Below are 57671 nucleotides of genomic sequence, written 5' to 3'. Positions count from 1 at the left end.
ATTACTTCGTTGTTATCCATAATAGGAACAAATGCTCTCACACCTAAACCACTTGTTCCAAATTCAAAACCTGCTAATTCCTTTCCTTCCAATGATGCTTGTATGACCGGTTTATCACTTTTGTCATCTCCATGTTTTTCCGGGTTATGACCTCTAAAAAACACAGAGCCATTTGCATCTCCAACCTCGAAGACATCTAACTGATGTTCTCGTTGCAGCCGCTCAAATGTAGATTTAATTAACACAGCCATCTTTTCTCGGTCACCTTGTTTAAAAACCTCAATTACGTCTGGCTGATTAGCATAGTATTTTGTTAACTCAAGAAGTTCTGTTGAAGATGTGTTCAACCGATCTGAAATCGATTCCACGTTAACGGCTTGTTCATTTTTTAGTACAGTATCATATCCCTGATTTGTCTTTATATAAAGCACAATACTAACAATTAGTAATGGGACGATTGATACTAATAGCAGAGAAAGAAATAATTTTGCTTTTAATGTCTTGATCATGTTTACATTTAAGCCCCCAACGTCAAATAATAGATGAGAAAATATACCTATTAATTTTATCAGCGAATATATCATACGTCTAGAGAAACAGTAATCTTAGTAACGTAAATAAGTATCAAAAAAAGGAACCTTTTGATAGGTTCCTTCTCATAATTCCATCGAATTTAATAAATCTCTCAATTTAATCAACTCATCCTTTGACAGTGTTAGCCCTTTCCCCATTTTTTCATGTCGTTCATCCCAATCTCTTAGATCATATCTGGGATCTCTGTTGTTCCAACTTATTAGGTTTAATTCCTTTTTCCATCCTTTTGCACCTTCAGAAATGACTCCAAAACTTTGCTGAATTTCATATTTTATGTTTGCCAAAATGCTCACCCCTTGATTTGTCTAATAACATTGTTGTAGATATTTTATCATATTATATGAGAAGAAATGTTGTGGTTTATGTAGTTATAATTTTGCAATGTTACATAATGGCCTTGGTTAATTCCCCATACAATTTATAGGTACAGTCTGGAAAGACTTTTATCATTTTTAGAATGTATATATAGTTTTTATATTTCCGCTAGACCTTTAAATAGTTCTACTGCTGTCTCGATAATTCCATCATGAAAATCATATTGAACAGTATGTATATGAGGATAGTCTTCCCCATTGCCAATATAGCAAATAGCCCCTTTTGTTACCTTTAAATAATGACCAAAATCTTCTGATGCACGAAATCCTTCCTTCATTTCAACGAGGGGAATTTCTTTCTTTTCACAGATTGATCTGATTTTATCTGTGCTTTCTTTATGATTTACCGTTTCAGGAAACATATCAGTGTATGAGAAACTTGGTTTTAGTCCATATTGTTTGGCCAGAGAAAGTGTTAACTTTTCAATGCTTTTTTCTAGTTGTACAAGTTCTTCTTCATAATATGCACGTAATGTAAGCATTAAGCTCCCTTTACTTGCTGCAATACCAAAGGCTTTTTCTCCAATATTTACATGCACGACTGTACACAATACCATTCCTTTATACGTATTGGAGGAAGTAAGATCTTGAATCGTATTAATAATCCCTGCTATAGCATAAGCTGGATTCACTCCATCTTCAGGCTGGCTTGCATGTGCCGGTGTACCTTCCATTAGAATCGTCATTCCCTTTGATGCGCAATGTGCCGTTCCATCAATAACATAAACTGAATTTAATGTCATTCCACTCATATTGTGAAAGGCATAGATTTCTTCTATGTTGTTCTCTTGTAAAAATGGGACACATTGAATGGCACCATCTCCTGTTTCTTCTGCATGCTGAAAGAGAAAAAAGATATTTTTATCTGCTCCTTTTTGATCAACCTCTAGAGCGAAGCCAACTAGGCATGCAGCATGACCATCATGTCCACATTTATGTGAGATACCAGGGTATTTAGAAGCATGTGGAATGTCTATCGTTTCATCAATCGGAAGAGCATCAAAATCTGCTCGAAATGCGATGTTTCTTCTCTTTTCACCAGCTCTATACACCGCATAAAACCATTGACCTTTGTCGACAATTTCTAGCGACGTATATGTTTTTAAGAATTGGATTAAATGATTTTTTGTCCATACCTCATGATTTGAGAGTTCAGGATGTTGATGAAGTTCATGACGTAAGTTTTTAGTTAATTCCAGATTTTTTGCTTCCACTGCATCATCCCCTTTTTAGATATGAATTTACAAAAGTATATGTTTCATAGAGACTATTATCCAAAAAGACTACATGAAATTTCCTATTTCTTCCTATATTAAGATTTTTCGAGCTTCTTGTAACGTCTATGTAAACAAATTGTAACACTATTCGGATTTTTTATCACATAGGTATGGAATGAGACAAGAGTTCAAAAAAGAAATCGTCTAGGAGGACAAATTTTGAAAAAACTAATTTTTTTACTAACATTACTTTTCACTCTTTTATCGGCTGAACCTATTTTCGCTTATACTGTGCAAAAAGGAGATACAATGTCAAAAATAGCAAGAGAAAATGGTATGTCACTTTCCGAATTAGCTTCAGCAAATCCACAGGTGAAAAACCTCGATCTCATTTATGTGGGACAAGAGATTTCTATAGATAAAGATAAAAAAGGTCGACCAGCTGTTGCAAGTCGTGGGGAAACTATTTCAAGCAAAGTAAATATTTCAGAAAACGATATAGATTTACTAGCAAGAATTGTACGAGCTGAGGCTCAATCAGAACCTTTTGAAGGAAAAGTAGCAGTTGCCAGTGTTGTATTGAATCGTGTAGATAGTCCGAAATTCCCGGATACAATTAGAGATGTTATCTATCAAAGTGGACAATTCCAACCTGTCTCAAATGGTGAAATTAACAAACCGGCTGACAAGGAATCTAGAAGAGCTGTCTTCGCAGCATTATCTGATATGAGGAAAATTGCGAAAGACTCGTTGTTTTTCTATAACCCTGATATTGCAACAAATCGCTGGCTAGATTCTAGAGAAACGGCTGTAGTTATTGGACAACATGTATTCAAAAATTAAGACAGTAAGAGTAATTCAGGTTAATTTATCAGGGTTCTATATAATATCCTGTTCACATACAGTATCTCTCTATCTAAGTGTTTAATAAAATACATAACGTTTAAAATAATAAGTTATTATCTTTTATGCGAAAAAAATGTGGAAACATTTCAAGTCAGTTGGTCCACATTTTTTGTTTCCTTTTCTAAATTGACAATACGATCTTTCCACGAGCATGCCCTTCAGCAAAATAGTTAAAGGCTTCCGTTGTTTCACTGAGCTTATAGCAACGATCAATTACAGGTTTTACATTACCTGCCTCAATAAGTCCTTTCATATAATACAAGTCTGACTGATTTGCTCTCTGTAAAAATGTACCAAATTTTTTTCTTGTCCTCATTAAGATTCATGGACCTTGAAACAGCGCTTGAAACATTTGATCCTCTGAACCTCCTACATGGACAAAAATCCAATTTGTAGTTAGTGCTCGATTTTAGATAATTCAACGGAGTCATAACAGTTATATCTAATATGTTGATTTAAAAAAGAATTAAAAATAGTTTTCAATACAATTATAAGAGGTTGGAATTTTCAGCTTCCAACCTCATGTGTTTATATGGTTTTTTCTGTATTTATCTTTAGATTTTCATAATTCCGCCAGTACTTGCAGAAGTAACTAACTTAGAATAACGGGCTAAGTACCCTTTTTTCACTTTAGGTTCAAAGCCTTTCCAGTTGCCTTTACGTTCTTCCCATACGTCTTCATCAACTTGAACATCCATTGTACGGTTTTCAATGTCAATCACGATATGATCACCATTTTCAACGAATGCAAGCGGACCGCCTTCAGCTGCTTCAGGTGAAGCATGCCCAATTGAAAGACCACGAGATGCACCTGAGAAACGCCCGTCAGTAACAAGCGCTACCTTTGGTCCAAGCCCCATACCAACGATCATCGAAGTTGGAGATAACATTTCCGGCATTCCCGGCCCGCCTTTTGGTCCTTCATAACGGATAATCACGACATGACCTTCTTTTACTTTTCCATTGGCAATTCCGTTGATTGCTTCTTCTTGTGATTCGAATACGATTGCAGGACCTTCATGGCTAGTAATTCCGTTTTGTACGCCACCTGTCTTAATGATCGCACCATCAGGAGCAAGGTTTCCGAATAATACAGCAAGTCCGCCTTTTTCTGTATGAGGATTGTCAATTGGTCGGATGACTTCATGATCCTGTACCTCACAGCCGGCAATATTTTCACCTAATGTTTTACCGGTTACTGTTAGTGTGTCAAGATGAAGCGCTCCTTCTTTTTTCGATAGCTCATATAATGCTGCTGAAACTCCGCCAGCTTCATGCAAATCTTCAATATGATGATCTGAGGCTGGAGCCAATTTTGATAAGTGAGGAACACGAGCTGCCACTTCATTAATACGTTGAATTGGGTACTCAATTTCTGCCTCGTGCGCTAAAGCTAGCGTGTGTAATACTGTATTTGTAGAACCACCAAGCGCCATATCAAGTGCAAATGCATTATCAATTGCTTTTTCTGTTACGATATCTCTTGGTTTAATATCATCTTTAATTAAATTCATTAATTGTTTAGCAGATTCTTTAACAAACTCTTTACGTTTTGGATCAACAGCTAAAATTGTCCCGTTACCCGGCATTGCTAGTCCAAGTGCTTCAGCTAAACAGTTCATTGAGTTGGCTGTGAACATACCTGAGCAGGATCCGCAAGTTGGACAACCGAATTGCTCTAGTTCTGTCAAGCCTTTTTCGTCAAGTTTACCAGATTGAAAGGCACCTACTCCTTCAAAAACAGAAGATAGAGAGATTTTCTTACCATCACTTGTTACACCGGCCTTCATTGGACCTCCACTAACAAAGAGTGTAGGTATGTTGATACGTAATGCTGCCATCATCATACCCGGAGTGATTTTATCACAGTTAGGAATACAAACCATTCCGTCAAACCAGTGTGCAGATACGACTGTTTCGACAGAATCCGCAATAATTTCACGGCTTGGTAATGAATAACGCATTCCGATGTGGCCCATTGCAATTCCATCGTCTACACCGATCGTATTAAATTCAAACGGAACTCCGCCAGCTTCACGAATTGCTTCTTTAACAATTTTTCCAAACTCTTGTAAATGTACGTGACCAGGTACAATATCAATATATGAATTACAAACCGCAATAAACGGTTTATCAAAATCCTCTTCTTTTACCCCTGCAGCACGAAGTAAGCTGCGATGTGGGGCGCGGTCAAAGCCCTTTTTAATCATATTGCTACGTAAATTCATCATTCAAAACTCCCTTCACTAAACATAATTCAAGAATGATATTATAAGGGTACTTCTAATTGACTAAATAATCAATATATTTCTTCTTATTTGAATAATATTATACTAATTTATCTTTATGAAAAGCTAGAATATAAGTTTATATTATGAAAATTCTTTCTTTTTCATAAGTTTTACACTTAAAATAGAGAAATATTATTATTTCCAAATTGCAAATATCGGGTAAACTTACATGTGAATTATGTTTAATGAGGATATCGACAGGCTCATCTGCTACAATAATTTATAAATAGCTGAAACGAAGGAGCCTTTTGCTAATGACAGACTCTAAAAAGACAAAACGAACATGTGAAAATGGACATGTGTTCGAGAAAAGCAGTGATTGCCCTACATGCCCTATTTGTGAAAATGAACGAAAGCCTGCAACAGGATTTTTGTCACTTCTTTCTGCACCAGCACGACGAGCACTAGAGAGCAAAGAAATCGTAACCGTCGAGAAGCTTGCAAAATATAGTGAAAAGGAAATCCTATCATTGCATGGCATAGGTCCCTCCTCTTTACCAAAACTTCGTTCAGCATTGCAGGAATTTGGACTGACATTTAAAAATAACTAGAACACATAAAAAACGCCATTTGGCGTTTTTTATGTGTTCCTACTATCTAAAACCCTTTTTTCTAAAATTAAAATATACTTATAATACCCTAGTAAGATGATGAAGAGGACAGGGGCAACAAAAATATCATACCAAACCTGCCACCAGCCTAAATGAAAGAACCCTATCGGCTCTGGTAATATAGTAGTGTATTCATAAATGAGCACAAAGCAAGTCCATAAGGCAATATATACTAACTGCCTCAGTGGAGTTGCTTTAGATGGAAACCCGTTCAAAAAAATGATATTTACTGGAGGTATTAAGAAGAGATGTGCCAACAATCCCAGCCAATCCACACCTTTATCAAAATACCAGTAAGCCATATATTTATATTCCATAAATATATCAAATAACACTTGAAAGGAAATGGTGAAAAGCCAAATATGGCAGATTTGATTTTGAGTTAGCCTCTTAGAATATTTATAGGCAATTAAGTTAAATAAAATAATGGAAGAAAAAAGTAAAATCATGTTTATTTCCTTTTTATTTTTACTATGCCCTCAATATGTTCATTTGATACAAGTATGTCCAGTTTTTAGAATAAGAGAGAAACATCACCTTTCTTACTGTTAAAAAGAAAAACAATCTTTCTATGTATATGTACAAAAAGATTGTTTTTCTTCATTTTTACATTTTTTTAACAGGAGTAACTACAGCATATAAACTATCGGTCGAAGTGGATACATTTACTTCAATAACCTTATATCCATTACTACCACCTTTATATTCTTCCTTTTTTGGTACCTTTATTTGATAATTGCTCATGATCACGTTTCCTTTCAGCTTAAAAATTCTCACAGAAGCTAATATATGTCGGAGGAAAGAAAATGTGTCATGAAATGTACCAATCTTTTGAAAAAAATTATTGTCTTTTCATCTTAATAAACTCAGATATTATTTCGTTCAATTCGGTCCTTCTTTGCTTTTTTAACCATTCTACCTGATCAATAGGAAGTTTTAATTTTAGAGTAATCGGTTCAATTGGCATGTCAACTTTTCTTATATCTTCCAGAGTCACTCCCTCTTCTATGTTTGGAAATCTTGTATCATTTTCGTTTACCCGATCAAAATCCTTATATTCTTCAGTGTCATCTATATTGCAGCATAAATGTATTTGTGGCAATCCACCATGTATTGTATTCACCATCATAATTGAATTGATTATTCTTCCATCTTCCAATTCTATTTCTACAATAACATTTTCTTCTCGTTGATATTTTTTCACGACAACTTCAGTCACAATCAGATTACATTCTAAAGTCATTCCAGTACTAGCCTCAAAAATAAAGATAGCGCTATTAAATACGTGAATTTCTTCACCATCAATTTTCACTGTTTTCACCTTAAACATTAGTCTTCCCCCATTGAAATATGTACAATTACCAACCGTATCTATCCTTATTAATAAATATACCATTAAGCAGCTTTTGTGTTGAAAATATATTGATCAAAGGAATAAAGTTTATAATTTTAAAAATAGTGAAACTATTATGTGATTTATTGCGTAAAATTATATGGTTGCAAAATTCACGAAAAGGAGGAATAAACGTGACTGTATTAGAGGTAAAGCATTTAAAAAAGTCATTTGGCTCAATTCGTGCGGTTCAGGATATTAATTTTTCAGTCAACTCAGGAGAAATATTCACCATCATCGGTCCTAATGGTGCTGGAAAGACTACAACACTGGAAATGGTTGAAGGATTAGTGACTCCTGATGCCGGTGAAATTACCTTCGGTGATTTATCATGGGAAAAGAACGGAAATGAAATTAAAAAGAAAATAGGCGTTCAGCCTCAATCAGGTGCCATGTTCGATTTATTAACTCCTGAAGAAAATCTTAACCTCTTTGCAAGCTTCTATGACAAAGCACGGTCTACACATGAAATATTAGAACTTGTTAATCTTGTTGAGCACAGGAAAAATCAAGTTAAGAAGCTGTCAGGTGGTCAACGTCAGCGACTTGCGATCGGTCTTGCGATGATAAGTGATCCTGACATCATCTTCCTTGATGAACCAACAACAGGTTTAGATCCGCAAGCTAGACGCAATATCTGGGATATTATTTTGCAGCTTAAGGAATTAGGGAAAACAACGATATTAACCACTCATTATATGGAAGAAGCAGAAAAATTAAGTGATCGGGTTTGTATTGTTGATCAAGGCAAAGTTGTCACATTAGATACTCCCTCTTCCCTAATAGAAAAGCTTACAAAAGAAAGAGAAGTTCGTCTCACCTTTCTTGATGGTGATCAAGCATCTGGGGAAGCAGATGCGTTTGTGAAAACCCTCAAATCAGTAACTAAAACTGAGCGCGAAGGTAGTTCATTAAAGTTGTGGACAACAAAGCCTGAGGATACGTTGGTTGAGTTATTTGGATTTACAAAAGAAAAAAACTATCAGGTAGAACAGGTGTCCATTCGTGAAATGAGTCTGGAGGATGTGTTTATTGCTTATACGGGCAAGGAATGGAGGGATTAACATGAACCAATTTAAGCAAATGTTTATGGCCCAACTTAAATTAACGTTTCGAGAAAAGCAATCATGGTTTTGGGGCATCTTTTTTCCAGTTATATTAATGGTTATTTTTATGTCAATTTTTAGTGGGCGAAGTGATACAGACTTTTCAGCAAGTGTGGCCATCGTTGATGAAAATCCGAATCCAACCTCTACGATGCTCCTTGAGCAAATTAAGCATATTCCAGTATTTGAATTTGAGAACGAAGGTCCTGTTTCAAGAGAAAAGGCTGAACAATTGGTCAGAGATCAGGAAGTGGATGCTGCTATCATCCTACCTGAATCAATTGATGCATCTGCCCTTCAATTGGTTGTAAACAAAGAAGATGAGCAAGGAGTAACTGCTCAAGCCCTTTCTGGTATGCTGAATCAATTTGTGCAACAAGCAAATCTTTCGGCTGCAGGTATAACACCAACCTATGAATTACAAATTGAAGCAATCTCTTCAGGTAATACAGAATTACAATATACTGATTTTCTATTAACAGGGATGATTGCCCTTTCCATTGCGCAAGGTGGTATGTTTGGGATGGTAGGTTTGGTTGAGATGGGCAGAAAAGGGTTGATCAAAAGGCTTCGGATGACCCCTGCCAATATGAATTATTTTGGTTTAAGCGATATGATTATGCGTGTGTTATTTAGTGTTGTTCAAATCCTGTTATTATCTTTAATAGGCGTATTTATCTTTGGTGCCAACTTATTTATCAATCTTCCAAGCCTTATGATTGTCTTTTTAGTTGGTACCCTTTCCTTTACAGCTATGGGATATTTTATTTCCTCCTTTAGTAATACCACTGAAGCGTATATGGGGGTAGCCAATATTTCAAATTTTCTTATGATGTTTCTAAGCGGTGTGTTTTTCCCTGTTGAAACGATGCCGGAATGGCTCCAACCAATTTCGAATGTTCTTCCTCTCACCTATTTTGTTGAAGGTTTAAGAGAAAGTATGGTGTATGAAACAAGTATACTATCTACAGACTTGTGGATTGGTATCGGAATTATGGTTCTTTGGGGAGTATGCACATTTGTATTGGGATCTTTGTTATATAAAAGAAAATCGATCGTGGCTGTAAGATAATATATAATAAATTAAACAGAGATTAGAGAGATGTGCCTTAATTTGTTTAAAGGGCACATCTCTCTAATTTATACTATTTTGATATTAAAACGTCGGGCATACTGGTGGAATATTGATTTGAGGGCAATTACGTTCTATTTTCGTTAATCGCGGTTGACAAATATCTGCACCCAGCTCTATTGTAACTGTGCTCTCTACCTGTAGGCTATGACAAAGCGTAATTGAAACATCAACCTGTTGGAATTGTTGATTTCCTTCGTCATCTAAACTACATGAGTTGCAAGAAAAGCACTGAAAATCTGTAATATCACATGTTAAATTTGTTCCCTCAGGTGCACAAAGTATGAATGTTTGAATAACGGAGTAGGTCTGGGGCGAGGATGTACACGTAACACCACTGGAGTTGCTGATTTGTATCACATAATACCCCCTTTTTACTATCATCACTTCTTGCAGAGTGACAGTTTCTCCTGAAGAAAGAGTAACATCAACATTTCTCCTTCCGCCAGGTTGTGTTAGTTCTGTACATAATATAGAGCCTGGTGATAAAGGATCAATCGGATTTCCTTCTGCATCTGTTGGAATACATTCAGAAAGTAAGGGACCGCCTCTTGTTTGATCCGTTATATCTTCACACGAAAAGCCCAGCCTTTCAAGCCCTGCAGTTCCTCTAAAACTTTGAGTTGGTACATCAATTTGACCAACGATCCAATCATATACTTTTGATGTAGTGATACAAAGTCTTTCTTGATTTATCATCGGCATTTTTATACAACCTTTCAACACTTTTCCTCTTTTATTCTATGTTCTTTTTATGAAAATTGGTCAGGCGTAAGACTAAAAGATAAAAAGGCTACACATAATTTGATTTTCAGGACTTTTGGTACGCAAATTTATTATAAGTGGAGCAAGCTTCTAACTACTGTGCTCCACTATCATGAGAATTCAAAATAACATCAGCCTAAATATCTACATGGATCCATAACAACTTTTACTGTAAAGGAGCATGAATTTAGCACACCTTCAGCATCTTCAGCTATACAATTAACAGTTGTTGTACCAACTGGGAAAAATGAGCCGGAAGCCGGTGTACATGATGCTATTACATTTGGACAATCTTCTCTTACAATAGGCGGTGGAAAGTTCACAATTGCACCAGATACACCCGGATCATTCGATATCACAATATTCGATGGACAAATAAGGGTTACAGTTCCAAGTTCAATATTTAACGTTATCTCTTCACCTGCTTCAAGCTCAACACTTACTTCCCTTACAGGTTCTCCATCTATCGTAAATCTAACGGTAAAAGTTCCCCCAGGAAGACCGGTTAGAATATAAAAACCATCTACATCCGTTAATGTGGAACGAATTGGAACACTTCTGTTTTCAGGAAAAATTTGAACAAGAACACGTGTTAATGGTTCACCTGTACATCTGTCGGTAACAATGCCGCTTATTGTTGCAGGATTAGCTAGTAATAAGAAGTTAGCAGTAACAATTTCACCTCTTATAATAAAGACGTCACGAATTTGAGCTTGATAACCAATTGCACGTACAACAACGATTGCTTCTCCTCCCGGAAGACCTGTAATAAAATAATTTCCTTCAACATCTGTTAAAGTTACACCTAATAGTGTCCCTGAAGGTGAAAACACTTGGACAAGTGCTTCGCTAATTGACGATAATGAACCAACTTCTCTTACAGAACCACGAATGGAACCTGGATTTGGAACTAGTGCAATATTTAGAATAAGAATCTCATTCGGAGATAATATAATCGATCTTGTTTCGGTCACATAGCCTTCTGCTGAAAATATAACATCATAAGTTCCTGAAGGGAGATTCGATAGAATATATTGGCCGTTTTGATCTGTTTCTGTTGATGCAATGATAACACCACTGCCACTAAGAACGGTAATGATTCCCGCCCTTTCGATTGGCAACCCTGTTGCTGCATCTGTTACCTGCCCCCTTATTACTGACGGATTAGCTTCAAGATCTACATTTAAAACTCTGCTTTCCCCCGGATCTAAAAAGATTCTAAATACCTCACTCGAATAATTTTCAGCAGTAAACACGACGCGATATTCACGAGGTTCCAGCCCTGTAATGAGGTAATCTCCATTTCCATTAGTGAAGACTGAAGCAACTGGAAGTTCAGTTCCAATCCGAAAAACTTGAACGAGGGCACCTTGAATCCTCTGGCCACTAGCTGCATCACGTACTGTTCCTCTCAAATTTGCGAATTCTTGACTTAGGGCAAAGTCAAGGGTTTCTAGTTCTCCTTGAGATAAAGTGACAACATTTATCATATTGCCAAAACCCTCAGCACTTGCAATAACCGAATAGCGTCCAGGTGATAAACCGGTTATTGTATATTGACCGGTTTCAGTTGTTAGTGAACTTTTTATCAATGTTCCATTTTGATCAAATACTCTAATTAGAGCACGTGGTATCCCGATTCCTGTTTGTACATTCGATACAGTACCGACTAGTGTTGCCGGATTTGGTTGTAAGGAAGCATTGACTGTTTCTACTTCATTTGGAATTAAAATAACAGGTATGACTGTACTTCCATAATTAGTTGCCGTAAAAACAACATTGTAGGTTCCTTGTGGTAAATTTCCAATCGTATAAGTTCCGTCATCACCTGTCACAATACTCTCAATAACAATGTCTGTATTTGGTACAACAACTGAAACTAATGCACCTACTATAGGATCTCCTGATAATGCATCGAGGACTAGACCTTGAAGGGTGGCTGGAAATGGAGTTAGCTCAAAATTCAGCAGTTCGGTCTCGTTTGGTAATAGAAATACTGTACTGCTACTAATTGCATAATCTCTCATTTGTGCAATGACATCAAATGTTCCTTGCGGGAGTCCTTCAATCAGATAATTTCCATCTTGATCTGTTAGAGTTCTTCTAAGGAGGATATCTGTTCCACTAACACGAACTTCGATAATCACGCCTGTTAATGGGGAGTGGGTTTCAGAATCACTAACTGTCCCGAAAAGCGTGGCAGGTTCTCCCTGTAAAGCAATATTCAATACTGTAGTTGTATTTGCTATAATCTGTGTCTGATTGATTTGTGACTGATAATTTGGATTAATTGCAGCAACAGTAAAGATTCCTTCGGGAAGGCTAGTGAGTAAATAGAAACCATTTGCATCTGTTTGTACACTTCTAACAATAATTCCTTGATCATTTATGATTCTGACGAGGGTATCTGGTAAAGGGGTCAATGTTTCAGCATCTCTGACGATGCCTTGAAGAGCCCCTGGATCTCTTGTTAGTAAAATTTCAGTCGGAGCAGTGCTATCGCTAATGACATTAACAGAGACACTATTTGTGCCATAATCCTCTGCACTGGCAACTAATACATACGTTTTTGGAGATAATGATGTTGTTTGAAAAAAGCCGTTAGCATCTGTAATCGTTGAAAAGATGATTGGACCAGTACCTGAAAACTCCCTTACTATGATACTTGCTCCAGTAATAGGATTATTATTTTCTATATCTCTTACAAAACCTTGGATCATTCCAGGATTGGGAAATAACGCAAAACTAAGTGTATTTGTTTCATTTGAATTAATTATGGCACCAGCAGTTTCCGGCCCAAAATTAGCTGCATTTGCGACCACTGTATATACACCTGGTGTAATGCCTGAAAACGTATATTCACCAAATTGGTTAGAAACAGTTGTTTGAACTAAAACATTTGTAAAATTATAAATCTGAATGACAGCATTTGGGATAGAATCACCATTCTCTATATTTGTAATAAAGCCTTGTATATTTCCTGGATCAGATGGTAATGACAATTGAGTGAAGAGTACCTCTCCAGGATTGCCTATGACAGATTTTGTATCGGTTCCAAAATTCATTGCTGTGGCTGAAATAGTTAAAACTCCCGCAGGTAAAGATGAAAACGTGATGTTTCCATTTTGATCTGTTACTCCTGAGATAATTTGAATATTTGTCGAGTTTCTTACTGTTACAGATGCTCCAGCAATTGGGTTTGCCGTGTTAGTATTAATGACTTGCACTGATAAAGTGACCGGATTTGGTGTCAAAATATTAGTAACATTTACTGTTTGATTTGATTCAACTGTTGCAGTTACAGTGGAGGAACTATAATTTGGAGCACTAACAGTCACAAAATATGTGCCGGGTGCTAGAAAAGGAACTGAATATGTCCCGTCAGGATTTGCTAACAACGTAACAACAATAATTTGATTTTCATTTAAAACTGACACACGAATTTCTGCTCCAGTTACCGGGTCTCCATTTGTGTCTATGACATTTCCGTTTATCACACCAGGATTTGGCACAAGAGATATATCAGCTGTTTCTGTCATATCACTTACGACAATAGCTCCAATCTGATTTGTTCCAAAGTTTGGTTTTGAGGCAGTCACAATATAGCTTCCCGGGGCTAGGCCTGAAACAGTATAGTTTCCAAAAATAGAAGTTGTGGTTACTGAGACTGGTATCTGTGATGTGCCATCTAAAATGGTAACGACTGCTCCCTCGATAGGGGTTCCTGTGTTTTGATTTATGATTTGTCCGTTAATGGAGCCTGGGTTAGCAAACAATACAGCATCAATACCTGTTAAAACTTCACCGGGGCTAACATTTATTCCGACAGATACTTGACCATAACCCGGTGCATTTACAACGATTGTAAAAGAACCACTTGGTATATTACCAATTGTATAGGTCCCTTCTGTACTAGTAAAACCAGTTGCAATAAGGATTCCATTAATATCGAAAACTTGAACTGCTGCATTTGCAATTGGATTACCTAAATTGTCTGTTATATGACCAGAAACAGATCCAGGATTTGGTGTCATTGTAATAGATACATTAGTTGTTTGATTTGCGAAAACACTTGCACCTACTGGGGTTGCAGAATAGTTTGGCGCAGAAGCGATAACAGTATAAACGCCTGGACTAAGGTTTTGAAACGAAAAACTGCCATTAGGGCTAACTAAAGCTGAATCTATAAGCAAATTGTTAATATTCAGCAGTTGAACAAGTGTATTTGCAATGATTGGAGAAACTGTCCCCGTTATTGTTCCCGGATTAGCAACAAGTGCAATTTCGACAGGCGTTATTTGATTAGAGTTTACAAAAGCCCCTACAATTCCGTTCTGAAAATTTTGGGCAATGGCATTTAAGGTGTACTGATCTGGTGCTAACCCATTAACTGTAAACCCTCCATCCAGATCCGTTAATACAGTTGTGACTAAAGCTCCAACACTATTTATTACATTTACAGTTGCACCAAGTATTGGACTTCCCCCAATACTATTAAAAACAAACCCGGTAATTTGTCCGGGATTAGGTACCAGGGCTACATTTCCCGATGCTGTTTGATTCGATAAAACTTGGATGGTTGCTGCATTTGATTGGAAGTTTTCTGCGGAGACAACAATCGTATAGATACCAGGAGCCAATTGGTTAACAACATATTGTCCATTACTATCGGTCAACACTGTAGCAATTATTGCACCACTTCCATCTAAAATTCTTACTTGTACATTTGCACTATTGATCGGAACTCCCGTCTGTGCATTTGTTATTTGACCAGAGATCGAACCGGGATCTGGTAGTAATGTAAAATTAAGAGTTGATGTCACATTTGTGGTAATGGTTGTTCCAGAAGTTGAAGATTGAAGATTTGGTGCTGTGACGACGACGGAATAGTTTCCGGGAGCTAACCCCTGTACAAAATAATTTCCATTTGAGTCTGTAACAGTTGTTGCAATAATAATTCCCGATCCTGTACTTAATTGGACACTTATATTTGCTCCCGCCACTGGATTATTATTACTATTGAGTATAATCCCTGTTAAATTACCGGGGTTTTCAGTTAATGTTGCGTTTAAAATGGTTGTTTGGCCATTTATAATTGTTGCAGCAGCAGTAAAGGTAGAATAACTTTCTGCACCAATAACAACGGAATAATTAGAACCTGGTGCCAAGCCGGTGATCATATAATTTCCGTTTCCATCTGTTACAGCCGTTTGGATAAGGACGTTATTTTGGAATACTGAAACGGATGCTCCATTAAGAGGATTCCCTTGATGATTTTGCACATTACCCATCAATGCTCCTGCCAGCCTTGATAAAATGGCATTAACAATAGCTGTACCATTGGATGTAACGATAGCACCTAATGTTACAGTAGAATATCCATCTGCTGTAAAAATAAGTGTGTACGAACCAGGTAATAATTGATCAATTGAATATTGTCCATTCACGTTCGTAACAGCTGTTGCTACGACAATATTTTGAGCATTAACAACTTGTATATTTACATTCGCAATTGGAGCGGGTGAATCACTGTCGGTAACCGTTCCTTGAATTGCTCCCGGACTCTGTTGTAAAAACAGGTTTGTTGTCGTTGTATTTCCAGCCGTTACGGTTGAAGACACTATTGAAGTAGCATAGTTTGTGGCTGAAGCCCTTACGAAATAAGTTCCAGGTGAAAGATTTGTAAACGAATAAACGCCTGCCCCATTTGACATAGTTGAAGTGATAAATATGCTATCCTGTGTTAATAACTCAATCACTGCATTTGGAATAACGGTATTTGTTATGGCATCCCTTATTTCTCCGGTGATCGATCCAGGGTTGGCGATCAGTACAAAGTTGACTGTATAATTTTGATTTGGTTCAACCGTTATAGATTGAACTTGCGACCGAAATCCAGTTGCTAAAACGGAGACATTATATAGGCCGGGCGACACATTAGGAAACGTATAATTCCCTGCAACATTGGTTGTCGTAGAAGCGATGACAATACCTTCCTGGTTTGTTAGAGTAACAGATGCGTTATTAATCGGTCCTCCACTTGATACATTCCCTGTTATTGTACTGGGTAATGGAGTCAACGGTATATTTGCTGTGGTCGAGGTACCACTAGATGCTACAACTGCTACAGAATTTGCTGTATAATTTGTCCTTGTGGCTTGAACGGTATAGTTTCCTGGGGGCACATTTGTAAACGAATAAATACCATTATTGTTTGAGGATGTTGTGGCAACAATCGTCATTCCCTGCAATAAATTAACGGTTACATTCGGTAAGACCAATCCGGTTGATTGATCAAAGACCCTTCCATTGATGGATGCAACTGCTTGTGCGGTAATAGTAACGATTGATGTATTTGATTGAATTCTGTCTCCGGTAAAACTATCAACACCTGAAGCAAATACACGGTTTAATTGCCGTATCCCGCTAGTTGTGTAAAGACCATTTAGCGTAAATGTTAGTGTTGCAGTTCCACCAGGTGCCAGATTTCCAATATTCCACGTTAATGTTTTTGTACTGCTATTAAAGGCAGTTAACCCTTGTGACACTGTATTAACAGTAAATGAATTAATTAAATCTGGACCTAGCAGATCGTCTAAAAAGATTGTCGTTGCTTGTGACTTACCTGTATTTGTGACATTCACATTCCCCGTCCATGTTGCTTGCTGACCAATTAATACTGTGTTTGGGCCAGATGTTAACGTCTTATTGACTGTTAGCTCTGCTCTTACATCTACTTGATCTGGTGACACTGGATTACTTAGTGCATTAGAAAATGAAAAACCTTCAGCTGAACGTAAAGAATCCTTATTGTAATTATTAATGTTCGCAGAGGTGAAAAAAATTGCCTGTAATAATGAAGTTTCATTTATTCCAAGAAACGAAAAAAATGTTGAAGCCGGCAAAAACCAATCTAAAAAATAGTCCTGATCTCCACCTATACTGGAATCAGCTAAAGAAACCCTCGCATAATCAAAGTTAGTAATCGCTTGAGAAAAGTTAGGATTACCTCCTCCTGTTCCTTCTGCAGGATCATTCCATGAGTTAACCTGCTTGACAGTGTTTTGTATTAAGCTAACACGATTATTCAAGCCGTCAACATTAAAAAGCCAGTCATATGTTCCAGGTACACCCTGTGTATTAATTAATACACCCCATGCGAAATTTCTAAAGCCTGTTAATTGAGCATTTCGAGGATCTCCATTTAATCTTAGCCGGAAATAAACATTTGTTCCATCGTAGGCGAAAAAGGCAGCTGGAAATGAAGAATTGCCAACAATGTCCGTTGAAACCGGACTTTCATCCCCCAATAGATCAAAAAGCGGAGTTCCCCCAACCATAATAGGTGTAAATTGTGAATTACTTGGAAAGGGCACAAGTAGTCCTCCTTATCAAAAAGATATTCTTAACATCCTATTATGGTAATACCTAAATTGTATATGATAGATATCTAGTTATAGAAAAATGCTGGTACAAATAAGGAGAAATGACAATTATTAAACTATCATAAAAAGCCCTTCGGTTGATGTGAGGGCTTTTTGTTTCTTAATGTTTAGTTCAAGGTAAGTCTGTTATTGTTTCAATATAGCTTTTATAGAATCATCTAATATATTTAGCATATGGTATAGCTCTTCCTTCGTTATAATAAGCGGTGGAGCTAGAACTACTGTATCCTGCCTATCAAACACGACTGATCGGCAAATGAGACCGCGTTTTGCTGCTTCGGTTACAACAAGAGGAGCCAAAGGAGTTTTGCTATCTCTATGACTAAATTCTATAGCCCCCATCAACCCTTTTCCTCTAACCTCTCCAATACTAGGATCATTTTCTTGAAGAGTTTTGAGCCCATCTAAAAGTTCTTCTCCAATCAGTTTTGCATGTTCAATTAGACCTTCAGACTCTATGATGTTGATATTTTTTAAAGCTACAGCACATGCCATCGGATGCCCGCTATAGGTATATCCATGAAGTAATGTACCTGTTGACATGTCGCTAAACACTTTGTGCATTTTCTTTGAAAGCATCACCCCGCCTAATTGGGCATAACCGCTTGTCACACCTTTAGCAAAACACATCATATCAGGTACAATGTTATCATGTTCCATTCCAAAATATGTTCCTGTGCGGCCAAATCCAGTGATCACTTCATCTGTGATAAAGAGGATGTCATACTCTTCACACAATTCCTTTACTTCTTTGAAGTAATTAAGAGGTGCTATATGAACTCCTCCAGCCCCTTGTACAGGTTCTGATATAAAGGCAGCAATTGTGTCAGGACCCTCCTTTTCAATGAGCTCACGTAGCGAATTTGAGGAGTGGTGATTTACATGAAGGAAATCTGGTGCAAGAGAATTGGTGAAATCTCTAAAGGGCTTTAATCCTGTAGCACTTGTCGAGCCGATCGCAACACCATGGTAAGATTTTGTTCTTGAAATAATTTTCTTTCGGTTAGGTTTCCCTTTCAATATCCAATAATGACGGGCTAGCTTATATGCTGTATCATTGGCTTCAGATCCACCTGAGGTGAAAAAGGTTGACTGCAAATCACCGGGTGAGATATCAGCGAGTTTTTTTGCTAGTCGAATAGCCGGTTCATTACTAAATGTTGCAAAATTAGAAGAAAAAGCAAGCGTCGACATTTGTTCTTTTGCAACTATGCCAAGCTCTTCTCTTCCATGGCCAATGTTTACATTCCAAAGAGATGACATGCCATCAATCATTTTTCTACCAGATAAATCGTAAAGATAAATGCCCTCACCCCTTGTGAAGATAAATGCAGGACCATGCTCTTGTTGTTGTTGTATGGGAGATGTTGGGTGGAGAAAATGCTTTTTATCAAGCTCAGATAATTCATCTTGTAAATTAGGATTTCGGTGCATTAAGACCATCCTCTCATATTTCTTACTTATATTTCTTCATTTTATGATGATAGAAGGTTTGAATATGAATATGAGGAGGTTACCAATTAATAAACCAGCTTGATTATGAATGATCAAACTGGTTCCGTCATTTATTTCCTGTTTTGACGATATAAATCCATCGTTTTATAGCCTTGTGATAGCACATCAACCATTTGAGCTTGTCTCTTCTCACGTGTCTTTTCCTGTTTAGCGGAGAAAATATAGCGTGCCCAGTCTTTCTGATACCCAGGTGTTAAACGTTGAAAAAATTGCAGTTCGGACGGATTCTCTGCTAATAATTGTTCAACATCTGAAACATTCTTTTCATAATCAGCTACACATTGACTGGCAGCTGATGATTTCTTTACTTTCTTTTTTTCTCTCTTTAACCCGACCACTGTAAACACATCATCCATACTAACCATTCGGGCAAATTTAATATCACTATTCCCAACATATCCATCTTCTCCAACCTTCATTGCTGGAAAAATTTCATCCCTATGTACGAAAGTCTCATAGCGATTATTTCCCTTTTTCGGATAAGCAAAAAAGATATAGCCTTTTTCTACTAACAGATCGTGTTTTATAATATGGTGAGTATGTTTAATCATTTCATCAACAGTTTGCACAAAAATAAAAAGTGCATCATGGGTTTTAGAAAATTCTGTCGGATAATTGATAAAAACTGAATAATCTCCCGGCTGGTTGATAACCGCCAGATTAGCATATTTTGATAAATTTAATTTTTCTGCGATTGACATGTTTAGGCTCCTTAATCAAAAAACAATTGTACTACTATTTATTGTACATGATGATAAATCAATGTGAATAGTGGGATATTATTGTTTTTCTAAAAAAATAAATCCATTTTAGGCTCAAAATGATTGATTAAATTCATCCAATCTTGCAAAAAACTCTTGAAGAAAATCATAAAATAATTTTTCTGTTGGAAGTAATACTCTGTCTCTAGGAGTAATGACACCCACTGTTCTGGTTACATTTGGTTCTACTAAGGGTATTTTTACTGTTGAACGTGGCAAGCTGTCAACCAACGTTACTTCCGGCATGAGTGCAATGCCTAAACCAGCTGACACTAGGCCTTTTAATGCATCAATATCATCCCCTTCAAAGGAAACCTTTGGTGTGAAACCAATGTTTTGGCATGCATCCATCACGATATCACGAAACACAAAACCTTCAGGTAAGAGACAGAATGGTTCGTCTACTAATTCTTGAAGTTTTAATGTAGGTTTCTTAGCTAGTCGATGATGAATAGGCAACAAGGCCACAATATTTTCTGTGAATAATATCTTACGTCGGAGTTTCTTTTCTTCGAGTGGCAATGGTCCAATTAATGCAAGATTAAAATCACCTTTTACCACGCCATCTATTAGGTCCCGATAAAGTGCTTGTTTCAGCTGGAATTTTGCTTCGGGATATCGTAATCGAAAGGCATAAATCACAGTTGGTAACGTATAGGCAGCTAAACTGATTGGAAATGTGATACGAACAGTTCCTTTTTCCGGGTCCAGATATTCTTCAACTTCACGCCTTGCGTCATCAATTACATTCATAGCATTTTTCATTCTTTCATAAAATATTTTCCCGATTGGTGTTAAACGAACTCTTCTACCTTCGCGAATAAATAAATCCACGCCCAGTTCACTTTCCAGATTGACTATTTGTCTACTTACAGAGGACTGTGCCACATGTAAGTTATCTGCTGCTTCTGTAACATGCTCACGATTTGCAACCTCCATAAAATACCGAATTTGTCTGAAGTCCACTTTTATCCTCCTAGCATTAATGCATAAAACGCATTAATATTATCGTTTCTTTATATTGATTCGATCAATTATTTAATTATAAAATATTTCATAATAACAATTCATCTATTTTGGAACATTTAGAAAATTTATTTTTCATGAATTAGATGTTAGAAAAGGGGAATATCATATATGAAAACGATGGAAAACACTCAACAGATGTATACAGAAAGTGTACAAAAATATGTTCAACAAGTATTTGAAACGGTACAAAAAAGAAACCCTAATGAAGCTGAATTTCACCAAGCAGTAAAGGAAGTATTTGATTCTTTAGTTCCTGTACTTGTTAAAAAGCCGGAATATATTAAGCAAGCAATTCTTGAACGAATTGTTGAACCTGAAAGAGTTATTTCGTTTCGTGTTCCATGGGTAGATGATGAAGGAAACGTACAGGTAAATCGTGGATTCCGAGTTCAATACAGCAGTGCGATCGGACCATACAAAGGTGGATTAAGATTTCACCCATCAGTAAATGCAAGTATTATTAAGTTCTTAGGCTTTGAACAAATCTTCAAAAATTCCTTAACCGGTCAACCAATTGGCGGTGGAAAAGGTGGATCAGACTTTGATCCTAAAGGAAAATCAGATGGCGAAATCATGCGCTTTTGTCAAAGCTTTATGACAGAGCTTAGTAAATATATTGGACCAGATACGGATGTTCCTGCAGGTGACATCGGTGTGGGCAGTAAAGAAATCGGATATTTATTTGGTCAGTATAAAAAAATGCGCGGTGCTTATGAAGCTGGTGTGTTAACAGGAAAAGGTCTCGGCTATGGCGGAAGCCTGGCACGTAAAGAAGCAACTGGTTATGGGACAGTTTATTTTGTTGATGAAATGTTAAAAGACCAAGGTCTTAGCTTCAAGGGCAGTACAGTTGTCGTATCGGGGTCAGGTAATGTATCGATCTATGCGATCGAAAAAGCGACACAGCTTGGTGCGAAAGTTGTAGCTTGCAGTGATTCAAATGGTTATATCTATGATCCAAATGGAATTAATTTAGACACAGTAAAACGTCTTAAAGAAGTAGAAAAACAACGAATCAGTGAATATGTTTCAGAACACCCTGAAGCAATCTACACGGAAAATTGCAGTGGAATTTGGACAGTACCTTGTGATATCGCTTTACCTTGTGCGACTCAAAATGAAATTGATCAAGCTTCTGCCCAAGTTCTAGTATCCAATGGTGTGAAAGCAATTGGTGAAGGTGCCAATATGCCATCTACTTTGGAAGCTGTTGAGACATTCCTAGAAAACAATGTTTTATTCGGTCCTGCTAAAGCAGCTAATGCTGGTGGTGTTTCTGTTTCAGCGTTGGAAATGGCCCAAAATAGTGCAAGACTTTCTTGGACATTTGAAGAAGTTGATGCGAAACTACAAGAAATCATGAAAAATATTTACCAAAACAGCAAGCTAGCAGCCGCAGAATATGGTGCTCCTGGTAATTTTGTTGTTGGTGCAAATATTGCAGGATTTGTTAAAGTAGCTGATGCAATGATCGAGCAAGGTGTTATATAAGATATTAGTTTAAAAGAGTCAGTCCCCCTTTTACATACCTTTTGGTGGACTGACTCTTTTTTTATTTTAATCTTTTGTAAGTAAAGGATCTTTCCCTTCAACAAAAACCGGATAAAGTTCAGGATGAAGAATACTAGCAATCTTACTTAAGCCGAGGAGTAATCTTGGTGAAGGTCTGCAGAATAATGGTTCTTCCAGTATATATAGCTGATTGTTTTGAACGGCTTTCATTTGTTCTGCATCTGAACGTTTTAAGATGACCTTTGGATTTACTCGTTCCGTTTGTACCCCAACCCATATAATAGTCATTACATCAGGATTTCTATTTTTTACATCTTCCCAATCTGTTTGAACACTGGCTTTTTCGACATCATCAAAAACATTTCTTCCCCCGGCTAATTCACTTATTTCCGTTAACCAATTGTAAGCACCAGGTGTAAAGATCGGTTTTGCCCACCATTCCCAATAAATCGTTTTCTTTTTTACTACTTTCTTAGAAATCAGACGAAACTGTTCTAGCAGTTGATTATATGTCATGTACAGTTCATTTGCTTTTTCTTGAGTATCTGTAACATTCCCAATAAAACGTATGCTCTCACCTACTTCTGTAAGTGTTTTAGGATTAGGTACAATTACAAATGGAATGTTTCGCTTTTTTAATTCTTCAATATTTCTTTCCATTCCCGGTACAGAAAGTGAAGCCAGCACTAAGTCAGGTTCCATCCTTTCGACTTTGTCCATATCTATATGTAAATCCGAGCCAAGTCTTGGCAAATGACAAACCTCTTCAGGCCAGTCTGAATAGTCATCTACAGCTAGTAAAGAAGATGTTAAGCCTAAATACCCTACAAGCTCTGTATTGCTTGGACAAATGGAAATTAATTTCACCAATATCCCTCCATGAATCAATTATTTTAGTTTTTTTGATAAGCCATTCCATACATATTCAACCTGTTCAGAGAGTTTTGCTGCATCTTGTGCAACCCAGCCAGCAATATCTCTCAATCTTCTCTCCTCTTTTTCAAGAGGAACAATCCCCTTCCCCATTTCCAGCATGATAAGGACAATATCGCTATTTCTTTTCTTCTCTTCTTCTAAAAAACAATGAAAAAGATCTTTAAACTTATGACGAATAAGGTCATTGCTTTCATTATTTTTGATTTCTTGTAAAATCCATTTTTCCCAGCCTTCAAGCACTAGTGTTGTATCAGTCAGCCATACTGATTTCCAGTCCCATACGACTCCATCGTTATAGGAGGACACCCAGCTGAATGTTTGCTGCTGATCTTTCACTATTTTTCTTTTTCCTGCGAAAGCACCTCCGAGAACGAGCTGCATATCCATTCCCCCTCTTTTTTTCAAATCGTAATTGAAGTGCTTGTCCATGTGTGATGGAAACATCCCAAAAAGATGGAGATGCTACATACTTAGAAACAGTGTAACGAATAACACCACCATGAGTGACAATCAGTATTTTTTGACTTTCTTTTTGAGTATCTATATTCTGAAAAAGCTCGTGAAAAAAAGAATCAATTCTAGCTTTAAAGCTTGGAGCAGATTCTCCATTAGGTATAGGAGCCAACTCCCAGTTATCCAACCAGTTACGATAAGTTTGCTTTTCTTTCAACTCGTTATATGTTTTTCCTTCCCAATCACCAAAGTTCATTTCTCTTAATCTATGATCTAAGATCGGCTCTTGTTGGAAGTCAAAATAATGGAAAGTTTCCATACAACGCTTTAAATCACTTGTGAAAATGCAATTAAATTTTCTTAGCTTCAAATCACTCTTTAATCCATCCAATATGGTCAATTCACTATGTAATAATCCTTGGTCGGTATGACCTAAATATCTTTTTTGTAGATTCCACGGTGTTATGCCATGACGAATGAGAAGTAGATCCACGTGACGACAAGTCCCCATAATTCTCCTCCTTCAATAGCTGCTCCTAATAAATCTCCATTGGTTCCTTTAAAGGTTCGCATAACCCATTTTCCATATAAAATAACAAATAATATGTAGGCAGGGGCATAAAAGAAAAACGCCGGAAACAGCAAACTGAAAATGACAACTGGAATGATAGCAAAAATCAAATCATTTCGACTAAGATTTTTCTTCCATTCCCATGCAAGTCCTTCGTTTTTTGCTGTAGGCAAAAAGATCATTAACATGACGACTCCTAGTCGGGAATAAGTCACAATAAAGAGAATGGCCATAATAAACATGTCAAAATGAAGCAATTCATAAACTAAAACTGCCTTCCAAGCTAGTAAAAATAGAAGTGCGATATGACCAAAGCTTCCGACATGAGGATCCTTCATAATCACCCATTTTTTCTCAAGCGGAGCATTTGATCCAACAGCATCCGCTACATCCATCCATCCATCTAAATGCAGACCACCTGTGATCCACACCCAGGCTGAGATGATGAGCAACGTTAAGAAAAATGCTGGGAGGTGAGACGATAAAGCCATATACATGATCATCATTATTATGCCGATGATCAAACCTACTAAAGGATAGCTTCGTAAAGCCCATTTACTTGTCTTACTGTTCCAAGGGCATTGCACGGGAATCGGAATTCTTGTTAAAAACTGTATCGCCAGGCAAAACCCATAGATTACTGACTTCATACTCCTTCACCCTTCCAATAAATTGGAATACCAGCTTGAACCTGCACTGCTGCATCTGCTTGTGTAACAAGTAATTGATGCAGTTTTTGTAAGAAATAAATATACGTGAGAACAAATTGGTCAGCAAAAGGAGTTCCCTCGTTTACTTCATTTGAGACAATTATTAGAGAAAATTGGCTTTTTCTTGCTAAGTGTATCCAATTTGATACCTCACCTTCTAACTTTTCTAGTCCATAATGACGATCAAACATGACATTGCTTAACCAAATAGTTAAACAGTCAATTAAGATCACATCATGTGTGCTACAACTCAAGAGAACCTTTTCTACATCATAAGGTTCTTCCAATGTACTCCAAGTTTCTCCCCGATCCTTCTGATGGATAAGAATCCTCTCAACCATTTCCTCATCGCTTTTTTTAGCCGTTGCTAGATAATAAAGGTTTCCGTTTTTCTGTTTAGTTAACTTCAAGGCCATATTTTCTGCAAATTGACTTTTGCCGGATCTTGCGCCACCACATACAAATGTAATCACATTTCATCTCTCCATTTTTGTAGAACTTTCACTAGCTGCTCGTTTTCCTCATGTGACCGAATGGCAAGACGTAGATATTCACCGTTAAGACCTTTAAAATTATGGGTATGACGAGTGACAATTCCATTTTCTAGTAAAAACGTAAAAAGCTTCTCAGTCTCATCAGGTCTTTGCAGGTCTCTTAAAAGGTAGAAATTCACTTGAAATGGAGATAGATAAAAGTCCATTTTAGATAATGTATTATGTATGAATTGCGATTCTTTATTGAGCCATGCTTTTGTATCGTCAACATATGATGTATCCGCCAATAGCTTAGGAACGATAAAATCGACGATTGAATTAATGCTCCATGGAATTTGTTCTTGTTTTAAAATTGATACGATCTTCTGATGTGCCATGATATAACCGATTCTTAGACCGGGTATTGTATACATCTTTGTTAAGGAACGAAGAAGAACTAAATTAGGATATTGAACTAACCAACCTGACAAGCTTGAATTTTCTTCTACTAGAAAATCGACAAATGCTTCATCTATAACGATATATGTTTCCACTTCTTTTCCAGCTTCAAGTAATTGTTTAATCTCTTTTTCTGATATGACAGTTCCAGTTGGATTATTTGGTCGACATAAGAACAAAACATCGATATCAACTAGTTTCTCTTTTATTTGTGACCATGGTAATGAAAATCCCTTAGCTTTGTCATAGTATAATTCTTCTACATGAATATGATAATGTTTGCATGCACGCTCATATTCTAAGAAGGTTGGGTGAACAATACATGCTTTCCCGTTTTCAAAATACTTCGCCACTAAAAATATCGCTTCTGCTCCACCGTTCGTGACTAACACATTCTCCTGTTGAAGACCTTCATATTTGGCTACAGCTGCAGTTGTATGGGAATAAGTTGGATCTGGATAAGACGTAATCGTATTATAGGATTCATGCAATGCATCGTTCAGCCATTTTGGAGGGCCGAGTGGATTTAAATTCGCACTAAAATCAAGAACAGGTTTATTGTGGTTGATTTGAAATAATTGTTTAATTGTTTCTGGCTGTCCACCGTGGTTTGGCCATTTCATGATTTCACCTCTTCTTTATTGCGATAGGACGACAAAGATAATTAGGCATGGGATTAGGACAAAAACAATCCATCCTCCATGCATATATTTGATCGCTTTTGAAATATCAGATTGAGTTAAGTCTTTTTCAGGGTCTCCCATTGTCGCTCTTTCTGACTTTCTTCCTTTATAATAATTAATCCCGCCTAATTGAACCCCTAATAAGCCGGCAACCATTGCCTCTGACCAACCGCTGTTAGGGCTTGGATGTTTTCTTGCATCTCTCAAGGTGATCTTCCAAGCCCGGTTTACGTTTGAACCTTTTATAAGAAGACTTGAGATCCATATGGAAAGTGCTGTTAGTCTAGCTGGAATCCAATTGGCAAGATCATCAAGTTTTGCAGAGGCCCATCCAAATTGACCATATCGTTCATCTTTGTACCCAACCATTGAATCTAATGTATTAATTGCCCGATAAACGAGTGCAAAAGGTGCTCCACCGATTATTGCCCAAAATAATGGAGCAGTAATTCCATCGACGGTATTTTCAGCAACTGTTTCAACAGTACCTCGGACAATTTCTTTTTCAGGTAAGTTTAATGTATCACGCCCTACAATCATACTTAGCTGTTTTCTTGCCTCTATAATATCCCTTTTTTTAATGGAAGAAGCACTTCTTTTGCAGCGGTAGATAATCCTTTTATTGCAATGGTTGTTGAAATAAGATAAATTTCTAGAATGATAGCCAATATTGGATGAAGCTTGTATGCGATAAACAACATTGTAGAAGTAACAAGAAAAACGACTAAAATAATGGATATGGTAAGGGCTAGTCCTTTTTGGACGCGATGTTCTCCCTGATTCCACTTTCTTTCTAAAAATGAAATGAGCTTCCCCATCATAACGACAGGATGAGGAAGCCACCTTGGATCACCTATGATGAAATCAAGTACAATGCCAGCTGCAATGATTAATAAAAGATATTCTGAAAATACATTAAACAACATTCATGTTAATTCCTTTACATCGTTATTGTCGGTTCTGTTTGAGCCAAATTTTTCACATAATTGATACACTAGATCCAGGTTGATATTCTCCCTAATCTCATTCGCTAATAAATCAAAACCTTCTTCTTTCTTCTTAGCAAATGATACCCGATCATAAATTGGATCCAAGCCTTTTTTGGTACGAATTTCATTAAGAATGTTTTCACGTAATAGGTCATTATGAAAAATCCCGTGAAAATACGTACCAACCAATTGCTTGTTCTCACTTATCACACCATCTTGACTATTTGTTAGGTGTATAAAAGGTTTATATCTTTCATCAAAGTACGATTCACCCATATGAATTTCATACCCTTTTACAGGGATTTGCTTTTCTCCAAACATTGCCATTCCTATTGATTGGACTGTTTTTTTCTTTTCAGTTATAACAGTTTTCATAGGAAGTAAACCTAATCCACTCGTTTTTCCATGTACTGATTCCACTTTATGTTCGTCCTCAATACTGTTACCGAGCATTTGATATCCCCCACAAATGCCAACAATCATTGTATCTCTCTGTGTGAGCTCCAATATTTTATTGGCTAATCCACTCTGATGGAGAGACATCATATCCTCAATTGTATTTTTACTTCCGGGTAAGATGAGTAAATCAGGGTATCCTAGTTCATCTGCATGTTTCACGAATCGAACATGACAATCAACTTCTTCAAAAAATGGATCTACGTCAGTAAAATTAGAAATCATCGGATGGCGAATGACAGCAATATCAATATCTTTGGAGAGATCTTGTTTAGAAGAATAATTTGTTAAAACAACTGAATCTTCCGCTTCTATAAACAAATCTTCAATATATGGAACAACCCCTAATACAGGAACACCGGTGTATTCTTCAAACCATTTTAAGCCTGGTTCTAATAAAGAGACATCCCCGCGGAATTTATTAATGATCACACCAATAATTCTGTTGCGATCTTCCGGCTCTAATAACTGGAGTGTCCCTACTAAGCTCGCAAATACACCACCCTTTTCAATATCACCAACTAATATGACGGGTGCATCAGCCATTTTGGCAACACGCATATTTACAAGCTCACGGTCATTTAAATTAATTTCTGCCGGACTTCCCGCTCCTTCAATCACAATTCGGTCATAGCTAGATGCCAATCTATCATAAGCATCCCTTATCAATGTTAACCCTTGTTGAAAGAAGTCTTGCCGGTATTCGCCTGCTTTCATATTTCTAAATGGTTTACCATGTACAACAATTTGAGATTGGTAAGCTCCTGTCGGTTTGATCAAGATCGGATTCATATCAGTTGTCGCAATGATGTTAGCTGCTTCTGCTTGCACACCTTGTGCCCGGCCAATTTCTTTTCCATCAATTGTGATGTAAGAATTGAGTGCCATGTTTTGTGACTTAAATGGTGCTGTCTTATAGCCATCCTGCATAAAGATACGGCATAGTGCTGTTACAATCGCACTTTTTCCAGCATCAGAATGTGTGCCTTGAATCATTAAAGGTACTGCCTTTTTCATATGTATGAACTCCTTTGCGCGGTTAAAATTCAATTCCCTTCACAGCAGGAATTCCTTCATTATAATAATGCTTTTCCACATCAATGACAGAGACAAGATCGGCTACATCTTTAATTTCTTGTTTGGCATTTCTACCCGTTATAACAAGATGAACGTGTGGTGGACGATTTTGGATCACGTCAATCACTTCTTGTAAGGGTAAAACATCTTCTATTGGAAAAGTCTCAATAGAAAGTGCGTTATTTAGCTCATCTAAAATCACGACATCATATTCTCCACTTAGTACCGCTTCCTTTGCTTTCGGCCAGCCAACTCTCAATGCTTCCCGATGCTCTTCAGGTGTTTTGGTCCATGTAAAGCCAATACCTAGTTGAACCATGTCCACACCTAATTTTTTCAGGGCAATTTGTTCTCCATATGAACGCTGGGGAGATTTTATAAATTGAAAGATTTTTGCTTTGTACCCTCTTCCTACCGCCCGCAATGTTAATCCAAGAGCAGACGTTGTTTTCCCTTTTCCATCACCGGTGTATACAAGTGTTAAACCTTTTTTCTCCATCATCAATTACCTCCTAGCTTTTTTGAGAAACTCCAGCAGATTCGAATGTTGCCATTTCCTTTAGCATTAGTGTAGCTGATTGAATAATTGGGTAAGTAACCGCTGCTCCTGTTCCTTCACCCAACCGGAGACCTAAATCTAAAAGTGGTTTTTTTCCTAATAATGAAAGGGCAATTTGGTGACCAGGTTCAACTGATCGATGTGTTACAATCATATAATCTGAAGCATTCGGTGAAAGTTGCTTTGCCAGTAATGCCGCAATCGTACAAATAAACCCATCAACAAGAATCGGTACTCGCTTGCTAGCTGCAGCAAGCATTGCACCTGTCATACCAGCAATTTCTAGTCCACCTACCTTCGAGATGAGATCGATTGGATCAGATGAATCAGGATTTCGGTTTTGAAGTGATTGCTTAATAACAGAAACTTTATGCTGGATGCCTTCTTCTGTAATTCCAGTACCAGTACCAACGACAGCTTCAATCGCTTTTCCACTTAATAAAGCTAAAATTGCACTGCTTGCTGTTGTATTGCCAATTCCCATTTCACCAAGAATCAGACATTGTGCACCTTTGTTAATGATTTCAATACTCTCTTTATAACCAATTTCAATTGCTTTTTCGGCTTCTTCACGAGACATAGCATCTTCTTTCAGAAAGTTACCTGTCCCATATCGTACTTTTTTGGTTATTAAATCTGAATGATCAAGATCGCTTGCAACCCCAATGTCAATAATGTTTAAAAGCGCTCCTATTTGTCTACTAAATACATTAATAGCTGCTCCGCCATTTAAAAAATTAAGGACCATCTGTTCTGTAACAGCTTTTGGATAAGCTGATACTCCTTCATCTGTTATGCCATGATCTGCTGCAAAGACAAGTACTCCTGCAGGACTTACAGTTGGAAAAGATTCATTTTTTATTTCAGCTAGTGAAATCGCCAGTTCTTCTAATCTTCCCAAACTTCCAAGCGGTTTTGTTAATGAATTGATATAGAGTGAGACTTGTTTTCCCATTTCTGTGGATTTTTCCGGAATGGTATATGTATGTTTAGTCAATGATGATTCCCCCGATTTTGTTTGTATTCAAGGCATTTACCGATCAAGTTGTCAACCATGTCAGGGTTTGAACCGAAGTGAAAATGTGTATAGCCAGCCACTACATTTTTAAGTAAATACCCTTCCTTTTTTATTCCTCTAAGTCCTTTTGTTTCGTATGCGTAAGGAACGTTATCTTCCGTAGATTCATAGGTGGAATAATGAAATTCATGTCCTTTCCCTACGACATTCTTTAAAAGGTAATTACCATTTTGACCGTTTATTTCTCTATAACCTAAAGCAGCTAAAGTTTGTTGCATGTGAACCTTACCAGGAATGACTCCTGCCATTTGATAGGTTTTCAATTCAGTTGTTCTAATTGATTCTGTTAAATACATGAACCCGCCACATTCAGCTAGTGTTGGTAGCCCTTGTTCTATATACATTTTAATAGAATGCTTTGCTTTTTGGTTTTTCTCTAATCGTTGGGCAAATTCCTCAGGAAAGCCCCCGCCGATATAAAGGCCGTCGATGTCTGAAGGCAACTCTTCATCTTCAAGTGGTGAAAAATAAACAATGTCTGCTCCTTTTGATTCCAACATTTCAAGATTCTCAGGATAATAGAAATTGAACGCTGCATCTTTTGCTACAGCAATTTTTACGATTTGTTCTTTTTTAGTTTTAAACAGAGAAGACTCTTCATTTAAAGGTAAAGGATCTGCTGCCGATAATTCGACTAGTTTTTGTATATCAATTGTTTCACTGACTAAATCTCCTAATGTATGAAAAAATTGATCAAGATCACCACGTTCAATTGAAGGAATGAGACCAAGATGACGTTCAGGTATCTCGATATCCATTTCTCTTTTTAAATATCCGACAACAGGTACAAGACATTCCTTCTCAATTGCTTTTTTTACAAGCTGATAATGCCCCTCACTCCCGACTTTATTTGCAATGACACCCACAATGTTCGGTCCGTCCGAAAGAAGTTGAAAGCCTTTCACAATAGCAGCAGTACTACGGGCCATGCTTTCACAATTAACAACTAATAAAACCGGACTTTTCGTAATGATACTGATTTCTGCTGTACTTCCCTCATTCGTTTCCGGGTTTTTCCCGTCAAAAAAGCCCATAACTCCTTCAATAACGGAAATATCAGCACCAATGCTGCCATGATGTAAGATGTCGATAACATGATCATGGGAGAGCATCCAACTATCCAAATTTCGAGAAGCTCTTTTTGTAACTGCCGTATGATAACTTGGATCAATATAATCAGGACCACATTTAAATCCTTGGACAATAAGTCCACGTTTTATTAAGGCAGACATTAACCCAATTGTAAGGGTTGTTTTTCCAACTCCACTTCCGGTTCCTGCAATGACTAATCTTTTCTGTTGCATCAAGATTCCTCTTTTCTATCATAACGACCTTTGTTTACGCGAAGTAAATATTTCTTGATTGCTTCATATGTAGCCTTATAAATAATTTGACCTATTGCCCGGCCAACAACCGTCCCTGATCCGGCATAAGGAGTTTTTTCTCCCTGCTGTGTTAAACCGAGAACAACTGCATCGGTTGATGTGCCGGTTGCCATTGACTTAGTCTGGGGATCTTTTATGTTTAAATCGGTTAGAGCCTTGACTTTTGCTTCTGTTGCTGACAGTAACCCATTAACAAGTGCTCCATCTGTAAAATGTGCATCAATAAAGAGCATAGTATTGATTGTTCCAATCGTTTGAACTGGTTCTGTAATTGGTTGTTTTGTGATATCAACTGCATTTCCAACACCTGCAGTCACAATAGCAAGCAGCTGGATTCCATTTACTTCCTCTTCTATTATGACAACATCCTCCAAAATAACAGCTGTCATCATCCCAAGTGCTTGTTCAAATGGGATGTTCATTTTTTTCATCCTGGTCTGTACATCTTTAGGCGGCTCATCACAATGATAATTTTTCTTCACATGAAAATTACAAAAATGAGTGAGCCACTGAATTCCATCGCCAATTACACCATTAGATATTGATTTTAACGGATGGTTGAACTGAACATGGATAAATTCCTTCGTTTGTTTAATCGCATAAGATTCTTTAAAATTATAAGGTTGTGGAGATATACGATGGTTTGGAGTCAATAACAACTGTGGCTTTGGAATTGTTGGATGTGATTGAGAAAGTACATCCACCTCATACACTTTTTTCAGCTGATTCACTTTTCTTAACGTTTCTACATCCCCAACTTCTAGAAACTGCCCATGATGCAGCAGGGCGATGCGATCAGAATAAAGTGATGCCACATTTAAATCATGTAAAATGGCAAAAATGGTTAATCCCATTGATTGCTGTTGTTCTTTTAATAAATCGAGCATTTGAAAAGTATGCTTAATATCTAAATGGTTGGTAGGCTCATCTAGAAGTAAAATTTCAGGTTCCTGCACTAAAGCCTTCGCCAATAAAACTCTTTGCTTTTCCCCACCGCTTATCATGCGAAATGGAGTTTTTTTGAATTGGGTAATACTTGTCATATCCATGACATGATCCATTAAGGCGATATCGTGTTTTGTAAGTTGTTTGAGAAAACCCTTTTGATGCGGGTATCGACCGAGTGCGATAATTTCTTCAACCGTATAATCAAATGATACATTTGCTTCCTGGGTGAGTACAGCCATTTTTTTCGCTTTATCAAGCTTGGATAGACTTGTAATCGATTGGTTTGATAAATACACATCTCCACCTATAATCGGTAGTTGACCTGTAATAAGCTTGAAAATGGTCGTTTTTCCACTTCCGTTTGGACCAAGGAGGGTGAAAAACTCACCTTTTTTGATATCTGCATCAATACCGTTTATAATGGGCGGATGTGAATAACCGCCAACTAAGTTCTGAATTCTTATCATTTACGATCTCCTCCGCCCAATACGTTCTCTAATTAATAAAAGTGCAAAAACCGGTGCACCAATTAAAGCTGTGATCACACCAATCGGCATTTCCTTGGGAGCGATAATGGTTCGGCATACTAAGTCTGCCAAAATGAGAAATGCTCCACCTACAAGCATTGACAATGGTAGAACATGGCGATGATTCGGTCCCGTTATTAAGCGAATAAGATGTGGAATAACAAGTCCGACAAAACCTATCGAGCCTGAGACCGCAACAGCTGCACCTGTTAATAGGGAAGCACCAATTAGAATAAAGATTTTTCTTTTTCTCACATCAACACCTATATGGTCTGCTGCTTCCTCACCTAGTGCCAATGCATTTAACTCCCGATGATTTGCAAATAAAATGAAGGTCCCGAGCGCCATAAACGGAATAATTAATGTTACATGTGTCCAGCTTCTCATCCCAACACTACCGTACAGCCAATAAATAATTTGTGTCATTGAATCACGGTCACTTAATGAGATAATTAGTGAGACAATGGCGCCAATAAATGCACTTACGATAATTCCGGCCAGAATAATCGTTTCAATTGCCAGGTTTCGACTGCTTAATTTCACAAGGCCAAAAACGAGGAAAAGAGTAATAAAGCCACTTATGATTGCCACAACAGGAAGTGTAAAGCTTCCTAAGCCGATTATCGAAAATTGAAAAAAGATAACAAACACCGCACCAAGTGATGCTCCTGACGACACCCCGATTGTATAAGGATCTGCCAATGGATTTCGTAACAGTCCTTGAAAGGCGGCTCCTGCTAATGATAAAGATGCCCCAACACAAAACCCCAGCAGTACTCTTGGCAAACGAATATTCCATATGATCATCTCTTCATTTTTTGGAATTTCTCCCAGCCACCCAAAACCGAATGCATTGTCAGAAATGATATGTAAAATAGTGGGAATCGGCACTTGGACACTGCTAATAAATAAACCAAGGAGGGCTGTACTAAGTACAAACCCTCCGCTTAGAATATACAGCCACGTAATTTTACTTTTCAAACACTTCAGGATAAATAAGCTTCGCAAGTGTCTCGACTCCTTCAATTAAACGCGGACCTGGTCTTGTTACTGTATCGTTATCAACATCAAATACCTGTTTATTTTTAATTGCTGGTACTTCTGTCCACCCTTTACGTGCTAATACCTGTTCACTTGGATTGTCTATATAATAGCCATACGTTGTAATAATCACATCAGGGTTTAGTTTAACAATTTCTTCCTCCGTTAATTTCACCCAGCCTTCTTGGTCTTCTGCGGCATTAACTGCTTGGATTGATTCCAGCATTTCATTCATAAATGTGTTTTTACCTGTTGTAAAGATATCCGGTGATGGAGAAACTTCTACCCATACTTTCTTTTTCTCTGTAATTTCAGCTGCAGCTTTTTCTTTTATAGCAGCAAGACGGTCTTCCATATCAGTTACAATTTCGTTAGCTTTTTCTTCAGTCCCTGTTGCTTGTCCAATCATTTGGATATTTTTATATACTTCATCAAATGAAGAGGTATCACCAACAACAACCACTTTAATTCCTGCTTCTTCAAGTTGCTTTAAAATATCAGGGTGTGTTTCATTATGATAATCGGTTACTAACGCAATATCAGGTTGAAGGGATAGTACCATTTCAACATTGATATCCTGAGCACCTACTTTTTCTATCTCTAATGCTTCTGGAGGGTAGTTATCATAATCAGAAACACCTATCACTTTATCACCTAGTCCAAGAGCGAAAAGAATTTCAGTATTACTCGCTTGGATAGAAACGATTGATTCAGGCTCAGATTCGATGGTTACTTCCTTACCTGCATCATCCGTTATCGTGACTGGAAACGCCTGTGCACTCTCAGTATTATTCTCTTCTTGTTGAGTCGAATCATTCTTAGTATTCTGCTCACCTTGTGTGGTATCCTCTTGAGATCCGCACCCCACGATCATGAACATGCTTAACAAAAGAACAACACTTAATAAACCCCACTTTTTCATAAACGTATTCATTTGTTCATTCTCCCTTTCTTTTTTGAACACAAAAAAACGCTATTCTCTATAGAAAGCGTTGAATAAAGGCATCTAAATGGTATTTCTCTTGTTCAAGATATGTATAAACATCCAATCTACTATAAAAATAATAGCAATAAAGCAGCAAGAGACTGACTAAAGAGCACTTTAAACATTCCTTTCCTCGAGGAAGCTTAAAAAACATAATAGGCAGGTCTCCTGACTTACGAATTTGAATGCCGGTTATTCCTTCCCATGCTTTACACACAGTGGTTCTTACATAACCTTACTCTTCGCTTACAGTGGCGGGACCGTGTTGGATTTACACCAAACTTCCCTCTTAGTCTTACATATGGTAAGAAACCTATTTGTTCAGTATTTATTTTTTTGTTTTCTATTAGAGAGTATAATATAGACTTAGTCGTTTGTAAAATGGATTTGTTGATGAATGATACATGGTTAAAAATAGAAGAGGAAATGATTAAATTCCTAAAACATATTATAGATAACTATTTAATATAAATCTATCGGTTCTTTTCATATAAGTGAGCATCAAACTTTAATACTTGTAATGTAGCTACTTGCTTTAAATTTACCGGGAGAACAGCCAACTATTCTTCGAAATAAGCGGCTAAAAAACGCAGGGTCTTCATACCCGACTCTTATCGCAACATTAATCACTTTTTCATCGGTTTCTATCAAATATTGTTTTGCTTTTTCAATTCTGATATTGTGTACCATCTCGATTATGGTCTGTCCTGTTTCTTGTTTAAATAGGCGGTTTAGATGACGTGGACTGATATTAAATAAGTGACAGAGGGTCTGGATGGAGATTTTCTGATCAAAGTTTCTCGTTAAATATCCACATATTCTTTGAATCAAAATGTTTACATCATCTTGCTTTGAGAGAGGTTGCATACATCTTGATTTTCTATCATTATATTGACGGGACAAAATGATTAACAATTCTACTAGCTGTAAACGTATTAAAGTGGAGTAGCATGAATTTTCCCTGTTGTATTCAAACATCATCCCTTCTAATAAATGTAAAAATCTTGATGAGGTATTGACATCTAAATTTAAGAGATGATGGAAACGCTCGTTATTATCTAAGAAAGGATGAATATAAAAATAATCCATTGATTGAGAAACACCTAGTTCTTTTAACCAGGAGTCTTGAATTAAATTAGGAAGAAATAAGCAATTAATAATTTCTAATGATTCGCCTTTATCAATATTAAACGTATGAACTTCACCGGGATTAATGATGAAAACATCATTTGTTTTGATCATGTAGGATTGTTCTTCAAATATATGTCTTGCATTGCCTTTAACTACAAATACAAGTTCAATGAACTCATGTGAATGCGCAGGAGGTATGTTTGTAGAATCATGATGAAATCTCTGAATCCAAAATGGAAATTCTTCTGTTTTCATATATTCACTACTTTGATATGTAGTTGCTGACATATATGTGCCTCCTCTAGATAAAATAACATGGATGTTTATCTAGTAAGTAAACGTTCTCTTTCATATATTAGTAAACGCTTACAATAAGTATTAAACAATCTCTTTTTTTAGTCAATTACCGAAATGAAAATGGTGTTTTTTTACTACATATTCATTTTCCAATTTCAATAACTGCACCATTTTCCAATTGTGAGCGAATAGCTGCTTCTATTACTTCCTGTGCTGCTAATGCCTCATGACCAGAGCCGGTGATTTTTTCCGGCGGAGTAGATTGTTTTATCTCACTAATAAACGTATTTATTCTATTTTTAAAAGTTTCATTAAAACCATTCATTCCCGTTAGAACTGAATTGCGAAACACCTTTAATTCACTGCTTTTATGCGGATAAAACGTTAAGTTTTCATATACATTATCAATAAAAAACCTCCCCTTATTGCCGGCAACTTCACAAGTTTCTATCGGATGGTTGTTATCCATATCATAACTACCCGTTAAATGCCCAACTGCACCAGATTCAAATTCTAAATTAATTGAAGCTGTAGACCATACTTTTCTCCCGGGTGCTTTTGTCATGAATGCTTGAACACGTTTAATATCTCCTCCAAAATAACGAATCACATCAATTGAATGTGTGTGAAGGGCTCTCATGTGGATCCAGGGACTAGATTCGTTAGGATTGCCAATTGTTAATTTCATATTAAGATATAATAATGTTCCGAGGTCTCCATTATCAATCCACTTCTTAGCCTGTTCTGCAACCGGTACAAAACGGTGATTTAAATTACATGCTAAGCGTACGTTTTTTGCTTTTGCATAATTCACCAATTCGCGAGCTTCTTCAATATTATTAGATAAAGGTTTTTCTACCAGTACATCTTTCCCTGCATCAATCGCCATTCTAGCAGGTGCATAATGATGGGAACCGTTTTCTTTACCACCAGTTGCAATACTAATAACATCAATCTCCTCATTTTCTAACATACTTTTCAAATCTGTATATGCTTGTACGTTAAATTCATTGGCTGCTGCATCAGCCAACTCTTTATTTAAATCACAAACAGCAATTAGGTCGGTGTCGTTATTTTCTCTAAAATAACGACAATGTATTTTCCCGATATTGTTAACTCCTATAACGGCTGCTTTTATCATTATTTCTCTATCCTTTCTTGAATCAAATACTTCGAAGAAAAACTCCTTCGAAGTATTTGCATTAATTTAAAATGAATTAAAGCTGTTCTTCTTTTTTCTTCTCTTGTAACTTTTGGGCAGTATGAATGGATCCAATGTATAATGAGTCGTAAGCTTCCTGTGAAGTATTAAAAGGTCCTTGGTCTAAACCATGCCAATTTAGGTTTGTATACATTGGATTTTTTCTGCCACATTCTTGTTCTCGCTTCCTTATATATTCATTAAGCCTTCCTGTTAATAAATTGACAATTTCCGGCTCCTCATCTGCTACATTTTGTAATTCGTTTGGATCTTTCACAAGATTATATAACTCAACTTCAGGTTTAAAATGAAAATCCGGTTCAAGAGCAATAATCAGCTTCCATTCCGGAGTGCGCCAGCCATGTTTACGCATCCACGTACATTCTGTAAGATAAAATTCCGGTTCCTGACTAAACGTTTCCCCCTCTTCTCTTACGATGGACATAAGATTTCTACCGTCAAATGAAATATTCGTATCAATACCTATAACATCTAGGATTGTTGGCATAATATCTTTTATTAGTGAGGAATCCTTAACTCTCTTTCCTTCGGGTAATCCGGGATATTTAAGGATTAACGGTACAACAAGATTATGTTCATATAAACTATGATGATCGTACCAACATTCATGTTCATTTAATGTTTCACCGTGATCTGATGTGATGATGATGAGTGTTTCCTCAGTTAAACCAAGTGTTTCAACAGAAGTTACTATATTTTGTATACATGCATCCATATAGGCAACAGCACCATCGTACTGGGCATCAATGTATTCTGAGTCTGTACAGCCATTAGGTATCCATGAAGTGATAAAGTCAGCGAAAGGTTTAAATTCCTTCATTTTCGCTAAAGAACTATTTGATGGATCACATTCATCACCATCAAAAAACATTCGTTCATACGGTTTTGGAGGTAAGTATGGAGAATGTGGATCCATATGTCTTAAAAACAAGAAAAATGGTTTCTCATCATTTGCGAGTCTTTTTAGCTCCGGGAGTGCAACATCATTTAGGTTTTGTGCTTTCGGACAACGACCTGTTTCATCAGGCTGCCAAGCTTCATAATCAATATATTTTTGGAAACCCCTTGAGGCAGGGTTTCCTGTAAACCCGATACAAGTTGTGTTATAGCCATTTTCATTTAGAACTTCCGGAAGTGTTTTAACATGTTCACCTAATGGGCCATGATGTCTAAGAGCTACGACATCTGTGCCAAAACAATCCATACCTGTAAGCATCGAAGCATAACCTGGTGTGGTTGGTATACTAGGACTAAAATGGTTTTCAAATAATACCCCTGATTCAGCTAACTTATCAATATGCGGTGTTGTTAATCGATTGTAGCCATAGGAACTCATTCGGTCTCTTCTTAGACTATCAATCCCAAAGAGAATGACATTTGGCTGTTTTTTCATAACAAATTATCCTTTCTGAACAAAATTAGTTTCTCTTGCCCCTAAAGCCTTTAAAGTTGCATTCAGATAACCGTAACTTTCTGCTGCCACAATGGATACATCTGCCAAAGAATGCTGATTCGCTCCAATGACCTCTAAGCAAACCGGTCCACTGTAATTACCTTCCACCATAGCCTTACAATATGCATAAAGATTTATATCACCACGTCCACATGCTTGATTCGCGATATTTCCCGGCCCCTTTGAACGCCCTTTGCAATCACGTATATGAATATGTTTCACTCTATTTAGTACTCTAGTAAGCTCTTCTTCAGGATTTTCATTTCCCCTATAAATATGACTAGGATCCATATCAATACCAAATGCAGTAGATGAAATTTCATTCATGGCTTGTAGTGTTGTAGGCGTGTTATAAATGGCATTCCCCACATGTGCTTTTACACAAAGTGTAACTCCATAAGTCTCTGCCTTTTTCGATAAACGGTAAAGGGTTTCAATGGATTGCTGAAGATCACCCTCATCACCCGACTTCCCTCCAGGTCCTACATTAATAATGGGAATGCCTATCTCAGCTCCTGCCTCAAAGGCTTTAGTCAATCGGTCTTCATCAAGTGAAGCAACCTCCATTGAAAGAAATTCAAGATGATTTTCTTCAAGTATCGCCTTTAATTCTCCTGCTTGCTCCCTCCATCGATCTAACTCTAAATGTTCACACATTCCTTTTATTGCAGAGATTTCAACTCCATCGTATCCGCATAAAGCAATTTGTCTGGCAGCTGTTTCAAAATCAAAATCTTTAAACAGTACAGAATTTACACCAAGTTTTATCATATTATCCCTCCTGAAATTAGCTCTACATCTTTTACCTCAACGATTGTACCTGTTTCAAACGATTTTATGGCTGCTTCAATAATTTGCTGCGCCTTTAAAGCATCTTGACCTGAACCATCCACTTGATCATACGGAACACCTTGAATTAACTGATTTACAAAGGAGTCAATTCTGGATTTAAATGTTTCCGGAAAAGATTTCATGCCTCCTAAATAACTGTAGCTTTCAGTCTCAATACTTGTTCGAGGATAATAGGTTAATTTTTCACATGCATCTTCAAGTACAAATCTTCCTTTGGATCCGACCACCTCACAAAGTTCCAACCCATAGCTCGCTCCAGCATCATAGCTTCCTACTAAATGACCAATTGCGCCATTTTCAAATTCCAACATGATTTGAGTGTTAGACCATATTTTCCTGCCTTCTCCTTTCATCATAAACGCACCAACCCTTTTGACATCTCCGCAAAAATATCTAATCACATCAAAAGAGTGTGGATGTAATGCGCGTAAATGGAACCATGGTGAGCTTTCTACTGGATTGTTAATCCACATTCTCATATTAATCATATGAAGCTTTCCAATACGGCCATTTTCAACCCATTCTTTTGCCTTTTCGGCTGCAGGTGTGAAGCGATGGTTGAGATTTACTGCGTAAGGTATTTTATTTTGTTTGGCTAGTTCAACCATTTTATATCCTTCTTCAATATTGTTTGATATCGGTTTTTCACCAAGAACTGGGATACCTGCATGTAATAATTCCATTGTTGGTGTATAGTGTTCGCCTCCATTCTCTTCTCCTTTGGTGCAAACGCTTACAAGATCTAGATTCATTCCATCATTTAGCATCTCTTTTACACTGTAAAATGCTTTACAACCAAACTTATTTGCAGCTTGATCAGCTTTTGCTTTTACAATGTCACATATTGCTACAATTTCTGTGTTTGGATTTTCTTCATATACTTTCGCATGGATACTACCTATGTTTCCAATCCCTACAACCGCCACTTTTATTGTCATTTAATCATCCTCCATAATGCAAAAATGTAAATCAAACCCAACAATATATTACATATTTAATACTAGCTTTCTATCGCATAGGCCATTGTAGTAAATAGTGCTAGTGCTTCCTGGGATGTGTCTAATCTGCTATGCTGAACAATAATTGGCACATTACTTTCCACTTTTATTGCATAAGGAATATTTCTTGGTACCATATTACCTTCTTGATCAGAAATTTTATCTAACCGAATATGATGTGTTCTCTGTGGACCACATTCTGAAAAAAACAAATCCATAGGATCCTGATCTTCAAAATAAAATGTGAGGTTAATGACTGCACTACTTTCAGTTAAATTTAAAACACATACTGCCTCATGGCTGATTTGGTCTCCCTTGCTTTTCGGTTGTAAAAAACCATCTGGAATAATCCAAATTCTCTTTCCTTTCAATACGCATCCCTCTTTTTCTGAATATTTGTCTGCAACTCTTCTGTACTATTAACATTTCAAGGATGGAATAAATTCATGTTAACGTAACCTATCTATTTCTTCATTGCTCATTCTGCCACTTTAATGGTCAATTTGGCCAAAAATTCTTTTTAGATTTTTACAGCACCAGAGGTTAATCCTTTCATAAATAGTCTCATTGTAAATAAGAACAGGATTAATAATGGTAACGAGGCAATCGTGTAGCCCGCAAACATCGGACCATATAATGTTTGTGAAACAAATTGACTCTCAAACTGTATTAATCCAACTGTGATTGGGAATTTAGTAGGATCACTCAATAAAACTAACGGCATCATATATTCATTCCAAATAGCTAGAAGGTTCCAAATTGCCATCGTACCAATGATCGGCTTGGATAACGGAAGAACAATCTGCCAAAATACTCGAAGTTCTCCACAACCATCAATTCGGGCTGCTTCAAACAATTCTTCAGGTAAAGAGGCGAAGGATTGTCTAAAAACAAAAATGGTAAAGGCCTGACCTCCAGCTGCAAAGGCAATGATTAAACCCATATACGAGTCTAGTAAACCAAAACTTTTAACTAATAAGAAAAGAGGAATCAACGTAAGCAATCCGGGTATCATGAGTAAGGCAACAACCGACATATATAAAAAGTTCTTCCCCTTAAATCTCAAACGTGCAAAGGAATAACCTGCAAGTGCAGATGTTGTTATAATAATTAACACACTTGCTACCCCAACAAAAACAGAGTTAAAAATATAACCGCCAATAGCTTCCCATGCAACGGCATAATTCTCAATGTGCAAAGGAAAAGTGATTCCAAAGAAATTGCTATAAAATTGGCCATTTGTTTTGAACGAGGTGATAATCATATAAAAAAACGGGTAAAGGGCAATAAATGCCAACACGATAAGAAATAGATGGCTCCAAATATCCTGCTTAATGGTTTTAAGCATCGTAATCTCCTTTCATTGATCATGCTTTGTATTCTGTGCTAGGATTAATAAACTTCATCTGAATCCAAGTTAAAATTAAAACGATCACAAAAATCACCATAGAAACAGCCATTCCTAGTCCGAATTCTCCATTTTGGAATGCGAGGAAATACATATAAAGTCCAGGAACATATGATGAATAACCTGGTCCACCATTTGTCATAACTAGTGGGAGTGTTACGTTTTGTAGTAATTGAATCACTGTTAAGATTAAGATTAATTTCACTTGTCCCATAACTAAGGGAATTTCTATTTGAAAAAACCTTCTTACTTTTGTAATTCCATCCAGTTTTGCAGACTCATAGACACTTTCTGAAATCGATTGTAATCCTGCATAGAAAATTAATAGATTAAAAGGTACAACAAATGGAAATCCTACAAACATCAATGCGTAAAGAGCAATATTTGGATCACCCAGCCAGTTTTGTATAATTCCATTTAGTCCCAATGTTTTCAATAAAGTGTTGAGCACGCCTACGTTTGGATCATAGATAAATCCCCATATCATAAACATAACAATACCTGGGACAACAACGGGAATAACGAATAATACACGGTAAATATACTGCATTCTTTTGCTTTTTAAATGAAAGATAACAACAGCAACGAATAAAGGAATAAGCAGTTCTACGAGTACTTTAATGATTGTCCATAATCCAACATTTTTCATCGAAATCAAAAAGATCTTGTCGTTAAGCAAAGTTATATAATTTTGGAGACCGGTAAATTGTGGCTGGTTGAACCCATCCCAATTTGTAAATGAAAAACCTATTGCTATCAAGGCAGGATAATACATAAAGGTGATCAAAAGAATAAAGGAAGGAATAAGCATTCCATAACCGGATTTCCAATTATACCGCAATTTTCCTGTCTTTTTCTTTTTCATACTGCTGTTTTCTAATTGTTGGACTGTTTCTGCCATAAGCTTCTCCCCTTTCATGAAGAAAGCGGGCTAGTTACAGCAATTTTTCGTTTTTTAGCCCGCATTCGTTTATTTGTTATTCTTCTAAATATTCCGCTAAATCCCAGTTGTTTTGTTGAATCAATGAATCTGCCGTTTTTTCCATCTCTGTATCAGCCACTTTAGCAAACTCTTCTAATGTGGTATCCCCAAGAATATAACCTTGGAAGGCACGATAGATTGCATCCAGTTCTTTCTTTTCAAGATTAATACCACCAAAAACACTTTGTAATGGTCGATTTACAAGATCCGATAAACCACTTAATTCTTCTATTGGTTTTGCTCCTACAATTGTAGGGACATTTTCCCCAAGCTCATTAACAATTGCTTCATTATGTTCTGGAGTTGTAATATACATTAACCAATCGATTATAGCCTTCTCTTTCGCTGGTGTTAGAGAATTATTCGCTTTCTTTGTTGGAACAGCATATTGAAATGATGCACTAGGTCCACCGATTGCTGCAGACGAATCAAATTCTGTGGCGAATTCTGAAGTTACATGATCAGGAAACGGATTTTTAAACGATGACCATTCAAAATCAGGATTAGCCGATTTAATTTGTTGTGATGCCCAAGATCCGTCAAAATACATCCCAACTTCACCCGTTAAAAAGGCAAGCATTGTTCCTTGTCCATTTGAATCACCACCAGTAAAATCCGGCTGCCAATATTGAGAAAAATCTTTTAAAATAGGCCATATAGCCATCCATTTCTCATTTTCAGGTCCGAAAACACCTTTTTTAATAGCAATTACTTGATCTTGATTGGTAATTCCTTCATTCCCTGTATAGCGTAGCTCATCATATTCGTCTGCAAAGAAATTTGTAAAAAACAATCTAGTTAACCATGTGATTCTGTCTGTACCGGTAGGAGTTGAAGCAAGATTCCATGCAAAAGGAGTATACCCTGCATCTTTTAATTTCTGACATGCTTCAATAAACTCTGACCATGTTGTTGGCATCTCTTTAATACCTGCTTTTTCAAATGCTTCTTTATTAAAATACGTTGCTGTTCCAACATAGTCTCCATTTATAACATAAGTACTTCCATCTGCTGACTTCGTATCAGAAATAATTTGTTTGTTTAACAATTCATTCCAAGGTTTATTTTCAACGTAAGGATTTGGTTGATCAAGGTATTTTGATAAATCGGTAAGTGTCCCTTTTGCTAATGCTGTATTTGCGTCATACCATTGACTCCAAATAATATCTGGTAATTGACCGCCAGAAGCCTTTGTTCGGACCCATGTCATATAGTCTTGATCTGCTGGTAATCCTTTAATAAATTCGATTTTAATTCCTGTTTCTTTTTCATACTCATCTGCTAATTTTTTTAATTCGGTAGCTGGCTTTTGATTTGCATTTAAAACTCTGTTAGGACTATATGTTCCTGCATACATCTTAATGGTTCCGCTAAACTCTTCTCCATCTGTCTGATCCGTTTCATCTGAAGATGAACTAGGAACAATACATCCTGTAAGGAGTGATGAAACTAATAGAATCATAATCGAAATCAAACCGAATTTTCTTACAGTTTTCATACAATCAACTCCTGTTTTTAATATTCTGATTATTGAATGCAGGAACTTTTATCTTTCAAGTGGATAAATAGACATTAATTATTTTGTATTAGTTATTAACAGCTACATCAATTTTCTCCCGTTTAGGGTCAGCCTTCCATTCATCCCATGTCATTCCGTATTCTGAAAGAACTTTTTCAATTCTACGTTTAAAAGGAAGTCCTTCTTTTATTAAGACTTCATTCATTGGGTCCTTTTCAGATCCAAGTTTAGAATCAACCCATTTACTTAATTGCTTTTTGAACTTTTCTACTTGTTCAGGAAGCTTGTCAGATAGATTTGTTTCTTCATTTGGATCATTTAATAGGTCATAAAGTTCGATTGGTGGTCGGGAAAAAGGACCAGCGTCATACGTCTCAATGTATTTATATTGGTCGGTCCTGATACCTCTGGCAGCTTGCCAAGCACATTCACTTAAATAAATTTCAGAATGGTGATTTACTTTTTGACCTTGAATTAGTGGCCAGAGGCTTTTCCCATCTAGCTTGTCTGGTAATGCAAGATCTATTGCTTCTAGTAATGTTGGCATTAAATCAGCGTGCTGAACCAAATTTGACACTTTAATACCTTCCGGGATTTTGACAGGCCAACGCATAATCATTGGTACGTGTACTGTTGCCTCATAGAGTCCACAATGATCCCAGTATATATCATGCTCTGTTAAGCTCTCCCCATGATCCCCAAATAACACAAGCAATGTATCATCCTTTATACCTAGCTTTATTAAATACTCGTCTAAATCTTTTAACATATCATCTAAATATCGAATTTCCGCATCGTATAAAGCGCTTACATAACTAGAATCAGTAACATTTTTAAGTAAATCAAAGTGATGGCGCTTAAAAAAAGGATATGCAGGATGATTAAATGCAGGCTCCATACTCTTATTCGTTAAATCATAAGGATTATTAGTAAGATCATAAAATTCTTTAATATATTCATTAGGCGGTAAATAAGGTGTATGTGGATCCCAGTAGTGCAAAAATAGAAAGAAATCTTCATCTTTATGTTCATTTATCCAAGGTTTAGCCAGCTTATTAATCGAATGACCTTTTATCCACCTTGTTTTTCCAGTAGTATTCATATAATACTGATATCCTCTAGCAAACCATTCCTTTAAGTGATATAGATTATCAACAGCAGCTGTTGTAAATCCTGCCTTTCTTAAAATAGTCGGAAGCCACTCATGGTCTTTTGGTAAATATGAGGATGGAGAACCGTGTGAAACTACTCCTGTAGTTAAACCTACTTTCCCGGTAAAAATACACGTGTGTGCAACTTCTGTAGGAATATCGGATGCATATGCTTGAGTAAATAAGACCCCTTCTTTTGCAATTTGATCAATATAAGGGCTGGTTGGATGCTTGTATCCATAACAACCTAGATTTTTCGCCCTAAGTGTATCTAGTGAGATAAAAATTACCTTCACATTACTCCCCCTAATAAAATTTTTAAAAGGTTATTAAGTGATTTACCCTTTTTTATATCTTACTTTTTAACAGTGAAAAATTCATGGTCATTAAGGTCATGTTATTGGCGGATTAAGCCAAAAGGAATGTATATATATTTGCGGTGTGTAGAAATGATCTAAGTCATTATGTGAAATGACTTAAATTTCGTGGAGAAAAATGATAAGTAAAGATTAGTTCTAGGGGGTGAAAATGGTTAAAAATAAACTATATATAAAGAGGAAATGTGAGGTTTTTTTATAAATATATGATCCGTATAATGGACTACCTGTTAGCTTTATTCATTATTATTGAACTATGTAAACAGGTAGCATTGCATAAAAAAATTTTAAGACTATAAATCTAGCTTCATAGTGAGTGTCTAATAACTAAGTTCCTTCGATTGGACAACTTCCTGCTGTTTTTCTTTAATCAAAAACCCTCCAAACAAACCTAAAAGAGAAAATATAACAGGGATCATAAACCCATAAAAATAACCAATATGACTATTGGCAGTTTGAAATGAGTCTAAAACTGTTCCGAAAATGCTTGGTAATAATACAGCACTCAAGAAACCTCCCATGTTCGCAAAACCAGTAGCTACTCCTACTTCCTTTGCATCAAAAGACTGACGAACAAATGCGAAGGTTAATGCACTGGTACCATTCCCGAAGCCAATAATGAAAAAGAGTAAAACAAGTATAAAAAGTGGTGGTTTACCACTGAAAACGAGGAAAATGGACCAACTAAAAAAATCAGACCATGAAATATCAAATACGGCTTTTTAATTGAATTTATTCGGCTTGATATCATTGTTGCTAATGGTGCACCAATTATTGCCCCAAAAAGACCAATCATAATAAATTGACTCGCTGTTGACAGGGACATATCAAATACTGATGTCCCATATGGAACGGCCCATGAACCGATGAAGCCTACATACGTCCCTACAGCCCCAAAATGACAGAAAAAGGCTGCCCAAGCCTGCCGGTTTGTAAAAATCCGCTTTAATATCACCGAGGTTTTTTCTGGTGTAGCCTTTATTTTTTTTAGTGAAGAGTCTGGTAAACTATTTGATTTAATGATTCGTTTTGGTTGATAAATGAGTACAACATATAGGAGTATTCCACATAGTAATAAAAGAATTCCCATAGATAAAAAGGATGTTCTCCATCCTAAAAAGCCGATCCAAAGCGAAAATGGCACTGTTGCCAGTAAAAATCCAAGGCTTCCTGACACACCTGCCATTCCAAGTAATTTAACAAATTCATTTCCTTTGAACCACTGACTTAGAATTAAAACTAAATTTACCCAAATGGCAGAGTCACCGGTTCCGACAATTAATCTTGCAATAAGAAGAAAAGTTTCATTCGGTGCGAGACTATACAGTAATGTCCCAATTCCGGCCAAAAATGTCCCAATGATAAGAAAAAAATTTGGACCGTAGCGATCTGACAAAATACCAATCGGCACTTGCAAACCGGCATAAGCAAAAAATTGTATGCTTGCGATAAAGCCAATGGTTGCGGCAGTGACGCTAAATTCATTCATCAATTGGTCTGTAATTAAGCCCGGTGCTGTTCTTTGACTAACGATAAGAAAATACGTGAACAGTACGGATGCAAAAACGATCCATCTGTACTTACTGTTTTGTTTGTTCATTTGCAGATGCTCCTGTTTGTATAGATTCCTATGTTTATTATAAACCATATTTTTTCATTGAAGGTGTTTTTAGTATTAATTTAGTTACATCGACCTTTTAGAAAAATTTATAAAAACAAAACCTCATTTCAAAACCAATTGAAATGAGGTTAATTTTGTGGAATTTTTAGTTGTGGTTGTATCTTAATAATCTTTTAAAGAAAAAATATGTATCATCCACTAATTAGTTATTTATTTATCTTCCCTTAATAGATACTCATTCCCATCTTGGTCAAAAAATGTGAACATTGTACCGAATGGCATTTTTAACATTTCACCCACTTTGACACCCTTTTGCACCATACTTTCATATGCTGATTCAATATCAGTTGTGCTGAAGAGGACAGAAGGATGGGCTACCTTTGAGGGTTGATGTTGTTCCGTTGCTGCCTTGGAATACAACACAAGGGTCGTAAATTCATTATTACTAGGTCCAACCTCAATCCATTTTGCATTTGGTCCCATAGGTTGTTCCAGTTTTAAAACAAATCCTAGTTTATTTAACCAAAATTCCTTTGCTTGTTCTTGATCTTGAACATAGACAGTAATTTTACCAATTTTATCGATCATTAGTTACTTCCACCTTACATCAATTATTTAGCATTTTCATCTGGTTGATGAATGCCAAATGTGTTTCCTTCAGGGTCAATATAGTAACCTTGCCAAGCCATACCTGGAAGAGCGTATTTAGGAAGAGCAACTTTTCCGCCGTTTTGTACAATTTTAGCTTCAGTAGAATCGTAATCTTCCACTCCTATTGTACATGCATAGCCATTCAATGCCTGTCCATTTTCCGGGGCAGCTCCATGACGTTGCATCAAAGCTCCATTGATTCCAGGTTCGTTTGCATCACCAGTAACAGCTCCAAAATATGGCATTCCGGCATATTCACTCCAATCCTCAAACGTCCAGCCAAATACCTCACCGTAAAACTTCTTTGCCCGCTCCATGTCACTTACATGAATTTCGAAATGTACGATTCTGCCCATATTTTCCTCCTTGTTTTCCAAACGAGATTTGTTTTCCATCAAATGTTTACATTCTACATAGAGGTATAATACTCCTACTGTATTATGTAATAATAATGTGTATTTATTCAATCTTTTACCATTACGGAATGATTGTTATTTTAGTATGTTGTCCAATTCACTCTTTCTCCAAATAGCTCTTTAACGAATCCAAATCTTTCTCACAAGCTTTCTTAAAGGTACCGGCCATCATTTTCCCGAAGAATTTTGCTAGTCCTGTAAGTCCATTTATTTCCCCGTCCAACTTAATCTCTGTAGAATCATCCTTTGAAGATAGAATGTATGTAAACACAAATTCACCTTTGCCTGTTGTTCCTTTTGTTCCATCACAGCGCAGCACTATTTTATGGGGTTCGTTCAATTCAACGACTTCAAAGTGTTCAGTAGCTTCTGTTCCAAACATCTTTCGTGTTTCCCTCCATTCACTTCCCACTTTAAGAGGTCCCTCATCCATCCGCTCGATCTTGACTAAGCCTTTCATCCAGTTCTGTGCAGAACCAAGATCCAGCAAACCAAAGTATGCTCTTTGCTTTGTTACCTGTACTTTTCTGATCACTTCAAAACGTATGCTCATATACCTTCCTCCTAAACATGTCAAAATCATTGTTAAATTCTATAGCTTATTTTAATAATGTACTAACAATAAGTTCCACAATTGTATTTATAGTCCTTCTTATTCTAGCACCATTAAAAGCTATTAAACTTGTACAGTACAACATAGAGATCTCTCTATAGTATTTTTTATCCTTATGCATTTGTTTACCTCTATAAATGTAAAAAGACACTAATAAATAGTGTCTTTTTAGCCTATATCATTAACATTTATGACCGTAGATTGTTGCACCTATAATGATTAATAAGATAAATAGGACAACGATGAGCGCGAACGTATTTCCATAACCTGGAGCACAATATCCATAAGCAGGAGCTACATAACTAGGCATAACTGGTTGATGTGGAACATTTGCCCCAGCAACATGTGGTGCGTTTGCACCTGCCAAATGTGGACTGTTTTCATAACCGTACATTTAAACATCTTCCTTTCGTTTGTGAAAAATCTAAGACGATATAGTATATACGTTTACTTTCATTTTGGAGCCCGTCTTGTAGGAAGAATGCTTCATGAAAACACCTATAATGAAGCCCATTTTTCAATCTCAAAAGTAATTGGTGAAATTTAAAGTTCTATATCTGCGTAGATTTTCTATATACATTTTAGGAATCTATGTTTAAAAACTGGGTCAACGTACCTGTCCCTCTGTACCGATTCTTGCCTTTTTGTATCCGTCATACACACTTATTGCGGCTGATAGGATGTAGATGAAGAGGATGCCGCCAGTGAATGATGTTTTGAATTGATTTGGGTTTATTGTGAATAAATCGGCCATGAATGTTGTGAATTCGGAGCTTAGTAGGTTTGGATTTAGTAAGATGACCATAAATACAATTGTTCCGACTAGTTGAACGACTGTATTGAAAAGGGCAATTCTTTTTGTCCATTGACCCTTTATTAACTTGTATAGTGACAATAATATTTCTAGTCCAATCACGATGACGACGATCGGCCAGTATTGAAGCAACACATCTTGATTCAATGCAGGTATTTTAAATTCAAGACCTTCATTCCCGCCTCTATATACACCGACTAGATGATTGGCATAAAAGTAGAGTGTTGCCCAAATTGCTGTCCACATTAGACCCCCGAATACTTCAACCTTTGAAATGGCCTTTTTCTTTGGTACATACGTGATAGTTTTTAAATCATCAGGTGTCCATTTTTGCAGACTGTTTGTTAATGGTATTCCTTCTTTCCCCTTATCAGTTCTCTCTAAAATGGCAAATGTCAATGTGACCCAGAAGAATACTTGCATCCCCACCTCAATGATTCTCCAGATCCCTTCACCCATGACTTGTAGAGCGACATTAATTATCGCTTCACTTCCTGTATACCCAATAAAATATTCTGCAAGCATCGAAATTAAAGAGATCATTGCAGCGATCGGTAAGATCATTTTTAATAAGGACATATATACATCAAAGTATCTCGGTCCAATCAAGTGCATAGGCTGGTCGCGATAACCGCTGGCCAATGAAACCGGACTCCCTAACTTCTCGAGCACTTTTTTTACATCTTCTTCATTATAATCATCAGGAAGCATATCCTCTATTGTCGACCGTAACTCAAGCGCAATGTCACTACGACTTTTTTCAGGTAATCTCCGTGTCACTTCCTGAATATAAATCTCAATTAAGTTCATCATCTTCCTCCCCTTTCAATAGGTTGTAAAGCTCTTTTGAATTTGCAATCCATTCCTTTTTTAACTGCAAAAATACTTCTACACCAAATTCACTTAAAACATAGTACTTACGGGGTCTACTCTCAGATGTGTCCCAACTGCTTGATACCAATTCCTGTTTTTCTAATCGTCGCAATAAAGGATATAACGTACTTTGATCAATAGGAATACCAGATCCTTCTAACAATTGAACGAGTGAATATCCATATTGAGGAGTACGTAATTGACTCAAAACAGCAAGTGTCAATGTTCCTCTACGTAGTTCTGTTGATAATGATTGAATTAAATTACTCATTTCACCCACCTCGAAATTTTTACTATATATCATACAGTATTTATTCTATACTATGTATCATACACTATTGTTGTGACGCAATCAATTAAGTTTTTATAATATTAAATAAAAATAAGAAAAAGCCACAATTTAGATGGCTAAACTGTGGCTCCAGACTCTCTCTATACACGTTTTAGAATGAAATCATTGCTCCTCTTTCATCAAACACAGCAGAAGGATTCCAGGCAACTTCCCATAGATTATTCTCAGGGTCTGCAAAGTAGGCTGTCCTTCCACCCCAAAATGCGTCACTTGGTTCTCTTAAGATCCTTGCACCTATGCTGCGTACCTCTTCAATCGTTGCATCTACTTGTTCCCGTGTATCTAAATTTATAGCAAACGTTACACCATGAAACCCTTCTTTACTTTGTGAAAGTTCAATTCCGGCATCTTTTGCTAATTCCTCAATAGGAAAAAGGGTTAGAATTACACCTGCCGTTTTAAATGCAGCATAGGTATCTGAACTAAATTCTGTTTCTTCCCATCCAAGTTTTTGATAAAAAGACCGAAGAACTGGTAAATTATAAGCACCGATTGTAAGCAGGCTAACTCTTTGCATCACCATGACTATTCCTCCTAAAAAATAAATGATCCAGGTTTACTTTCTAGAAGTGAGTTAAAAATTCCTTCTTTGCAAGGTTACTATACTAGAAGCCTATCTGGTTCTTCTCTCTATAAGGTTAATTCCTAATCCCATTGCTACCACACCGATTAACAGCATAAATAATAAGGACATCATCACATCGTTAAAACCGGCATCATAAAAAATCACTGACAAAATCGCATCCATCGCATGTGCCATCGGAAAGAGATCTGCTATGAACAATAGAGCTGAATTCGTAATCGTTCCCGGCATCATATAAGCTCCACTTACAATCGGTATTAGGGGGATAACTGATGGGTAAATCGCATAAAATTGCTCAGGCGTCTTTACAAACCCGGTAATTAACATCGCAATACTGATCATACTAAAAATAAAGAACGCAGCAATTAAGATAATTAACCATAATTGATCTCCGAGTTCATAGTTCATCAAATACTTAAACACGAAGAGGACAACAACTACTTGAAATAGGGTAATCAAAAAACTATAAAGAATATACCCACAATACATCTTGGTTTTACTAATCGGTGATAGGATCATTCGATTCCAAATGCCAGAGACTTTGTCATGTGTGACATTATTTACCTTAAGTCCGAGAATAAACATCGAAATTAAAAATGTAAAAGCAAATAATAATTGAGTACTCATGTTATAATTAGGAACTTTCTCACTTTCAAGTCCTTGAGTCTCCATTTGAAATGGTGCTTCTTCCAAATAGTTTTCAAGTTCTTCACGTACGTTTCCATTTTCCTTTGATTGAACAATTGCACTTAATTGTGCCTCTTGTTGAAATACTTTGTCAACATGCTGCTGAACATACGATACTGTTGGAAGCTCACTTGTAGCCACTAACCTGTAGTCAGTTTCCATGACCTTTACAGCTACATCAAGCTTTCCATCCCGTACATCCTCGCGCACTTCATTCGGATCTACGACAACAAACTGAAAGGAGTCATCAACATTTAACAGATCTACCCATTTCTTCTCAATTTCTGAGGCATTTTCCCCTTCACTGAATATAGCAACCTTTGTTGGTGAATAGACACCTTCGGCAAATACTAATGTTGCAAGAATACTACCTGCAATAAATAAAATGATGAAGATAGGGTTGCGTTTATCCTTCGTAAATTGCGCCCAAACGACTGAATTCACTACGCTTCCCCCTTTTCGGATATAGAGCTAAACCAATTACTGTACAAAGAATAAAAATCACAACAAGGATCATACTTGGTATGATGATGGAGGAAAACTCCTCAAATTTGACCCATTGTGTCATGATAGTTAATGATAGACCGTTCGGGGTCCACTCTCCGATTTTTTGCAGCCAGTCAGGTAATATATAAATAGGAACAAAACTTCCACCGATGATACCAAAAAGAATAATGACGATCATAAAAATACCATTTGCAGCATCGATATCAGACACTCTAAGTGAGATGCTGGTAAAGACAGCAGATAGCCCGGATATTGCTAAGGAAAGCAATGTCACAATCCCAATGGTACCAAGCCAGAAGGGAATCGTCCGATCAGGAAATATGTCTAAAATCAAGTGTGACAATAGGAACACGAACATCGTTTGCAACCAAGCTAAACAAAATGTTGAGACAATTTTGCCTATTAAAAAATGGAATGGATGACTATTTGTCAATAAAATCCGATGAAATACTTTTTGTCTAATTTCTTCACCTGTTTTCGTTGCTACGGTTGCTGCAAGGAATAATGAAAACAACGCTCCGATTGCGATCGGAAAATACTGTGTCATCGTAAAGTTTTCACCAGCTCCTACTTTCTCAAGGCCTCCCTCCGGTAGAATGACTTCCACCCGCGGGTCACCTCCCACTTTCTGTAGGGCAAACTGATAGTTCATTTGATCCATAAACCCTTGGATTATTTGTGCTAATGTACTGGTATCATTCGTTTCCATTTCTATTTTATATTTCAGTGGAGCAGTTGGCGGTTCTCCCATTAACGCTGAATACAAACTATCGGCAGTAAATCCATCCGGTATGATTAGGATTCCATCCAATTCTCCTTCCTTCATGTTAGCTACTGCCTCAGTTTCCTCCATCTCATGAACCGTTACCCATTCCTTTAAATCATCACTATGAAGATAATCTTCTAACATTGAAATAGGTTTTATTAAAGTTGCTTGACTCAATATCTCCGTTGTTTGCTCTTCCCCTAACGCCGCCTCTTTGACCAGACGCTCCTTTAATTGAGTCATTGTTTCTGTGTCGTTGTCATCCTGATTCACCACTGCCAATTGTAAATCCAACTTTGCATCCTCATTAAAACCAAACAAACCGGCAAAAGCAAAATTTAAAACCATGACTAAAATAATGGGAAGGACTAGTACGGTAATGAGCTCTTTACGGTCACGCCAAAACATTAATAAGTCCTTTTTTATGAAACTTAACATTATTCCACCTCCTTAGTCCCGTAATGTCCGGCCAGTTAAATGAAGAAATACATCCTCCAAGCTAGGTGTTTCAGTATGAAAATTGACAATTTGAATATGATATTGATTAGCAAAATGAACGAGCTCACTTATTAAATGACTTCCTTTTCGTACAATTACTTTCATTTGCGAGTGAGTTGCCTCTACCTTACGAACACCTTCTATGGATTTGACATGCTCAATAAATGCTTCGTCCATTTTACTTAACTCCACTTTTATCGTATCCTCAGTGGATAAAATGCTAAGCAGCTCAGCTTTTGTCCCGGAGGCTATAATTTCACCATGATCCATAATGTATAATCTGTCACAGAGTTGTTCAACTTCTTCCATATAATGACTTGTATAGAGTACTGTTGTTCCAGCTTTTTCATTTAAATGACGAACCATCTCCAGGATATGATTTCGCGATTGCGGATCAATTCCAACAGTCGGTTCATCTAAAATGAGTATTTTCGGTTGATGTAATAGAGCTGCTGCAATATTAACCCTGCGTTTCATACCACCTGAAAATGTCTTTACTAAATCCTTTTGACGTTCTTGTAATCCAACAATATCCAGAGCATTTTGAATCCTTTTCTCCAGTTCTTTTCCTTTAATTTTATAAATAGATCCAAAAAACTTGAGGTTTTCATAGGCTGACAGCTCTTGATAAAGCGCAATTTCTTGTGGTACAACACCTAAAATATTTCTTATTTCACCAGGTTTATCGACAATGTTTACACCATTAAGCTTTATTTCACCGCTTGTTGGCTTAATCAAACTTGATATCATGGAAATTGTTGTTGATTTCCCTGCCCCATTTGGTCCTAATAAGCCAACAGATTCTCCTTGATCTAAATATAAATTCACTTCTTGCACAGCGGTTTTTCCTTTAAATGCCTTTTTTAAATTGATTGTCTCAAGCACGTGATTACCTCCTTTGATGTTTTCATTAGGCTCTTCTCTAAAAGACTGTTGTTTTAAAAAGGTACTTAAAAAAACTAAATATGAGCGGAAGGTGCGAGACTCCTGTGGAGCTGTGGGACAAGTGAGACCCCGCAGACGTAAAGAGTTGAGGAGGTTCACCGCCCACCCCACGGAAAGCGAGCAGCCTGGAGCTCAGATCAACAACCTCTACACTTATTCAAAGCAACAATCTTTGCCGAAAACAGCCTTTCATAAAGATCATATTTGCATCTTAAAACAAAAAAACCAAAGTCACTACTGACTCTGGTCACTGTATGAAACAACACTTATTACTTTTGTCACTTTTTTATCTTAGACGAGATGTTTGCGAATGGCGTAAATAGCTAACTGTGTCCGGTCTCTTAATTCTAATTTATCTAAAATCATACTTGTTTGATTTTTGACGGTTCCAACTGACAAGCCCAGTCGTTCTGCAACTTCTTTATTATTTAACCCTTCACCGATACATGTTAAGATGGCTCTTTCCCGTGGAGTTAGTCTCGGATCTATTGAATTCTCCTCTTGTTTTTGAAGTAAGACCGGCATTACTTTTGCCGCAACCTGATCTTCCAGAGAAAGCCCGCCACTTAATGCACTTTTAATTGAGCGGATAAGTGATTCCGTATCACTGTTTTTCAGCATATATCCATTTACCCCCAATTTTAAGGCTTCCATCACGTATTCTTCGTCATCAAACGTTGTCAACATTAGAATTTTTATTAGGGGAAAGCGTGACCGTACTATTTTTGTTGCCTCTATTCCATCCATTACTGGCATACGTATATCTAAAATGGCTACATCAAAACCCTGCTTCTCACATAGGTTAATCGCTTCTTTGCCATTATCAGCCTCACCAGTTACAGTTATCTCCTCATCTGTTTCAATCATTGCCTTTAAACCTTGGCGTACCATCACTTGATCTTCCACAAGTAACACCTTAATCATATGACCCTCTCCGTTCAACTAAACGTATACTCCCTCTCACAACGAAATGA

Annotated in this window: 55 protein-coding genes, 1 pseudogene and 1 riboswitch (2 of these 57 running past the window's edge); of the genes and pseudogenes, 5 read left to right on the top strand and 51 right to left on the bottom strand. The window is 36.9% G+C overall.

From position 1 onward, the window contains the following. The 3 genes from AC0L8O_RS10825 to AC0L8O_RS10815 form a co-directional block, all read right to left on the bottom strand. Positions 1-509, bottom strand: partial view of a methyl-accepting chemotaxis protein gene (locus tag AC0L8O_RS10825; protein WP_473448034.1) — the 5' portion only. Its footprint begins 1459 nt before the window's first position; the window shows 509 of its 1968 coding nt (coding positions 1-509); the start codon lies at positions 507-509; its stop codon lies beyond the left edge, outside the window. Between the two features lie 147 nt (positions 510-656). After that, a complete protein-coding gene (locus tag AC0L8O_RS10820) occupies positions 657-878 on the bottom strand; it encodes a YdbC family protein (RefSeq protein WP_473448032.1) in 222 nt (73 codons plus the stop codon). A gap of 188 nt (positions 879-1066) precedes the next feature. Beyond that, on the bottom strand, positions 1067-2182 hold the full coding sequence (locus AC0L8O_RS10815) for a M20 metallopeptidase family protein (RefSeq protein WP_473448030.1): 1116 nt from the start codon (positions 2180-2182) through the stop codon (positions 1067-1069). Between the two features lie 222 nt (positions 2183-2404). Here AC0L8O_RS10815 and AC0L8O_RS10810 point away from each other — a divergent pair, with 222 nt between their 5' ends. Next, a complete protein-coding gene (locus AC0L8O_RS10810; RefSeq protein WP_473448029.1) occupies positions 2405-3028 on the top strand; it encodes a cell wall hydrolase in 624 nt (207 codons plus the stop codon). 184 nt (positions 3029-3212) lie between these two features. On the opposite strand, the gene AC0L8O_RS10805 is transcribed toward AC0L8O_RS10810, so the two are convergent. Then, on the bottom strand, positions 3213-3407 hold the full coding sequence (locus tag AC0L8O_RS10805; RefSeq protein WP_473448027.1) for a zinc-binding dehydrogenase: 195 nt from the start codon (positions 3405-3407) through the stop codon (positions 3213-3215). A 238-nt stretch (positions 3408-3645) separates the two neighbouring features. Continuing rightward, positions 3646-5322, bottom strand: a complete 1677-nt coding sequence (gene ilvD, locus AC0L8O_RS10800) for a dihydroxy-acid dehydratase (protein WP_473448025.1) — start codon at positions 5320-5322, stop codon at positions 3646-3648. 314 nt (positions 5323-5636) lie between these two features. On the opposite strand from ilvD, the gene AC0L8O_RS10795 reads away from it, so the two are divergent. Then, a complete protein-coding gene (locus AC0L8O_RS10795) occupies positions 5637-5933 on the top strand; it encodes an RNA polymerase alpha subunit C-terminal domain-containing protein (protein WP_473448023.1) in 297 nt (98 codons plus the stop codon). 29 nt (positions 5934-5962) lie between these two features. Here AC0L8O_RS10795 and AC0L8O_RS10790 read toward each other — a convergent pair whose 3' ends face one another. The 3 genes from AC0L8O_RS10790 to AC0L8O_RS10780 all read right to left on the bottom strand — a co-directional run bounded on the left by AC0L8O_RS10790 (position 5963) and on the right by AC0L8O_RS10780 (position 7323). Further along, the gene (locus AC0L8O_RS10790) at positions 5963-6442 is read right to left on the bottom strand and encodes a hypothetical protein (protein ID WP_473448021.1); all 480 of its coding nucleotides are present in this window, start codon (positions 6440-6442) and stop codon (positions 5963-5965) included. A gap of 157 nt (positions 6443-6599) precedes the next feature. Next, positions 6600-6737, bottom strand: coding sequence for a hypothetical protein (locus AC0L8O_RS10785; RefSeq protein ID WP_169908329.1), 138 nt, complete (start codon positions 6735-6737; stop codon positions 6600-6602). A gap of 97 nt (positions 6738-6834) precedes the next feature. Beyond that, complete coding sequence (locus tag AC0L8O_RS10780) at positions 6835-7323, bottom strand: hypothetical protein (protein ID WP_473448019.1); 489 nt, start codon at positions 7321-7323, stop codon at positions 6835-6837. A 197-nt stretch (positions 7324-7520) separates the two neighbouring features. Between AC0L8O_RS10780 and AC0L8O_RS10775 the strand changes: the two genes are divergently transcribed. Both AC0L8O_RS10775 and AC0L8O_RS10770 read left to right on the top strand, forming a co-directional pair. After that, entirely contained in the window at positions 7521-8450 is a 930-nt protein-coding gene (locus AC0L8O_RS10775; RefSeq protein ID WP_473448017.1) for an ABC transporter ATP-binding protein, read from the top strand. A gap of 1 nt (position 8451) precedes the next feature. Next, on the top strand, positions 8452-9564 hold the full coding sequence (locus AC0L8O_RS10770) for an ABC transporter permease (RefSeq protein ID WP_473448015.1): 1113 nt from the start codon (positions 8452-8454) through the stop codon (positions 9562-9564). Between the two features lie 84 nt (positions 9565-9648). Here the strand turns inward: AC0L8O_RS10770 and AC0L8O_RS10765 are convergent, their stop codons facing one another. The 5 genes from AC0L8O_RS10765 to AC0L8O_RS10745 form a co-directional block, all read right to left on the bottom strand. Further along, a complete protein-coding gene (locus tag AC0L8O_RS10765) occupies positions 9649-10347 on the bottom strand; it encodes a BMQ_0737 family morphogenetic spore coat protein (RefSeq protein ID WP_473448013.1) in 699 nt (232 codons plus the stop codon). A 173-nt stretch (positions 10348-10520) separates the two neighbouring features. Further along, entirely contained in the window at positions 10521-17765 is a 7245-nt protein-coding gene (locus AC0L8O_RS10760) for a carboxypeptidase regulatory-like domain-containing protein (protein ID WP_473448011.1), read from the bottom strand. Positions 17766-17960: 195 nt separating this feature from the next. Further along, a complete protein-coding gene (locus tag AC0L8O_RS10755) occupies positions 17961-19268 on the bottom strand; it encodes an aminotransferase family protein (protein WP_473448009.1) in 1308 nt (435 codons plus the stop codon). A gap of 131 nt (positions 19269-19399) precedes the next feature. Beyond that, positions 19400-20050: a YdeI/OmpD-associated family protein gene (locus AC0L8O_RS10750; RefSeq protein ID WP_473448006.1), complete on the bottom strand. Its 651-nt coding sequence runs from the start codon at positions 20048-20050 to the stop codon at positions 19400-19402. A 114-nt stretch (positions 20051-20164) separates the two neighbouring features. Further along, on the bottom strand, positions 20165-21076 hold the full coding sequence (locus AC0L8O_RS10745; RefSeq protein ID WP_473448004.1) for a LysR family transcriptional regulator: 912 nt from the start codon (positions 21074-21076) through the stop codon (positions 20165-20167). A gap of 171 nt (positions 21077-21247) precedes the next feature. On the opposite strand from AC0L8O_RS10745, the gene gdhA reads away from it, so the two are divergent. Further along, the gene (gdhA, locus tag AC0L8O_RS10740) at positions 21248-22630 is read left to right on the top strand and encodes an NADP-specific glutamate dehydrogenase (RefSeq protein WP_473448002.1); all 1383 of its coding nucleotides are present in this window, start codon (positions 21248-21250) and stop codon (positions 22628-22630) included. A gap of 66 nt (positions 22631-22696) precedes the next feature. Here the strand turns inward: gdhA and AC0L8O_RS10735 are convergent, their stop codons facing one another. The 38 genes and pseudogenes from AC0L8O_RS10735 to AC0L8O_RS10550 all read right to left on the bottom strand — a co-directional run. Continuing rightward, entirely contained in the window at positions 22697-23518 is an 822-nt protein-coding gene (locus AC0L8O_RS10735) for a cobalamin-binding protein (protein ID WP_473448000.1), read from the bottom strand. Between the two features lie 21 nt (positions 23519-23539). Next, a complete protein-coding gene (locus tag AC0L8O_RS10730) occupies positions 23540-23923 on the bottom strand; it encodes a bifunctional adenosylcobinamide kinase/adenosylcobinamide-phosphate guanylyltransferase (protein ID WP_473447998.1) in 384 nt (127 codons plus the stop codon). Next, entirely contained in the window at positions 23880-24551 is a 672-nt protein-coding gene (locus AC0L8O_RS10725) for a histidine phosphatase family protein (RefSeq protein WP_473447996.1), read from the bottom strand. The genes AC0L8O_RS10730 and AC0L8O_RS10725 overlap by 44 nt, the downstream gene beginning before the upstream one ends. Then, positions 24503-25261, bottom strand: coding sequence for an adenosylcobinamide-GDP ribazoletransferase (gene cobS / locus AC0L8O_RS10720; RefSeq protein WP_473447994.1), 759 nt, complete (start codon positions 25259-25261; stop codon positions 24503-24505). Before cobS ends, AC0L8O_RS10725 begins: the two co-directional genes overlap by 49 nt. Then, positions 25258-25794 (bottom strand): bifunctional adenosylcobinamide kinase/adenosylcobinamide-phosphate guanylyltransferase, encoded by a 537-nt coding sequence (locus tag AC0L8O_RS10715; protein ID WP_473447992.1) that lies wholly within the window; start codon positions 25792-25794, stop codon positions 25258-25260. Before AC0L8O_RS10715 ends, cobS begins: the two co-directional genes overlap by 4 nt. Then, positions 25791-26876 carry a threonine-phosphate decarboxylase CobD gene (gene cobD / locus AC0L8O_RS10710; protein WP_473447990.1) on the bottom strand — a complete coding sequence of 362 codons (1086 nt, stop codon included), beginning with the start codon at positions 26874-26876 and terminating at the stop codon, positions 25791-25793. Before cobD ends, AC0L8O_RS10715 begins: the two co-directional genes overlap by 4 nt. A 15-nt stretch (positions 26877-26891) precedes the next feature. Then, positions 26892-27862 (bottom strand): annotated as a pseudogene (cbiB, locus tag AC0L8O_RS10705) (adenosylcobinamide-phosphate synthase CbiB). Continuing rightward, positions 27863-29398, bottom strand: coding sequence for a cobyric acid synthase (locus AC0L8O_RS10700; RefSeq protein ID WP_473447988.1), 1536 nt, complete (start codon positions 29396-29398; stop codon positions 27863-27865). It abuts the pseudogene before it with no gap. 22 nt (positions 29399-29420) lie between these two features. After that, positions 29421-29960, bottom strand: a complete 540-nt coding sequence (locus AC0L8O_RS10695; RefSeq protein ID WP_473447986.1) for a cob(I)yrinic acid a,c-diamide adenosyltransferase — start codon at positions 29958-29960, stop codon at positions 29421-29423. Between the two features lie 10 nt (positions 29961-29970). Beyond that, positions 29971-31014: a nicotinate-nucleotide--dimethylbenzimidazole phosphoribosyltransferase gene (cobT, locus tag AC0L8O_RS10690; protein WP_473447984.1), complete on the bottom strand. Its 1044-nt coding sequence runs from the start codon at positions 31012-31014 to the stop codon at positions 29971-29973. Then, complete coding sequence (locus AC0L8O_RS10685; protein WP_473447982.1) at positions 31011-32399, bottom strand: cobyrinate a,c-diamide synthase; 1389 nt, start codon at positions 32397-32399, stop codon at positions 31011-31013. The genes cobT and AC0L8O_RS10685 overlap by 4 nt, the downstream gene beginning before the upstream one ends. Beyond that, positions 32399-33895 (bottom strand): adenosylcobinamide amidohydrolase, encoded by a 1497-nt coding sequence (locus AC0L8O_RS10680; protein ID WP_473447979.1) that lies wholly within the window; start codon positions 33893-33895, stop codon positions 32399-32401. Before AC0L8O_RS10680 ends, AC0L8O_RS10685 begins: the two co-directional genes overlap by 1 nt. Next, complete coding sequence (locus AC0L8O_RS10675; RefSeq protein ID WP_473447977.1) at positions 33896-34963, bottom strand: FecCD family ABC transporter permease; 1068 nt, start codon at positions 34961-34963, stop codon at positions 33896-33898. It lies immediately after the preceding gene. Further along, on the bottom strand, positions 34926-35918 hold the full coding sequence (locus AC0L8O_RS10670; protein WP_473448830.1) for an ABC transporter substrate-binding protein: 993 nt from the start codon (positions 35916-35918) through the stop codon (positions 34926-34928). Before AC0L8O_RS10670 ends, AC0L8O_RS10675 begins: the two co-directional genes overlap by 38 nt. 204 nt (positions 35919-36122) lie before the next feature. Beyond that, a riboswitch (cobalamin riboswitch) is annotated at positions 36123-36313 on the bottom strand. Positions 36314-36482: 169 nt separating this feature from the next. Beyond that, positions 36483-37400 (bottom strand): AraC family transcriptional regulator, encoded by a 918-nt coding sequence (locus AC0L8O_RS10665; protein ID WP_051475657.1) that lies wholly within the window; start codon positions 37398-37400, stop codon positions 36483-36485. A 151-nt stretch (positions 37401-37551) separates the two neighbouring features. After that, the gene (locus AC0L8O_RS10660) at positions 37552-38550 is read right to left on the bottom strand and encodes a Gfo/Idh/MocA family protein (RefSeq protein WP_473447975.1); all 999 of its coding nucleotides are present in this window, start codon (positions 38548-38550) and stop codon (positions 37552-37554) included. Between the two features lie 76 nt (positions 38551-38626). After that, on the bottom strand, positions 38627-40024 hold the full coding sequence (locus tag AC0L8O_RS10655) for a sulfatase family protein (protein ID WP_473447973.1): 1398 nt from the start codon (positions 40022-40024) through the stop codon (positions 38627-38629). A 6-nt stretch (positions 40025-40030) separates the two neighbouring features. Further along, entirely contained in the window at positions 40031-40855 is an 825-nt protein-coding gene (locus AC0L8O_RS10650) for a sugar phosphate isomerase/epimerase family protein (RefSeq protein WP_026561490.1), read from the bottom strand. After that, positions 40852-41874, bottom strand: a complete 1023-nt coding sequence (locus tag AC0L8O_RS10645; RefSeq protein ID WP_473447971.1) for a Gfo/Idh/MocA family protein — start codon at positions 41872-41874, stop codon at positions 40852-40854. The genes AC0L8O_RS10650 and AC0L8O_RS10645 overlap by 4 nt, the downstream gene beginning before the upstream one ends. A 62-nt stretch (positions 41875-41936) precedes the next feature. Beyond that, a complete protein-coding gene (locus AC0L8O_RS10640) occupies positions 41937-42305 on the bottom strand; it encodes a sensory rhodopsin transducer (RefSeq protein ID WP_473447969.1) in 369 nt (122 codons plus the stop codon). 149 nt (positions 42306-42454) lie between these two features. Beyond that, complete coding sequence (locus AC0L8O_RS10635; RefSeq protein WP_026561487.1) at positions 42455-43282, bottom strand: carbohydrate ABC transporter permease; 828 nt, start codon at positions 43280-43282, stop codon at positions 42455-42457. 19 nt (positions 43283-43301) lie between these two features. Beyond that, positions 43302-44243, bottom strand: a complete 942-nt coding sequence (locus tag AC0L8O_RS10630) for a carbohydrate ABC transporter permease (RefSeq protein WP_051475656.1) — start codon at positions 44241-44243, stop codon at positions 43302-43304. A gap of 76 nt (positions 44244-44319) precedes the next feature. Further along, the gene (locus AC0L8O_RS10625) at positions 44320-45822 is read right to left on the bottom strand and encodes an ABC transporter substrate-binding protein (protein ID WP_026561486.1); all 1503 of its coding nucleotides are present in this window, start codon (positions 45820-45822) and stop codon (positions 44320-44322) included. 88 nt (positions 45823-45910) lie between these two features. Next, a complete protein-coding gene (locus AC0L8O_RS10620) occupies positions 45911-47290 on the bottom strand; it encodes a sulfatase family protein (RefSeq protein WP_026561485.1) in 1380 nt (459 codons plus the stop codon). 401 nt (positions 47291-47691) lie between these two features. Then, complete coding sequence (locus tag AC0L8O_RS10615) at positions 47692-47991, bottom strand: hypothetical protein (protein ID WP_473448828.1); 300 nt, start codon at positions 47989-47991, stop codon at positions 47692-47694. Then, complete coding sequence (locus tag AC0L8O_RS10610; RefSeq protein ID WP_473447967.1) at positions 47958-48971, bottom strand: MFS transporter; 1014 nt, start codon at positions 48969-48971, stop codon at positions 47958-47960. The genes AC0L8O_RS10615 and AC0L8O_RS10610 overlap by 34 nt, the downstream gene beginning before the upstream one ends. A gap of 231 nt (positions 48972-49202) precedes the next feature. Next, positions 49203-49580, bottom strand: coding sequence for a VOC family protein (locus AC0L8O_RS10605; RefSeq protein WP_473447965.1), 378 nt, complete (start codon positions 49578-49580; stop codon positions 49203-49205). A gap of 23 nt (positions 49581-49603) precedes the next feature. Continuing rightward, positions 49604-49999, bottom strand: a complete 396-nt coding sequence (locus tag AC0L8O_RS10600; RefSeq protein ID WP_026561482.1) for a VOC family protein — start codon at positions 49997-49999, stop codon at positions 49604-49606. A 157-nt stretch (positions 50000-50156) separates the two neighbouring features. Beyond that, the gene (locus AC0L8O_RS10595) at positions 50157-50612 is read right to left on the bottom strand and encodes an SRPBCC family protein (RefSeq protein WP_026561481.1); all 456 of its coding nucleotides are present in this window, start codon (positions 50610-50612) and stop codon (positions 50157-50159) included. A 241-nt stretch (positions 50613-50853) separates the two neighbouring features. Further along, the gene (locus AC0L8O_RS10590; protein ID WP_084043060.1) at positions 50854-50982 is read right to left on the bottom strand and encodes a YjcZ family sporulation protein; all 129 of its coding nucleotides are present in this window, start codon (positions 50980-50982) and stop codon (positions 50854-50856) included. Between the two features lie 297 nt (positions 50983-51279). Further along, entirely contained in the window at positions 51280-52296 is a 1017-nt protein-coding gene (locus AC0L8O_RS10585; protein ID WP_473448825.1) for an HAAS signaling domain-containing protein, read from the bottom strand. Further along, entirely contained in the window at positions 52283-52630 is a 348-nt protein-coding gene (locus AC0L8O_RS10580; RefSeq protein ID WP_026561479.1) for a PadR family transcriptional regulator, read from the bottom strand. The genes AC0L8O_RS10585 and AC0L8O_RS10580 overlap by 14 nt, the downstream gene beginning before the upstream one ends. A gap of 172 nt (positions 52631-52802) precedes the next feature. Further along, entirely contained in the window at positions 52803-53234 is a 432-nt protein-coding gene (locus AC0L8O_RS10575) for a VOC family protein (protein WP_026561478.1), read from the bottom strand. A gap of 90 nt (positions 53235-53324) precedes the next feature. Next, the gene (locus tag AC0L8O_RS10570) at positions 53325-54425 is read right to left on the bottom strand and encodes an ABC transporter permease (RefSeq protein WP_473447963.1); all 1101 of its coding nucleotides are present in this window, start codon (positions 54423-54425) and stop codon (positions 53325-53327) included. Continuing rightward, positions 54388-55692: an ABC transporter permease gene (locus AC0L8O_RS10565; RefSeq protein ID WP_473447961.1), complete on the bottom strand. Its 1305-nt coding sequence runs from the start codon at positions 55690-55692 to the stop codon at positions 54388-54390. The genes AC0L8O_RS10570 and AC0L8O_RS10565 overlap by 38 nt, the downstream gene beginning before the upstream one ends. A 12-nt stretch (positions 55693-55704) precedes the next feature. Then, on the bottom strand, positions 55705-56637 hold the full coding sequence (locus tag AC0L8O_RS10560) for an ABC transporter ATP-binding protein (RefSeq protein ID WP_473447957.1): 933 nt from the start codon (positions 56635-56637) through the stop codon (positions 55705-55707). 351 nt (positions 56638-56988) lie between these two features. Further along, positions 56989-57621 (bottom strand): response regulator transcription factor, encoded by a 633-nt coding sequence (locus tag AC0L8O_RS10555; protein WP_473447955.1) that lies wholly within the window; start codon positions 57619-57621, stop codon positions 56989-56991. Further along, positions 57614-57671 carry the end of a sensor histidine kinase gene (locus AC0L8O_RS10550; RefSeq protein WP_473447953.1) on the bottom strand. The gene runs 1082 nt beyond the window's last position, so the window shows 58 of its 1140 coding nt (coding positions 1083-1140); its start codon lies beyond the right edge, outside the window — the gene reads right to left on this strand; it ends in the stop codon at positions 57614-57616. Before AC0L8O_RS10550 ends, AC0L8O_RS10555 begins: the two co-directional genes overlap by 8 nt.

The sequence above is a fragment of the Metabacillus sp. KJ11-3 genome (genome assembly GCF_055808295.1).
This window is presented reverse-complemented; position numbering and strand designations above follow the sequence as displayed.

Bases quoted from the DNA above. Each gene is read 5' to 3' on its own strand.
- AC0L8O_RS10590 (WP_084043060.1), bottom strand. From the start codon at position 50,982: ATGCCTAGTTATGTAGCTCCTGCTTATGGATATTGTGCTCCAGGTTAT.
- AC0L8O_RS10650 (WP_026561490.1), bottom strand. From the start codon at position 40,855: ATGATAAAACTTGGTGTAAATTCTGTACTGTTTAAAGATTTTGATTTT.
- AC0L8O_RS10580 (WP_026561479.1), bottom strand. From the start codon at position 52,630: ATGAGTAATTTAATTCAATCATTATCAACAGAACTACGTAGAGGAACA.
- AC0L8O_RS10750 (WP_473448006.1), bottom strand. From the start codon at position 20,050: ATGTCAATCGCAGAAAAATTAAATTTATCAAAATATGCTAATCTGGCG.
- AC0L8O_RS10790 (WP_473448021.1), bottom strand. From the start codon at position 6,442: ATGATTTTACTTTTTTCTTCCATTATTTTATTTAACTTAATTGCCTAT.
- AC0L8O_RS10625 (WP_026561486.1), bottom strand. From the start codon at position 45,822: ATGAAAACTGTAAGAAAATTCGGTTTGATTTCGATTATGATTCTATTA.
- AC0L8O_RS10660 (WP_473447975.1), bottom strand. From the start codon at position 38,550: ATGATAAAAGCAGCCGTTATAGGAGTTAACAATATCGGGAAAATACAT.
- AC0L8O_RS10630 (WP_051475656.1), bottom strand. From the start codon at position 44,243: ATGGCAGAAACAGTCCAACAATTAGAAAACAGCAGTATGAAAAAGAAA.
- AC0L8O_RS10585 (WP_473448825.1), bottom strand. From the start codon at position 52,296: ATGAACTTAATTGAGATTTATATTCAGGAAGTGACACGGAGATTACCT.
- AC0L8O_RS10725 (WP_473447996.1), bottom strand. From the start codon at position 24,551: ATGGGGACTTGTCGTCACGTGGATCTACTTCTCATTCGTCATGGCATA.
- cobS (WP_473447994.1), bottom strand. From the start codon at position 25,261: ATGAAGTCAGTAATCTATGGGTTTTGCCTGGCGATACAGTTTTTAACA.
- AC0L8O_RS10680 (WP_473447979.1), bottom strand. From the start codon at position 33,895: ATGATAAGAATTCAGAACTTAGTTGGCGGTTATTCACATCCGCCCATT.
- AC0L8O_RS10695 (WP_473447986.1), bottom strand. From the start codon at position 29,960: ATGATGGAGAAAAAAGGTTTAACACTTGTATACACCGGTGATGGAAAA.
- AC0L8O_RS10645 (WP_473447971.1), bottom strand. From the start codon at position 41,874: ATGACAATAAAAGTGGCGGTTGTAGGGATTGGAAACATAGGTAGTATC.
- AC0L8O_RS10795 (WP_473448023.1), top strand. From the start codon at position 5,637: ATGACAGACTCTAAAAAGACAAAACGAACATGTGAAAATGGACATGTG.
- AC0L8O_RS10595 (WP_026561481.1), bottom strand. From the start codon at position 50,612: ATGAGCATACGTTTTGAAGTGATCAGAAAAGTACAGGTAACAAAGCAA.
- AC0L8O_RS10770 (WP_473448015.1), top strand. From the start codon at position 8,452: ATGAACCAATTTAAGCAAATGTTTATGGCCCAACTTAAATTAACGTTT.
- AC0L8O_RS10575 (WP_026561478.1), bottom strand. From the start codon at position 53,234: ATGGTGATGCAAAGAGTTAGCCTGCTTACAATCGGTGCTTATAATTTA.
- cobD (WP_473447990.1), bottom strand. From the start codon at position 26,876: ATGAAATGGCCAAACCACGGTGGACAGCCAGAAACAATTAAACAATTA.
- AC0L8O_RS10805 (WP_473448027.1), bottom strand. From the start codon at position 3,407: ATGAGGACAAGAAAAAAATTTGGTACATTTTTACAGAGAGCAAATCAG.
- AC0L8O_RS10655 (WP_473447973.1), bottom strand. From the start codon at position 40,024: ATGAAAAAACAGCCAAATGTCATTCTCTTTGGGATTGATAGTCTAAGA.
- AC0L8O_RS10665 (WP_051475657.1), bottom strand. From the start codon at position 37,400: ATGTCAGCAACTACATATCAAAGTAGTGAATATATGAAAACAGAAGAA.
- AC0L8O_RS10555 (WP_473447955.1), bottom strand. From the start codon at position 57,621: ATGATTAAGGTGTTACTTGTGGAAGATCAAGTGATGGTACGCCAAGGT.
- AC0L8O_RS10605 (WP_473447965.1), bottom strand. From the start codon at position 49,580: ATGATCGATAAAATTGGTAAAATTACTGTCTATGTTCAAGATCAAGAA.
- ilvD (WP_473448025.1), bottom strand. From the start codon at position 5,322: ATGATGAATTTACGTAGCAATATGATTAAAAAGGGCTTTGACCGCGCC.
- AC0L8O_RS10755 (WP_473448009.1), bottom strand. From the start codon at position 19,268: ATGCACCGAAATCCTAATTTACAAGATGAATTATCTGAGCTTGATAAA.
- AC0L8O_RS10610 (WP_473447967.1), bottom strand. From the start codon at position 48,971: ATGAACAAACAAAACAGTAAGTACAGATGGATCGTTTTTGCATCCGTA.
- AC0L8O_RS10670 (WP_473448830.1), bottom strand. From the start codon at position 35,918: ATGAAAAAGTGGGGTTTATTAAGTGTTGTTCTTTTGTTAAGCATGTTC.
- AC0L8O_RS10780 (WP_473448019.1), bottom strand. From the start codon at position 7,323: ATGTTTAAGGTGAAAACAGTGAAAATTGATGGTGAAGAAATTCACGTA.
- AC0L8O_RS10565 (WP_473447961.1), bottom strand. From the start codon at position 55,692: ATGTTAAGTTTCATAAAAAAGGACTTATTAATGTTTTGGCGTGACCGT.
- AC0L8O_RS10600 (WP_026561482.1), bottom strand. From the start codon at position 49,999: ATGGGCAGAATCGTACATTTCGAAATTCATGTAAGTGACATGGAGCGG.
- AC0L8O_RS10700 (WP_473447988.1), bottom strand. From the start codon at position 29,398: ATGAAAAAGGCAGTACCTTTAATGATTCAAGGCACACATTCTGATGCT.
- AC0L8O_RS10635 (WP_026561487.1), bottom strand. From the start codon at position 43,282: ATGCTTAAAACCATTAAGCAGGATATTTGGAGCCATCTATTTCTTATC.
- AC0L8O_RS10785 (WP_169908329.1), bottom strand. From the start codon at position 6,737: ATGAGCAATTATCAAATAAAGGTACCAAAAAAGGAAGAATATAAAGGT.
- AC0L8O_RS10685 (WP_473447982.1), bottom strand. From the start codon at position 32,399: ATGCAACAGAAAAGATTAGTCATTGCAGGAACCGGAAGTGGAGTTGGA.
- gdhA (WP_473448002.1), top strand. From the start codon at position 21,248: ATGAAAACGATGGAAAACACTCAACAGATGTATACAGAAAGTGTACAA.